The organism is Vibrio sp. TRT 2004 (genome assembly GCF_050113735.1).
Classification (GTDB): Bacteria; Pseudomonadota; Gammaproteobacteria; order Enterobacterales; family Vibrionaceae; genus Vibrio.
The window spans coordinates 1-57,671 of sequence record NZ_JBNJOH010000016.1 but is presented as its reverse complement, the minus strand read 5'-3'; the positions used below and the strand labels follow the sequence as shown (position 1 = coordinate 57,671).

Below are 57,671 nucleotides of genomic sequence, written 5' to 3'. Positions count from 1 at the left end.
AAGTCGGCCTGCTGGAACAAGATGCGATCAATCTAAATCCGGCATTTATCAAACGAATGAAAAGCGGAATGCCGTTTGTTCAATTAAAAATGGCTGCTAGCTTAGATGGTCAGACAGCCTTATCTAATGGCCAAAGTCAGTGGATCACATCTGCGCAAGCGCGTCAGGACGTACAAAACTACCGCGCACAAAGCGGCGCGATACTCTCAACCAGCAAAACCGTTATTGAAGACAATGCTTCATTGAATGTGCGTTGGGAAGAGTTACCAATTTCAGTACAGACGAAGTACCCACATCAGCAATTGCGCCAGCCAGTTAGGGTTATTCTCGATAGACAAAGCCAACTGACACCAGAGTTAAAGTTATTTCATACTGAAGGGGAGCGTTTAATTGTTTCACCACAAGGCGATGTGCAGCCAACGCTAAACTCAAATCAGCAAGTGGATTTAGCCGCGACATTTTCTCAATTGGCGACTGCTCATAACATTAACCATCTCTGGGTCGAAGCTGGAGCGACATTAGCGTCTAGTCTTATTCAGCAAAATCTAGTTGATGAGCTGGTGCTCTATCTGGCTCCTAAGATTATGGGAAGTGATGGTCGAGGATTGCTCGGCGCACTTGGGCTGGCGTCAATGGCCGATGTCATTGATCTTAATTTTAAAGATATCAGACTCGTTGGTCGCGATGTACGCATCGTTGCCACAATTGAAAAGAAAGAATCCTAATCATGTTTACAGGTATTGTAGAAGCAGTCGGTACCTTGACTGCAATCACGCCAAAGGGCGAAGACATTAGTGTGACGGTTGATGTTGGCAAGCTTGATATGAGTGATGTCAAGCTTGGCGATAGTATTGCCACCAATGGTGTCTGCTTAACGGTCGTCGCCTTTACTTCCACCAGTTATACCGCAGACTTGTCACTAGAAACCCTTGATAAAACAGGATTTACTGATTACCAAGCGGGTGACAAAGTTAACTTAGAAAAGGCGATGTTACCAACGACCCGGTTTGGCGGGCACATTGTCTCTGGGCATGTTGATGGAGTCGGCCAAATCGTTGAAAGAAATATGATAGGGCGTGCGATTGAATTCTGGGTATCAATGCCAGAGGAGCTGTCGAAATACGTTGCGGAAAAAGGTTCGATTACGGTTGATGGTATCAGCTTGACAGTGAACGCTCTACGCAAGAACGCGTTCAAACTCACCATAGTTCCGCATACGGGTGAAGAGACGACAATTGCCGATTTCCATGTGGGTCGAAAAGTGAACCTCGAAGTTGATGTACTTGCTCGCTATATGGAACGTTTACTGACCAGTCGAGAAGAGCAACAAACACAATCCAGCATCACCATGGAATTTTTACAGCAAAATGGATTTGCCTAGGTTAGGCAATGGTCTGACCGATTTAATTAGCCGCTAGAAGCCAAGATAGGAATATAAAGATGCCAATTAGTACGCCACAAGAAATTATTGATGATATTCGTTTAGGTAAAATGGTTATCCTGATGGATGACGAAGATCGTGAGAATGAAGGCGATTTAATCATGGCTGCTGAGCATGTGACTCCAGAAGCGATTAACTTCATGGCGACTCACGGTCGTGGCTTGATCTGCTTAACCATGACTAAAGCGCGTTGTGAGCGTCTTGGTTTGCCTCCTATGGTTCAAGACAACAATGCTCAGTACACCACCAACTTTACGGTTTCAATCGAAGCTGCGGAAGGCGTAACGACTGGTATTTCTGCCGCAGACCGCGCGCGTACAGTTCAGGCGGCAGTTGCGAAAGATGCCAAAGCCGCAGATCTTGTTCAGCCAGGCCACATCTTTCCTTTAGCGGCGCAAGAAGGCGGAGTTTTAACACGTGCCGGGCATACAGAAGCAGGTTGTGATTTAGCTCGTCTTGCTGGGCTAGAGCCAGCGGGTGTGATTGTCGAGATTCTCAATGACGATGGCACTATGGCACGCCGTCCTGACTTGGAAGTTTTTGCTGAAAAGCATGGCCTTAAACTGGGTACGATTGCGGATCTGATTGAATACCGCAATAACACGGAAACGACCATTGAGCGTGTCGCTGAATGTCAATTGCCTACCGAGTTTGGTGAATTTAACTTAGTGACTTACCGTGACACCATAGACAACCAAATCCACTATGCACTTTGCAAAGGTGAGTTAACCGCAGATGCACCGTTAGTCCGTGTTCATTTGCAAGATACTTTTACTGACTTACTGCATAGCGATAGAAATGCTGAGCGCAGTTGGACGCTTGATGCGGCCATGAAACGTATCGGTGAACAGGGCGGTGTTTTGGTTATTCTTGGTAACGAGGAGTCAACGGAACTGTTGATCCACCGCGTTAAAATGTTCGAAGCACAGGACAAAGGTCAAGCACCAACATTAGCGAAAAAACAAGGTACCTCTCGCCGCGTGGGGGTGGGATCGCAGATTCTTGCGGATCTTGGCGTACATGATATGCGTCTATTGTCATCAACCAACAAAAAGTACCATGCGCTTGGCGGTTTTGGCCTGAACGTCGTTGAATATGTATGTGAGTAATCTTGGTCACTGACCTTGTTCTACCTACTCAATCAGGCCTTGTCGTTAGTGCAAGGCCTAAAACTTGTACTAGCCAAATGCTTTAGCTGCTGGGTACGAGTTCTGTTAAATTTCTATTAGATATTGCTCACAGATTTGTGCTAGAATCCGGCGATTCTCACTTGATGAACATAGTTAAAGGAAGGCTTATGAAAGTGATCGAGGGTGGCTTCCCAGCGCCAAACGCAAAAATTGCTATCGTTATTTCTCGTTTCAACAGTTTTATTAACGAAAGTCTATTGTCTGGTGCAATCGATACTTTAAAGCGTCACGGTCAAGTAAGCGAAGATAATATCACTATCGTTCGCTGTCCTGGTGCAGTAGAGCTTCCACTTGTTGCTCAGCGCGTAGCTAAAACCGGTAAGTACGATGCGATCGTATCACTAGGTACAGTTATTCGCGGTGGTACACCACACTTTGACTATGTTTGTAGTGAATGTAACAAGGGTCTTGCGCAGGTGTCTCTGGAATACAGTCTTCCAGTCGCATTTGGTGTACTGACTGTTGATACAATTGACCAAGCAATTGAGCGCGCAGGAACCAAGGCTGGTAATAAAGGTGCAGAGGCTGCACTAAGCGCACTTGAGATGATTAACGTTCTTTCAGAAATCGATTCCTAATGGGGGCCAGTGTGAAACCAGCCGCACGTCGTAATGCACGTCGATTCGCTCTACAAGCGATCTACTCTTGGCAAATTACTAAAGAAAATGTTGCTACGATTGAGGAGCAGTTTTTGTCAGGTGGCAAGTATGATGAAGAAGAACATCATGCATCAGAACCTGCACTATCTACTCCGGATACAGATGTCGCATACTTCCGTGACCTACTAACAGGTGTTGTGCTAAGTCACACAGAGCTAGATAGTAAGATTCGTCCATACACTGCTCGTCCAATGCAAGATTTGGATATGATGGAGCTAGCGCTTCTTCGTTTAGCAATGTATGAAATGACACGTCGTGAAGACGTGCCTTACAAAGTGGTCATTAACGAAGCGATTGAACTTGCAAAAGTGTTCGCGGCGGAAGATAGCCACAAATTCGTCAATGGTGTGCTAGATAAAGCGGCACCTCATGTACGTAAGAAATAATCGGTTTTGATTATCTAAAGGTCAGCAAATGCTGACCTTTTTTATGTCCAAACATTCAATAATTTAACGGTCATAGTATGTCTGGTGAATTTAATCTGATTGAAAAATATTTTGTTAATCGTCAGAAGCAACGGAAAGACGTTGTGCTTGCCGCTGGTGACGATTGTGCATTGGTAAAAGTACCAGAGAACCTTTCTGTGGCGATCAGTACCGATACTTTAGTTGCAGGGACACACTTCCTCGCTGATGCAAACCCTAGCTGGGTTGCGCACAAGGCATTAGCGTCCAATATTAGTGATCTTGCCGCAATGGGGGCGACCCCGAGTTGGGTATCACTTGCGTTAACTATGCCGAGTCCAGATGAGTTATGGCTGGCGCCCTTCTGTGATGCATTCTTTGAGTTGGCGGATTACTACGGAATCCAGTTAATTGGTGGTGATACCACTAAAGGGCCTTTAAGTATCACTTTAACCGTGCAGGGTTTAGTGGATGCAGATAAAGCATTACGTCGAGATGGTGCTCAGGTTGGCGATTGGGTCTACGTTACCGGGGTGCTCGGTGACAGCAAAGCAGGCTTAGATGTGGTGCTTGATAACAGTTTGCGTCGTAAGCCTTTTGCCGAGCAACTGGAGCAGCGTCATTACCTAGCAACACCAAGAGTGCTGGTGGGGCAAGCACTACTCAATTTGGCTAGTTCCGCTATCGATATTTCTGACGGACTGATTTCTGATATCAAGCATATATTGAATCGCTCACACGTTGGGGTAAGCCTTGACGTAGCACAACTTCCTGTTTCTAATGAACTTACTCAGTTTGTAGGCAGTGCAGAGCTTGCTCTGCAATATGCGTTATCAAGTGGTGAAGAGTATGAACTGTGCTTTACCGTCCCTGAGCAGAACAAGGGATCGATTGAAAGTGCACTCGCACATTGTGGCGCTAAGTTAACATGTATCGGCCAGATTCGTCCTCAGGGAACCTTTGAACTGCACAGTAATGGGCAACCAATTGACTGGCACCTAAGCGGCTACGATCACTTTAAGTAAGATATAATCAGTTATGACAAATCCTCTTTCTCTTATCTCATTAAAAAATCCATGGCACCTACTTGCGACTGGTTTCGGTAGTGGTCTATCGCCCATCGTGCCGGGTACGATGGGTACGCTAGCAGCGATCCCCTTCTATTTGCTGCTGGTGCAATTACCTCTGCCTTTGTATCTTGTTGCACTCGTCGTTGCTTGCATCGTCGGTGTAAAAATTTGCCAAGTCACCTCGGATGATATGGGGGTTCATGATCATGGCTCAATTGTATGGGATGAGTTTGCTGGCTTTTGGATTACCATGTTAGTGGTCCCAGTACTAAACCTGTCGGCATATGACTGGAAATGGCTGTTAACGGGCTTTGTTCTGTTCCGATTCTTCGACATGGTAAAACCATGGCCTATCGGCTGGTTGGATAAGCGAGTACATGGCGGGTTAGGTATTATGCTGGATGATATTGTCGCTGGTGTGATGGCGGGTGTGGCGCTTTATCTGGTTGGCAAATATGCGGGTTGGCTTGTTTAAAGTTTAGAACGCTTCGCTACGAGAATAGAGATCGAGCTTAGCCCTACGAGATTTTAGAACGGACTTCGTCCTTCGAGAGGAGCTTGTGATGAGTGAGTCGAAAGTTGCAGGCAGCGCTTGCTGATACTTAAGTTTAATTATCTGAATTTAAAAGAAAAGGGTTGGCATGCACTGTCAACCCTTGAGAACTATCTCGCTTCTATTTCAGCTTCTCTAAATCCGCTTCGATCTCTGCAATCTTACTTGAGACCACTTTCTCTAAGTGGCGTAAGTCGGTAAGAATCTTCTGTTTTACGTCGACTTCATTGCTGCTAACCGGCTTGGTCAACTTATTCAGCTCATCAATAACTAGAGTCAAGTTGCGGTTTATTTCAGTCACTTCTTTGTATTGATGGCTTCCGCTATCAACCAAAACGTTTTTGACTTGTCGTGGGTATTTGAACTTGACGCTTTTCGCAAACAACTCACCTTTTTGTTTGTGAAAATAGATTTTTAACACATCCTTGTGCGCTTCTTGACGAAGGGAATAGCGCTCAATTTGTTTAGGATCGTGAATACCTAAACCAGTGAGGTGTGGATACATAGGCTACCTCTATTGTGTTGCAGTGACGATCCCTACTCAAAGCGAGTAGGGATTAAACAATTCACTATTAATGTAGCAGTCAATATTCGTGGTAGACAGCGCTTTTTTAACCAAGTTAATAACTTGTGGTCGAGATCGCTTACGGTGCCAGTTCAGCGATGTTTTTAATCAAGTTTTCGCGCAATTCTTGCTGTTCTTCCTCTGTTAATTTGCCACCATTTTGGCTAGTAATGATGAACAAGTCTTCGGCACGCTCGCCAATGGTTGTGATCTTCGCAGCGTGCAGATCAATCCCCAAATCGGCAAAGGTTGCCCCTACCGTTGCCAGCAATCCAGGAGTATCCAGAGCAACAAACTCGAGTAAGGTACGCTTTTTGCTCTTTGTCGGTAGGAAATCGACCGTCGTCTTGACCTGAAAATGTTGCAGGTTACGCGGAATCCGGCGTGTCTTGATTTTGGTTGGTCTACCATCTTCAAGTACGTGTGCCAGATGTTTAATCACTGCTTTATGGCGGCTTTCGTCAATCACTTCACCATGCTGATCTAGAACCATAAAGGTATCGAGTACGTAACCATCCTTGCTGGTCATGACTTGCGCGTCATGAACGTTGAAGTTACGTCGGTCAAGTTCTGCGACCACAGTGGCGAAAAGCGCATGCTGGTCTTTACTATAGACAAACACTTCTGTACCACCGCGAGTGGCTTTTTTAGACATCAGGATCAGTGGCTTGGTATGGTCTTCATGGCGAAGTAAGTGCATACAGTGCCAAGCGATCTGTTTGTGTGTATGGCGTAAAAAATAATCTGCCTTAAAGCGCTGCCACAATACTTCAATTTCTCGGGCACTAAACCCTTCTTTGCGCAGCAAAGCCGAGGCTAATTGTTGGTTGTGACGAATACGTTCCCTGACATCGACAGGGTTTTCCAAGCCGCGGCGCAGTGCTCGTTGCGTTGAGTAAAAAAGCTCCGCAAGCAAGGTACGCTTCCAGCTGTTCCATAATTCTGGGTTGGTGGCACAAATATCCGCGACCGTGAGACAAACCAGATACTCTAAATACTCTTCATCGCGAACTTGTTTCGCAAACTCAGTAATCACCTCCGGATCATAGATATCACGGCGCTGAGCGGTCACAGACATCAGTAGATGGTTTCTAACTAACCAAGAAACTAGCTTTGCTTCAGGCTTAGATAAACCGTGTTCGATACAAAAATCGTACGCTTCACCTTCACCAATAACCGAGTGATCTCCCCCACGACCTTTGCCTATGTCATGGAAAATGGCTGCGATGATCAATAACTCTTTTTTCTGAATTCTCGGATAGACTTCGCAGCAGATAGGGTGTTTATCGTGGTTTTTAGCGTAGCCGAAGGTGTTGATATGTTTTAGGAGTCGCACGCTGTGTTCATCAACGGTATAGACATGAAACAAATCAAACTGCATCTGGCCGACGATTTGGCTCCATTGAGGCAGATAGGCCGCTAGTACTCCAAGTTTGTGCATCAGACTGAAGGCTTTGTGCAGTGCATTTGGATGACGACAAAGCTCTAAGAACTTTTCACGAGCTTCTGGAATGGTGTGTAAAAATTTATTCAGGCGTCGACGAGCGGTTCTTAGTTGGCGCATGGTCGGTGGCGAGACACCTTCAATGGTTGAATCATTCGCGATATGCAGGAACATATCTAAGATAGTTTCAGGACGCGCCTGAAATAACGCAGGTTTACGCGCTTCAATAAGATGACCGCGACGCTGAAAATCCTCGCTGAGAACTTCTGGCTTATCTTCGATACCGTTGTCGAGGATCGCTTGATCGAAGAGTTTTAGCAGCATTTTATTGAGTTCTGCTACGCGGCGAAGCGTACGATAGAACTCTTTCATCATCATCTCAACGCCTCGATTTCCTTCCCCAGTATATCCAAGGCTTTCAGCCACCTGAGGCTGATGAGCAAAGGTGAGGCGGTTATCATAGCGTTTTAACTCAATGTGCAACGCGAAGCGAACGCGCCATAGAAAATCCTGACACTCGACCAGTTCTCGGTACTCGGCATCGGTTAGAAATCCATAGCGACTCATTTCGAGTAGCGATGTTGCACCAAAGTGACGACGTGCGACCCAACTCAGAGTGTGTATATCACGTAAACCACCTGGCGTAGACTTAATATCCGGCTCTAGATTGTAAGTCGTATCGTGGTAGCGAGCATGTCGGTCGCGCTGCTCTTGAACCTTGGCCTTGTAGAAAATCTCACTTGGCCAAAATGATTCTGAATGAATCACCATTTTTAGCTGGTGAAAGGTATCTTCGCAACCACACAGCAAACGAGCCTCTTGTAAGTTCGTCGCCACCGTGAGGTCTTCACGTCCTATGGCAGCACACTCTTCGACACTACGTACCGCGTGGCCGACTTCTAAACGTAAATCCCAAAGTAGGGTAATGAACTCACTCACTTTGCTGGCAAGTGCATCAGGCAATGCCTTACGCGATACAACCAGGATATCGATGTCTGACAGTGGGTGTAGTTCACCTCGACCATAACCGCCAACAGCGACAAGGCTAATATTAGGTAAGGCGGTAAAGCCAAAATGTTGCCACAAACGGTTGAGAAGTAGGTCGATATATTCAGCTCGACCTAATACCAAGTCGGTCACTGGGTGATGGGCAAGAAACTCTTGTTTCTGGTAATCAGCAAATTTTTCTAGCTGGTTTTTTAACTCAGCAATTGTGAGCTGTTGATCGTCAAAAGTGAGTGGTGATTGAAACGGCATACAGCGAATCCATGCAAAACAGTCCTGATGACCAATCTATCAGACTTATAAGGATAAAAAAATATCCCCGACAGGGCGGGGATATTTGAGGAACTTGCGGTGATTATGCGTTGTTCATTAGGCGAGGGATGGTGTCATCGCTACGCAGCGTTAACACTTCACAGCCGTTTTTCGTCACCAAGATGGTGTGTTCATACTGGGCTGACTTCTTACCATCACCAGTGTAAACCGTCCAATCATCTTCGGCATCAACAGTCACGCCAAACTTACCTTCGTTAATCATTGGTTCAATGGTAAAACACATGCCTTCTTTTAGTACTCGGCGGTCGTTATTTTTGTAGTGAACGATTTGAGGCTCTTCGTGGAACTCGTTACCAATACCGTGACCACAGAAATCTTTAACAATAGAGAACTTATTGCGTGGATTGTTCTTGTTGTTAGTCTTGATGTATTTCTCAATTGCCGTACCAATATCACCAACGGTTGCGCCTGGTTTTACTTGACGCATACCAATGTATAGCGCTTCTTGGGTGACCATACATAGACGTTTGTCAGCAGGAGATACTTCGCCGACAAAGAACATCTTCGATGTATCACCATGGTAACCCTCTGGGCGGACAGACAAATCAGCGTCAGCATCGTTAGGGATGATCACGGTAATATCAACGTTAATGATGTCGCCATTTTTGAGCACAGCAGGTTTCAGTTGCCCATTGCTGCCTACTTCGTCTGCTGAAGCTGGAATACCGTGACATACAATGTGGTTGATGGACGTACAGATTGATTTAGGGAATCCATGGTAATCAAGAGGTGCAGAATATGCGCCTTTTTCAATCCCGTAATCGTGACAGATTTGGTTTAGCTCATCTGTTGTCACACCTTCTTTGATGTGCGGTTCGATCATTTCTAGGATTTCAGCGGCCAACGCGCCCGCTAGTCGCATACGTTCGATTTCTTCAGCTGTTTTAATCTTGATTGACATCGGCTTTCTCTATTTGTTCTTGTGCACAAGTGAGTGCGAATCGGCGCATTCTATCAGGAACACAACATAATGAGAATTATTCTTCATCTTTCGATAGTACGTGTGGGAATGAAAATAGTGCACTCTCATCCCTAACAATCGTTTTTTTACTAGCCATGATAGGCAAAAATATGGTATAAAGCGCGCCGGAAATGTGGTCTGTTCTCTCTAGCTGAACGTTTATCAGGTGGCGAAACTGATTACTTCCGACTAACTTATATCTTTAAATCACACACATTCCGTCACATATTCCGGGGTGCTGGGCAGAAGCCTAGTCGGAGTTATGGGGGATGTGGAGGCCTAACCCCATAGAGGATTTTAAAATGGCAACTGTATCAATGCGCGATATGCTGAAAGCTGGTGTTCACTTCGGTCACCAAACTCGTTACTGGAACCCAAAAATGAAGCCATTCATCTTTGGTGCTCGTAACCGCGTTCACATCATCAACCTAGAAAAAACTGTACCAATGTTCAACGAAGCTCTAGCTGAACTAGCTAAAGTTGGCGAGAAGAAAGGTAAAGTTCTATTCGTAGGTACTAAGCGCGCTGCATCTGAAGCTGTTAAAGAAGCTGCAATCGCAAGCAACCAGTACTACGTAAACAACCGCTGGTTAGGCGGTATGCTTACAAACTACAAAACTGTTCGTCAATCAATCAAGCGTCTAAAAGAACTTGAAGCTCAAGCTCAAGACGGTACTTTTGACAAACTAACTAAGAAAGAAGCTCTAATGCGTACTCGTGAAATGGAGAAGCTAGAGAAATCTCTTGGTGGTATCAAAGACATGGGCGGCCTACCAGACGCTCTATTCGTAATCGATGCTGATCACGAACACATTGCGATTAAAGAAGCTAACAACCTAGGTATCCCAGTTTACGCTGTAGTAGATACTAACTCTAACCCAGACGGCGTTGACTACATCATCCCAGGTAACGACGATGCGATCCGTGCAGTTCAGCTTTACCTAAACGCTGCTGCTGCTTCAGTAACTGAAGGTCGTAACAAAGACGTAGCTGCTGTTGCTGAGAAAGACGGTTTCGTAGAAGCTGAATAATAGCGGCTCCGAGTCACACTTAGTCTATGTGCAACCAAGTTGTAGCATAAACTGAGTTATAGTTATCAGCAGGGGCCGAAAATGTAGGCCCCTGTTTTTTACCAAATCCAGAATCAACTGAGGAATAGAGAATGGCTGTTACTGCTGCTCTAGTTAAAGAACTGCGCGAACGTACTGGCGCAGGTATGATGGAATGTAAGAAAGCGCTTGTTGAAGCAAACGCTGACATCGAACTAGCAATCGAAAACATGCGTAAATCAGGTGCTGCTAAAGCTGCTAAGAAAGCAGGTAACGTAGCGGCTGAAGGCGCAATCATCATCAAAGAAGAAAACGGTGTTGCTGTTCTTCTTGAAGTTAACTGCCAAACTGACTTCGTTGCTAAAGATGGTAACTTCACAGCATTCGCTGAAAAAGTAGCTCTAGAAGCTCTAGCGGCTAAATCATCTGTTGAAGAACTAGTAGCTAAGTTCGAAGAAGAGCGTGTAGCTCTAGTTGCTAAAATCGGTGAAAACATCAACATCCGTCGCGTACAATACGTTGAAGGTGCTGCACTAGCTTCTTACCGTCACGGCGAGAAAATCGGTGTTGTTGTTGCTGGTGAAGGCGACGCGGAAACTCTTAAGCACGTTGCAATGCACGTTGCTGCTTCACGTCCAGAATACGTGAACCCAGAAGACGTACCAGCTGAAGTAGTAGCGAAAGAGCGTGAAGTTCAAGTAGAAATCGCTATGAACGAAGGCAAGCCAAAAGAAATCGCAGAGAAAATGGTTGAAGGCCGCATGAAGAAATTCACTGGCGAAGTTTCTCTAACTGGTCAAGCTTTCATCATGGAGCCTAAGAAAACTGTTGGCGAAATGCTGAAAGAAAAAGGTGCTTCAGTTTCTACGTTCGTTCGCCTAGAAGTTGGTGAAGGTATCGAGAAAGCAGAAGGCCTAAGCTTCGCTGAAGAAGTAGCACTAGCTCAAAAAGGTTAATCCTTAGCGAATTGTGCAAATATTAGACCGTGGCCTTGGCTGCGGTCTTTTTACGATAACGGTAGTAAACGGTTAGCCGTGATGAATAGGGGAAACAACACCTAGATGTCAGTGTCAAGTCCCTAGAGTGCCAAGGTCTTCTCTAGCGACTTAGAACGAATCACTAGGTTCTTTCCTCTATCCATGACTGTTAATCAATAACTCTCTTTTTGGAAGGTAAACTCCATGACAACGAACCCTAAACCAGCGTATCAACGTATTCTGTTAAAACTGAGTGGTGAAGCTCTTCAAGGCAATGAAGGTTTCGGCATCGATCCTGCGATCCTTGATCGTATGGCACAAGAAGTAAAAGAGCTGGTTGAACTTGGTGTTCAAGTGGGTGTGGTAATCGGTGGTGGTAACCTTTTCCGTGGCGCAGGTCTAGCTGAAGCGGGTATGAACCGAGTTGTGGGCGACCACATGGGTATGCTTGCAACAGTAATGAATGGTCTAGCAATGCGCGATGCACTGCACCGTGCTTACGTGAATGCTCGTGTAATGTCAGCAATTCCTTTGAAAGGTGTGTGTGACGACTATAACTGGGCTGATGCTATCCGCGAACTTCGCCAAGGCCGCGTGGTTATCTTCTCAGCAGGTACTGGTAACCCATTCTTCACGACGGATTCTGCTGCTTGTTTGCGCGGTATTGAAATTGAAGCGGACGTAGTTCTAAAAGCGACAAAAGTGGATGGCGTATTTAGTGCTGACCCTGTAGCAAACCCAGACGCAGAACTGTATGATAAGCTCTCATTCAATGCTGTTCTTGATAAAGAACTGAAAGTGATGGATTTGGCAGCGTTCACGTTAGCTCGTGACCACAAAATGCCAATTCGCGTATTCAACATGAATAAGCCAGGCGCACTACGTCGCGTGGTTATGGGTGAAGCAGAAGGCACGCTAATCAGCGACGCAGAGTAATTCCAATCGCCGCAGCAGATTTAATGCTGCGGTATTGCCTTTTGAAGACTCCCGATTAGGCTTTCTTCGAGAAAGATTTACACATTAAGGTGATATTGTGATTAACGAAATCAAACAAGACGCTCAAGAGCGCATGGAAAAAAGCGTTGAAGCGCTAAAGAACAACCTTTCTAAAGTTCGCACAGGTCGTGCGCACCCAAGCCTATTATCTGGTATCTCGGTCGAGTACTACGGCGCATCAACACCTCTTAACCAAGTAGCGAACGTTATTGCAGAAGATGCTCGTACGCTAGCAATCACGGTATTTGATAAAGAGCTGACTCAAAAAGTTGAGAAAGCAATCATGATGTCTGATTTGGGTTTAAACCCAATGTCTGCGGGTACTATCATTCGCGTTCCACTTCCACCGCTAACAGAAGAGCGTCGTAAAGACCTTGTTAAGATCGTTCGTGGTGAAGCTGAAGGTGGTCGTGTTGCGATCCGTAACATCCGTCGTGATGCAAACGGTGAGCTAAAAGCACTACTTAAAGACAAAGAAATCTCTGAAGATGAAGATCGTAAAGGTCAGGAAGAGATTCAAAAACTTACTGATGCAGCAGTTAAACTTGTTGACGAAGTGCTAGCGGCAAAAGAAAAAGAGTTGATGGAAGTCTAATTCTCCATAAACTTAACGCATAATTGGCGCTGTGCTCGCAGCACAGCGTTTTTTTATGCTACTCTTTGTCCCCTGCCGATTATCTATCAACGTCTTATGCATAATTCACAACTCTCCCCTGATTTACTTCCAAAACATATCGCAATCATTATGGATGGCAATGGCCGTTGGGCAAAGGCACAAGGTAAACCTCGTGTGTTTGGCCATAAAAATGGTGTTGCAGCGGTACGAAAAGCCATTGCGACTTCGGCAAAGCTCGGAATCAAGGCTATTACTCTTTTTGCGTTTAGCAGTGAAAACTGGAGAAGGCCAGAAGAAGAAGTTGGCGTCTTGATGGAACTGTTCATTACAGTGCTTTCAACGGAAGTGAAAAAACTGCATAAGAACAACTTACGTCTACGAGTGATTGGTGAAACCTCTCGTTTCAATGACCGCTTGCAAAAGAAAATCGCTCAAGCTGAAGCAATGACTGCCTCAAATACAGGAATGGTCATTAACATTGCAGCGAATTATGGCGGTAAGTGGGATATTATGCAGGCAACAAAAGCAATTTCAGCTAAGGTTGCCGCCGGTGAACTAACGTGTGATGAGATTAGCGAAGAGCTGATCACTCAACACTTAACCATGGCAGATTTACCTGAAGTTGATTTAATGATTCGGACCAGCGGTGAATGTAGGATCAGTAATTTCATGCTTTGGCAGATGGCCTACGCAGAAATGTACTTTACACCGATATACTGGCCCGAGTTTGATGAAAACAGCTTGATCGAAGCAGTGACTTGGTTTGTCAATCGTGAGCGACGTTTTGGTTGCACTGGCGAACAGATCAAGGCATTGATGGAAAGCGAATAAAGGACCTAAGTTTGAAACAAAGAATTATAACTGCGCTTATCCTTGCTCCTTTAGTGATTTTGGGGATTTTTGAACTCTCGCTGCCACTGTTTACACTAGCCATTGCTGCTGTAATGTTGATTGGCTATTGGGAGTGGACTCAGTTTGTAGAACCGAAATCTCGTTGGATGGCACTTATTCCTGCAGTACTAGTTAGTGCGCTAAGTATGGCCTTTATTCCGTTTGATGCCATCAGTCTCAACCAAGTTGTAGAGCCGCACTATATGGTATTAGCAGTGGGCTGTGTTTGGTGGATTGTCTCAAGCTTATTAGCGATTACCTATCCCAAGTCTTCGGCGTTGTGGCAAAACTCAACATTACTCCGACACGCATTTGGTATTCTGACACTATTACCTTTCTTCTGGAGCGTGTTACTGCTGCGCGCTGAAGGCATTGATAGTGATGCGTACCATGGTGCCAAGCTTGTGTTGTATGTATGTTTGATCGTATGGGCTGCCGATAGCGGTGCCTATTTTGCCGGCAAGAGCTTGGGTAAACGCAAGATGGCTCCCCATGTGAGTCCGAATAAAACCATTGAAGGTCTGATCGGCGGTATTATCACTGCTGTGGTTATTGGCTGGTTAGCAGCTGATTGGTTCGATATAGAATTTTCCAGTCCACTGGTCATGATTGCAATTACTTTAGTGACGGTAGTGATTTCTGTATTAGGTGACCTAGTCGAAAGCATGTTTAAGCGCGTATCAGGTATAAAGGATAGTAGTAATATTATCCCAGGCCATGGCGGTGTGCTGGATCGCATCGATAGCTTGACAGCGGCATTCCCTGTTTTTGCATTTCTTTACTTCATTTTTTAGGCGAGCTTCGGCTTGCCTAAGTCATCAATCGGTTTATTGCTATGCGTAAGCTAACAATTTTAGGTGCTACTGGTTCGATCGGTGCAAGCACGTTTAAAGTCATCGAACAGAACCCACAACAATTTTCTGTTGTCGCGCTTGCCGCGGGTAACAACGTCGCGAAAATGCGCGAATTGTGCCAGAGATGGCAGCCTAAGTATGCCGTCATGGCAAACGACGGTGCAGCCATGACGCTAAAACAGCAATTGGCAGAACTGAACATTGCCACTGAAGTACTTTCAGGCGTTAATGCAATGTGTCATGTCTCTTCCTTTGATGAAGTTGATACCGTTATGGCTGCGATCGTTGGTGCAGCTGGTCTATTGCCAACGATGGCGGCGGTGAAAGCGGGTAAACGCGTGCTGCTTGCCAACAAAGAAGCCTTAGTCATGTCTGGGCAACTGTTTATTGATGCCGTCAAGCAGCATGGCGCAGAGCTAATGCCTGTTGACAGTGAGCACAATGCAATATTCCAATGTTTACCGAGCGAGATTCAAACCAACTTAGGCCGCTGTGATTTAAATCAGCATGGTATCTCAAATATCCTGCTTACTGGTTCAGGTGGCCCATTCCGTTACAGCGATATTGATACGCTAAGCCGTGTTACACCTGAAGAGGCGATCGCTCATCCTAACTGGTCAATGGGGCCGAAAATTTCGGTAGATTCAGCGACCATGATGAATAAGGGGTTGGAATATATCGAGGCTAAGTGGCTGTTTAATACATCACGCGAACAGCTGAAAGTACTGATTCATCCTCAATCGGTTATTCATTCGATGGTGCAATATCGCGATGGTTCTGTGTTAGCGCAAATGGGCGAACCTGATATGGCGACGCCAATTGCGTTAACTTTGTCTTACCCTGATCGTGTATCAGCTGGTGTAGCACCTCTTGATTTTACGAAAGTTGGTCAGCTAACGTTTCTAGAGCCTGACTACGCTCGATACCCATGCTTGAAGCTGGCGATTGATGCCTGCTATGAAGGTCAACATGCCACGACCGCTGTCAATGCGGCTAATGAAGTTGCGGTCAGCGCATTCCTTGGTCGACAGTTGTCGTTTACTGATATAGCAGTGGTTAATCAGAAAGTACTGAACAAAGTCTGTGCTGATACTAACCAGTCGCACTGTCGCGACTTGGAAAGCATTCTCGAGGTCGATAGAATGGCAAGAGAATTAGCGGCCAATTGGGTAAGAGAGCGTAAGCTATGACCGGTATTTTATGGAACTTTGTTTCCTTCATAGTTGCTTTAGGCATCTTAGTCGCAGTCCATGAGTTTGGTCACTTTTGGGTGGCACGCCGTTGTGGTGTAAGAGTCGAAAAGTTTTCTATCGGCTTCGGTAAGTCTATCTGGAGTAAGGTGGACAAAGACGGTACAGAATACAGTCTGTCTATTATTCCACTCGGTGGCTACGTGAAGATGCTTGATGGGCGAGTCGATGATTTGGCTCAAGGTGACGAGCAATATGCGTTCGACAGAAAGCCTTTGTGGAAGCGCACTGCTATTGTCGCCGCTGGACCTGCATTTAATTTCCTCTTTGCTATTTTTGCATACTGGTTGGTTTTTCTGATCGGTGTTCCCGCTGTGAAGCCTGTAGTTGGTCAAGTTACTCCTTATTCTATTGCTGCCCAAGCAGGTTTAGAACCTGGCATGGAACTAAAAGCGGTTTCTGGCGTCAAAACTGCGGATTGGGAATCGGTTAATATGGGTTTGATTTCTCATATTGGCGATGATCAACTCACCATAACCGTTGCGCCGGTTGAAGGTGTTGGTATCGAAGAAATTAAGCACTTTGACCTGCGTAATTGGAACTTTGACCCCGAGAAAGAGTCTGCTATGTCAGCGTTAGGGTTTGTACCTTATACGCCAGAAATCACGGCTCGACTCACCAGTGTCTCACCTGAGGGTGCAGGTGCACGTGCGGGGCTAGAAATTGGCGACCGCTTAGCCAAAGTGGATGGTGTTGAAGTCACTGATTGGCAGCAGGTGGTGACAAGTATTCAGCAGCACCCTAACTCTCCGGTTGAACTCGTCGTTGAACGCCATGGTCAAACTTTGTTACTGACCATCATTCCAGATAGTCGTGAGCTATCAGGTGATAAAGTAATAGGTTTTGCGGGAATCGCACCTGAAGTCGCAGAATGGCCAGAAAATTATCGCTTCGACTTACAATTTGGTGTAATTGAATCAGTCGGTAAAGCGGTTGAGAAAACAGGTCAAGTAATCAATCTGACTATCAGTATGTTGAAGAAACTGATAGTAGGTGATGTGGGATTGAATAACTTAAGTGGACCTATTTCTATCGCGAAAGGAGCCGGAACGACGGCCGATTACGGCTTAGTTTATTTCTTGGGGTTCCTCGCATTAATCAGTGTGAACTTAGGGATTATTAACCTTGTACCGCTGCCTATGCTAGATGGCGGACATTTATTGTTTTTTGCTATTGAGGCTGTAATCAGACGCCCAGTACCAGAAAAGGTACAGGAAATGGGTTTCCGCATAGGCGGAGCTATTATCTTCTCTCTTATGGCAGTGGCAATTTTCAATGATTTTGCTCGTCTTTAGCTGAGTAAAGGTTGAAGTAAGGAATAACTAAAACAAATATGGCGATGAAAAATATTCTGTTTGCCACCTTGTTAGCAACAAGCGTGAGTGCAAATGGTGCCGAGAACTTTGTAGTTCAAGATATCAAAATTGAAGGCCTTCAGCGTGTTGCACTCGGTGCGGCATTACTAAAAATGCCAGTCCGTATTGGAGACACGGTTGATAACCAAGATGTCTCTGAAATGATTCGTGCTCTTTATGCCACTGGTAACTTCGAAGACATCAAAGTTTTAAGAGATAACGATGTGTTGGTGGTTCAAGTTAAAGAACGACCAACAATTGCAAGTATCTCTTTCTCTGGCAACAAAGCAATCAAAGAAGAGCAATTACAGCAGAACCTCGATGCATCAGGTATCCGCGTTGGTGAAGCGCTTGACCGCACAACGCTATCTACGATTGAAAAAGGTCTTGAAGACTTCTATTACAGCGTAGGTAAGTACAATGCGAACGTTAAAGCTGTGGTGACGCCACTGCCTCGTAACCGTTCAGACTTAAAGTTTGTCTTTACTGAAGGTGTTTCAGCTAAGATCAAGCAGATTAACTTTATTGGTAATACACAATACACCGATGAAGAGCTCCTAAGCCGCTTTGAACTTAATGTGGATGTCGCTTGGTGGAACTTCCTATCTGATGACAAGTACCAAAAACAAGTGCTTGCTGGTGATATTGAGGCGCTGAAATCTTATTACCTAGACCGTGGTTATCTGAAGTTCCAGATCGACTCTACTCAGGTTGCTATTTCACCAGACAAGAAAGGGGTTTATATCACCCTTGGCCTTAATGAAGGCCTGCCTTACACAGTAAAAGATGTGAAATTCCGTGGTGAGCTACTAGGCAAAGAGCAAGAATTTGAAAATCTAGTTACTTTTGAACCGGGTGAAACCTACAACGGTTCTGCGGTAACTGGATTGGAAGAAGGCGTTAAACGCCTGCTAGGCGAAGCAGGTTATGCTTATCCTCAAGTTCGCACCGTTCCTGAATTCGATGATGAAAACCAATCTGTTTCGCTGGTGGTGAACGTGGAAGCGGGTAACCGTATCTATGTTCGCGATATCCGTTTTGTGGGCAACAATGCGACGAAAGATGAAGTTCTACGTCGTGAAATGCGTCAAATGGAAGGCAGCTGGCTTAACTCCAAATCGATTGAAACGGGTAAAAACCGTCTTAGCCGTTTAGGTTTCTTTGAAACCGTTGATGTGCAGACCGTTCGCGTACCCGGTAGTGAAGACCAAGTGGATTTGGTCTACAGCGTAAAAGAAGCGAACTCAGGCAGCGTTAACTTTGGTATCGGTTATGGTACCGAGTCTGGTGTGAGTTTCCAGGTTGGTCTTCAGCAAGATAACTTTGCGGGTAGTGGTAACCGTGTTGGTATCAATGCAATGATGAACGACTACCAGAAAAACATCAGCTTAGATTACCGTGATCCATACTGGAACCTTGATGGTGTTAGTTTGGGCGGAAAGATCTTCTACAACGAGTTTGAAGCATCGGAAGCGGGTATCGTTGACTACACCAACGAAAGTTATGGTGCCAGCTTAACTTGGGGTTTCCCATTCGATGAGCTGAACCGTTTTGAAATTGGTGTCGGCTACACTCACAACAAGATTGGTAATGTTCCGACCTACGACCAAGCCCAACGTTTTGCTCAAAGTATCGGTCAAGCCGACGGTGATATAATTACCAATGACTTTGATATGAACATTGCGTGGACGCGAAATAACCTTAACCGTGGTTACTTCCCGACTGCTGGTAACTATCAACGTGCATTTGCTAAGGCAACGGTACCGAGCTCAGACGCACAGTACTTCAAACTCCAGTATGATGTAAGACAGTACGTGCCGATCACTAAGAAGCATGAGTTTACGTTACTGATGCGTGGTCGCTTGGGCTATGGTAATGGCTATGGCAAAACCGACGGCAACGACAACTTATTCCCGTTCTATGAAAACTACTATGCGGGTGGTTTTACAACCCTACGTGGTTTTGGCTCAAACAGTGCGGGTCCTAAAGCGGTTTACACAACCAACGGCAACCCAGATACCTGTAATAGCAGCAGTTGTGTGTCAGCAACCGACGATTCAGTCGGTGGTAACGCAGTTGCTCTTGCAAGCCTAGAGCTTATCGTACCAACGCCTTTCGCTTCTGAAGAAGTGAGAAGTCAAATCCGTACCAGTGTGTTTATTGATGCCGCGAGTGTATGGGACACTGAGTTTGCCTACGATCCTAAGTATGCGAATGATCCATACTATGGTGACTTCTCTGACCCGACAAACTATCGTGCGTCTTATGGTGCGGCGTTGCAGTGGATGTCTCCAATGGGACCATTAGTCTTCTCCATTGCGAAACCTATTGAAAGTTACGAAGGTGATGATGAAGAGTTCTTCACTTTCACCATCGGCAGAACCTTCTAATCTAGAGGAAATAAAAGTGAATAAAACGATTAAAGCGGCTGGTCTAAGCCTTGTTGTGATGACGTCTTCTTTTTTTGCAAATGCTGCTGAAGCGGCGCAAAAGATCGGCTATGTGAATACAGCTCAAGTATTTCAAGCGCTTCCTCAACGTGAAGTCGTATTGCAAAAAATGCAAGAAGAGTTCAAGGACAAAGCTGACGAGCTAAAGGCGATCAAAGCGCAAGCAAAAACGAAGATTGAGAAGTTGCAGCGTGATGGTGAACTACTTGGTCAGGAAGAAATAGAGAAACTACGTATTGAAATTGGTCAGCTTGATAGCAAGTACAAGATCAAGGGCCAAGCTTTGGAACAAGCTAGCGCACGTCGTGAAGCAGAAGAGAAGCAAAAACTGTTTATAACTATTCAGGATGCAGTGAAAAAAGTGGCTGAAAAAGAAGGCTACGACATTATTGTTGATATTCAAACTATGCAATACGGCAAACCTGAATTCAACGTGACAGAAAAAGTAATTAAACAACTAAAATAATTGATTATGGCGACACTTTCTTTAGCCGAATTGGCGACGATTACCGGGGGCGAGCTACATGGTGACGCGAACGCGACAGTGACCATGGTAGCGCCGATGGATAAAGCACAGGCAGGTCACGTTACCTTCCTGTCTAATCCTAAGTATGCAAAACACTTATCAGACTGCCAAGCAACAGTTGTGATGGTAAAAGAAGCGCAACGTGAACTTTGCGTGGGTAATGTACTGGTCGTCGCCGATCCGTATGTCGCGTTTGCAAGAGTCGCTCAAGCGCTGGATACCACTCCGATGCCAGCGGAATCAATCGCTCCGTCTGCTGTGATTGCGAGTGACGCTAAGTTGGGTACCAATGTGTCTGTTGGTGCGAATGCTGTGATTGAATCTGGTGTGGAACTGGGCGATAACGTTGTGATTGGTGCTGGATGCTTTATTGGCAAAAACGCTAAAATTGGTGCCAATACCAAACTTTGGTCAAACGTGAGCATTTACCACAGTGTTGAGCTAGGTTCAGATTGCTTAGTGCAAGCCAATACAGTGATCGGTGCTGATGGTTTTGGATATGCGAATGAAAAAGGTGAGTGGATTAAGATCCCTCAACTTGGCACTGTTCGTATTGGAAACCGTGTTGAAATCGGCTCATGTACGACGATTGATCGTGGTGCACTGGATGACACTGTGATTGAAGATAATGTTATTCTCGATAACCAGTTGCAGATCGCTCATAACGTACACATCGGATATGGTACTGCTATGGCTGGTGGTACCATTGTTGCGGGCAGTACTAAGATCGGAAAATACTGCATCATCGGCGGCGGCACTGTGATCAATGGTCATATTGACATTGCCGATGGCGTTACTATCACAGGTATGGGGATGGTAATGCGTGGTATTGAAGAGAAAGGTATGTACTCTTCAGGTATTCCGCTACAAACCAACAAAGAGTGGCGAAAAACTGCGGCACGTGTTCATCGAATTGACGATATGAACAAGCGCTTGAAAGCTGTGGAAAAACAGCTAGAAAATAAAGAAGACGCCTAGTTCTAGATGAAACTAAAAAGGCTCGCGTATTGCGGGTCTTTTTCATCTATAATGCCTCTCAGATACAAATTAGCATTCAACATAGGAATATGACTTTGACTACTGAAAACAAAACGATGAACATCACTGAAATTCAGGAATTACTCCCTCATCGCTACCCATTTTTGCTGATTGATCGTGTTATTGACTTTCAAGAAGAGAAATACCTTACTGCGATCAAAAACGTTTCAGTGAATGAACCTCAGTTTACAGGTCATTTCCCTCAACTACCTGTATTTCCTGGCGTACTGATCCTTGAAGCGATGGCACAGGCGACAGGTCTACTCGCATTCAAATCATTTGGTGCTCCTTCAGAAAACGAACTTTACTATTTTGCTAGTGTTGATGGTGCGAAATTCCGTAAACCGGTTGTTCCAGGTGACCAGCTAGTGATCGAAGTAGAATTTATCAAAGAGCGTCGCGGCATTGCTGCATTCAAAGGCATTGCAAAAGTGGATGGTGACGTTGTCTGTTCTGCAGAGCTAAAATGTGCTCGTCGAGAGTTTTAATATGATTCATGAAACGGCTCAAATTCATCCTTCAGCAGTGATTGAAGGAGATGTAAAGATTGCTGCCAACGTGACGGTTGGTCCGTTTACCTATATCTCAGGTAATATTGAGATTGGTGAAGGTACTGAAATCATGTCTCACGTTGTCATTAAAGGTCATACTACCATTGGTAAAGACAACCGTATTTTCCCACACGCTGTTATTGGTGAAGAGAACCAAGACAAGAAGTATGGTGGCGAAGCGACAACGGTTGTGATTGGTGATCGTAACGTTATTCGTGAAGCGGTACAGATTCACCGTGGTACGACTCAAGACAAAGCTACAACTGTGATTGGCAATGACAACCTACTGTGTGTTAATGCGCACATCGCCCATGACGTTATCGTTGGTAACCACACACACGTGGGTAACAACGCTATCCTTGGTGGACACGTAACGGTTGAAGATTACGCGGGTGTTATGGCACTGTCTGCGATTCACCCATTCTGTAAAGTGGGTGCCTACAGCTACATTGGTGGTTGTTCAGCAGTAGTGAAAGATGTACCACCATACGTTCTTGCTCAAGGTAACCACGCGACACCATTTGGTCTGAACCTTGTAGGTCTGCAGCGTAATGGCTTTGAAAAAGCAGAATTGCGTGCACTACGTAATGCTTACAAAGAGTTTTACCGTGCAGGCAAGACGCAGGCTGAAGCGAAAGTCGTTCTTGAAGAGATGGCTAAAGACTGGCCTTCAATCAAGCACTTCATTGAGTTTGTGGAAACGTCTGAGCGTGGTGTTATTCGCTAACCCAGCAGTCAAATGAATGGTAAAAGATCGTAGTCTTTCGGCTGCGGTCTTTTTTGCGTTTTAAAGCAATAAATCAGATAGGTCAGTCAGCAATGGAAAAACCATTACGAATTGGAATTGTCGCAGGCGAATTGTCAGGGGACACGTTGGGTGAAGGCTTTATCAAGGCGATAAAAGCGAAATACCCAGATGCAGAATTCGTTGGGATCGGCGGGCCGAAGATGATCGCGCAAGGGTGCCAATCACTGTTTGAGATGGAAGAGCTCGCGGTGATGGGATTGGTTGAAGTATTAGGTCGACTGCCGCGTTTGCTAAAAGTCAAAGCTGAGTTAGTTAAGTTCTTCACCGATAACCCTCCAGATGTATTCGTTGGCATTGATGCACCGGACTTCAACTTGCGACTTGAGTTAGATCTAAAGCAAGCGGGAATTAAAACCGTCCATTATGTTAGCCCGTCGGTTTGGGCGTGGCGTCAAAAGCGCATCTTCAAGATTGAAGCTGCAACCAACTTAGTGCTGGCTTTCTTACCATTCGAAAAAGCCTTCTATGACAAGTTTAATGTTCCATGTGAGTTTATCGGCCATACATTAGCGGATGCCATTCCTATGGAATCGGCTAAGGCACCAGCACGCGAGCTATTAGGTTTACAACAAGATAAGCAATGGCTAGCGGTATTGCCAGGTAGCCGTGGCAGTGAACTTAAGATGCTGGCTGAGCCATTTATCAAAGCTTGTCAGTTGCTGCATAAGCAATATCCAGAGTTAGGTTTTGTCGTTGCCTTGGTCAATGAAAAACGCCGTGAGCAATTTGAACAAGCTTGGCAACAAATCGCGCCAGAACTCGATTTTAAATTGGTTAATGACACGGCGAAAAACGTCATAACCGCAGCGGATACTGTGATGCTGGCATCAGGAACGGTCGCACTTGAATGTATGCTGCTTAAACGACCAATGGTAGTTGGCTACCGAGTCAATGCGATTACCGCGTTCATTGCTCGTCGTCTAGTCAAGACCAAATACGTTTCACTCCCCAATATTCTTGCTGATCAAGAGTTAGTCAAAGAGTACCTGCTTGAAGAGTGCACACCGGAGAATCTCTCTCGCGAAGTCACTCGTCTAATTGAAAATGGTGGTGAAAAGATGATTGAAAAGTTCACTGAAATGCATCACTGGATCCGTAAAGATGCCGATAACCAAGCCGCTCAAGCGGTGCTTAAACTGATCGGCAGAGAGTAAGACAATGACAAAACAGACAAAAGAACTCCCGCCATTTGAATACCCAATGGGTTATCAGTTAATCGCGGGGGTTGACGAAGTAGGGCGTGGTCCTCTGGTTGGTGATGTGGTGACGGCCGCTGTTATTCTTGATCCTAAGAATCCAATTGAAGGCTTGAATGACTCTAAAAAGCTGTCAGAGAAAAAACGCCTCGCCTTATTACCTGAAATTCAAGAGAAGGCGTTGGCATGGTCAGTTGGCCGTTGTAGCCCGGAAGAAATTGACCAGTTAAACATTTTGCAAGCGACCATGGTTGCCATGCAGCGCGCCATTGCAGGGCTGTCAATTCAACCCGATCTCGTGCTTATCGATGGAAACCGCTGCCCACAACTCCCTATGGACTCACAGGCGGTTGTAAAAGGTGACCTACGAGTTGCGGAGATCAGTGCTGCTTCCATTATTGCAAAAGTGGTTCGTGACCAAGAGATGGAAGAGCTGGACAAGCAGTATCCAGAGTTTGGGTTTGCAAAACATAAAGGCTATCCGACTAAGGCGCATTTTGATGCGATTGAGCAGCATGGTGTGATCGATCAACACCGCAAGAGTTTTAAACCCGTTAAACGGGCTCTTGGCATCGAGTAGAAAGCCCTGTTAAGGGGTATATAAGTACGCGATTTTCACTTAAAATACCCTATTCTCATCCCAAATTAGTTATCTTTCTGGACGATATTCATGTCAGACCCTAAGTTTATCCACCTTCGAGTTCATAGTGACTTTTCCATGGTTGACGGCTTGTCAAAAGTACCGCCATTGGTGAAGAAAGTGGCTGAATTGGGCATGCCAGCGGTGGCGTTGACGGATTTTACCAACCTCTGTGGTTTGGTTAAGTTTTACGGTACCGCGCATGGTTGTGGGGTTAAGCCGATCATCGGTGCCGATTTCTTGATGCAGTCGGCTGGGTTTGGTGATGAGTTAACAAAGTTGACGGTTCTAGCGGCTGACAATGTCGGTTACAAGAACCTAACGTTGCTTATCTCAAAAGCGTATTTGCGTGGTCATGTTCAGCACCAGCCTGTCATTGATAGAGAGTGGCTAGTTGAACTGTCTGAAGGTGTTATCTTACTGTCAGGCGGTAAAAATGGCGAAATTGGTAAGGCGTTATTGAAGGGCAACCACAAAGTAGTGTCTGAGTGTGTTGAGTTTTATCAAACCCATTTCCCAGATCGCTTTTATCTTGAGCTGACCAGAACCGGACGCGCCGATGAAGAGACTTATCTTCACTTCGCGTTGGAGCTAGCGGAACAAGCGGAGCTGCCTGTCGTAGCGACCAATGATGTGGTTATTCTCGATGAGTCCCTGTTTGATGCCCATGAAATTCGTGTTGCCATTCACGATGGCTACACCCTAGAAGACCCTCGTCGACCAAAAAACTACAGCCCTCAGCAATATTTGCGTAGCGAACAAGAAATGTGTGAACTTTTCTCAGACATTCCTGAAGCGCTTGAAAACAGTGTTGAAATTGCTAAGCGTTGTAACGTCACGGTACGTCTTGGCGAGTACTTCCTACCCGCCTTCCCAACTGAAGGGATGAAAGAGACCGAGTTTTTGGTCATGAAGTCTAAAGAGGGCTTAGAAGAGCGACTTGAGTTCCTTTTCCCTGATCCTCAAGTTCGTGCACAACGACGACCTGAGTATGATGAGCGCCTTGATGTTGAACTGGAAGTTATCAATAACATGGGCTTCCCAGGCTACTTCTTGATCGTAATGGAGTTTATCCAGTGGTCAAAAGATAACAGTATTCCAGTAGGGCCTGGCCGTGGTTCTGGTGCGGGCTCTCTCGTTGCTTACGCGTTGAAGATCACCGATCTTGACCCACTTGAGTATGACCTGCTTTTCGAACGATTTCTTAACCCAGAGCGTGTCTCCATGCCCGACTTCGACGTCGACTTCTGTATGGACAAGCGCGATCAGGTGATTGATCACGTCGCAGAAATGTACGGTCGTGACGCCGTGTCTCAGATTATTACCTTTGGTACGATGGCGGCAAAAGCGGTAATCCGCGATGTAGGTCGTGTGCTTGGGCATGGCTTTGGTTTCGTTGATCGAATCTCCAAGCTGGTACCACCCGATCCGGGCATGACCCTCGAAAAGGCATTTAAAGCAGAGCCAGCATTACCTGAGTTGTATGAAAACGACGAAGAGGTAAAAGAGCTTATCGACATGTGTCGCATTCTAGAAGGGTGTACACGAAATGCCGGTAAGCACGCGGGTGGCGTAGTTATCTCTCCGACGACTATTACTGACTTTGCTCCGATATACGCGGATGCAGAAGGTAACTTTCCAGTTACTCAGTTTGACAAGAATGACGTAGAAACGGCGGGTCTGGTTAAGTTTGACTTCTTGGGTCTGCGGACACTGACCATCATCGACTGGGCTTTAGGCTTGATCAACCCTCGTCTTGAGCGCGAAGGTAAGCCTGCCGTCGCTATTGAGTCGATCCCTCTTGACGATCAGGCGTCATTTAACGTACTGCAAAATTCAGAGACGACAGCGGTATTCCAGTTGGAATCACGCGGTATGAAAGAGTTGATCAAGCGACTTCAGCCAGACTGTTTTGAAGATATCATCGCACTAGTAGCCCTGTTCCGTCCTGGTCCGTTGCAATCGGGCATGGTAGATAACTTTATTGACCGTAAGCATGGTCGAGAGGCAATCTCGTACCCAGATGAAACTTGGCAGCACGAGTCTTTAAAAGAGACGCTTGACCCAACCTACGGCATCATCCTGTATCAAGAACAGGTAATGCAAATTGCCCAGATCCTTGCGGGTTATACTCTGGGTGGCGCAGACATGCTGCGTCGTGCGATGGGTAAGAAAAAACCGGAAGAGATGGCCAAGCAGCGCGGCACCTTCAAAGAGGGCGCGGAGAAGAACGGAGTTGATGGCGAGCTGGCGATGAAGATCTTCGACCTTGTGGAGAAGTTCGCGGGCTATGGCTTTAACAAATCTCACTCAGCAGCCTATGCGCTTGTCTCTTACCAGACGCTTTGGTTAAAGACGCATTACCCAGCCGAATTTATGGCCGCGGTAATGACTGCTGATATGGATAACACAGAGAAGGTCGTTGGCCTAGTTGATGAGTGTTTCCGTATGAAGCTAAAGGTGCTTCCACCCGATATTAATGCGGGTCTATACCGATTTAATGTCGATGAAACGGGGGCGATCGTTTACGGTATCGGCGCAATTAAAGGGGTGGGTGAAGGCCCGATTGAAGCCATTCTTGAAGCGCGGAATAAAGGTGGCTACTTCAAAGATCTGTTTGATTTCTGTGCGCGTATTGACCTCAAGAAAGTGAATAAGCGAGTTATTGAAAAACTTATCTATGCAGGTGCTCTTGATCGCCTTGGGCCGCACCGAGCTGCGATGATGGCATCACTTGCGGATGCCGTAAAAGCAGCCAGCCAACACCACCAAGCGGAAGCATTTGGGCAAAGTGATCTTTTTGGCGTTCTGACAGAAGCTCCTGAAGAAGTTGAGCACAAGTACATCAAAGTTGAGCCATGGCCTGAGAAAGTCTGGCTAGAGGGAGAACGTGACACACTTGGCCTTTATTTAACAGGGCACCCTATAAATGCGTATAGTAAGGAACTTGGCAAGTACACCAGTTGTCGATTAAAAGATGCAACACCAACAAGGCGCGATCAGAGCGTGACTCTGGCTGGTCTGGTCATTGCTGCTCGTGTCATGACAACTAAACGTGGTACCCGTATCGGTCTTATGACGCTGGATGATCGCAGTGGCCGAATGGAGGTCATGCTGTTTTCTGATGCGCTCGATCGCTACGCAGAATTGTTAGAAAAAGATAAAATATTGGTCGTTTCAGGACAGGTCAGCTTTGATGATTTCAATGGTGGTCTTAAAATGTCCGCGCGCGAGGTCATGGATCTCGGAACCGCTCGTGAAAAATATGCACGGGGCCTATCGGTTTCAATTGATGAATCTCAAATTAATGACCGATTTTTTGAGCGGTTTAGTCAAATACTAGAGCCTCATAGGGCGGGGAGCGTTCCTGTCCATGTATACTACCAACGCTCAGATGCGCGAGCGCGTTTAACGTTGGGTACAGAATGGCGAGTTACGCCAAGCGACGCATTATTAGATGATTTAAAACAACTACTTGGGAAAGGCCAGGTAGAACTCGAATTTAACTAAGTTCGGTAGAAGGTTACCGAATAAGAAAGGATCTATAGATGAGCCTGAATTTTTTAGAATTTGAAAAACCAATCGCAGAGCTAGAAGCAAAAATTGAAGCACTACGTGATGTCTCTCGTCACGGTGGTGACTCTGGTGTTGATCTTGATAAAGAGATCGAACAGCTAGAGAAAAAAAGCTTAGAACTAAAGAAGAAAACATTTAGCGACCTTGGTGCTTGGGAAACTGCCCAACTTGCTCGTCACCCATTACGTCCTTACACACTTGATTACATCGAGCATGTTTTCACTGAGTTTGATGAGTTGGCAGGTGACCGTCACTACGCTGATGACAAGGCGATTGTAGGTGGTATGGCTCGCCTAAATGGCCGTCCAGTCATGGTTATTGGTCATCAGAAAGGTCGTGAAACAAAAGAGAAAGTGAAACGTAACTTTGGTATGCCAAAACCAGAAGGTTACCGCAAAGCGCTACGTCTAATGCAAACGGCAGAACGTTTTAATATGCCGATCATTACTTTCATCGATACCGCGGGCGCGTACCCAGGTGTTGGTGCAGAAGAGCGTGGTCAATCTGAAGCTATCGCGACCAACCTAAAAGTGATGGCAGGTTTGAAAGTGCCTGTTATTTGTAACGTTGTAGGTGAAGGTGGTTCTGGTGGTGCACTTGCTATCGGTGTAGGCGACTACGTAAACATGCTTCAGTACTCTACTTACTCAGTGATTTCTCCAGAAGGTTGTGCTTCAATCCTATGGCGTGATTCTGACAAAGCGCCACAAGCTGCAGAAGCAATGGGTCTTATCGCTCCTCGCTTAAAAGAGCTTGAATTGATTGACGAAATCATCGAAGAGCCACTAGGCGGCGCGCACCGTGATCACCTTCAGATGGCTAAGAACATGAAAGATACGTTAGTTCGTCAGCTTGAAGAGTTAGAACAGTTCGATAATGACACGCTTCTTGAACGTCGTTACCAACGCCTAATGAGCTACGGTTACTGTTAATCTATACGGATTTTGCTTAAAGGCTGAACTAGGGTTCAGCCTTTTTTGTTTCCGGTGATAAACTGGTGTTTTGAATCGTCAAATGCTTTCTATTTATGAGTCTTAAGTCCCACTTTGCCACTGTTATTGAACGTCACGCTCAAGCTCAAGGTCGTCTTGTGCTTGGGTTAAGTGGCGGATTGGATTCACGGGTTATGCTCGACTTGATGGCCGAGTACAGTCGGAGTCAGCAGACTGAGTGTCTAGCGGTGCATGTTCATCACGGATTAAGTGTCAATGCCGATCAGTGGGCGCGACAGTGTCAGCAATGGTGTCAGCAACTCAATGTGCCTTTAGTCATTGAAAGAGTCCAACTGGATCGCAAAGGGCGTAGTTTAGAAGAGAGTGCCAGAGAAGCGAGATATCAGGCGTTAGTTAACCATCTCGAGAACGATGATCTATTGCTGACAGGACAGCATGCCGATGACCAAGTAGAAACATTCCTACTCGCTCTCAAACGTGGAAGTGGGCCTAAAGGCTTGTCTGCGATGGCAGAGGCGATGCCATTTGCACACGCTAAGATTGTCAGACCACTATTGACGATAAGCCGTCAACAGATAGAAGGTTACGCTGAGCAGAAGCAGCTAACTTGGGTGGAAGATGAGAGTAATCTTGACCAGCGCTTTGAGCGTAATTTTATCCGACATACTGTCTCTCCACCGCTGACGGAGCGGTGGCCTTACTTCAATCAAGCTGTCCAGCGGAGCGCAGAACTGTGTGCGGAGCAAGAGGCATTGCTTGATGAATTGATGAGTGACAAGCTGAACAGTGCGCTTCACAGTGATGCGAGTCTCGATATCAATACGTTGGCCACCTATAGTGAGTTAGTTCGAACTCGAGCATTGCGTATGTGGTTAGCTCGGCAAAACGTTCGTATGCCTTCGCGTGAACAGTTGAAGCTCGTATGGCCACAGGTTGCTTGTGCTCAGCAAGATGCAAATCCTCAGCTCGCGTTGATTGACGGACAAATCAGACGTCACGCCAATCGGCTCTATTTCGTCAGAGAGTGGCAACCTTTGATGGAGTGGCGGCAAGATCTTCGATTCGATCAAGCGTGTGTATTACCAGAAGATTTAGGCCGCTTAGTTCTTCGCAGTTCGTCGCATGGACAATTATCAAAACAAGCACTAAGTCAGGGAAAGCTACAGGTAATTTTTGAACCTCAGGGATTAAGTGCGCATCCCGTTGAGCGTGGGCACAGCAGAAAGCTCAAAAAATTGTTCCAAGAATATGATGTACCTAGCTGGCTACGACGTAGAACACCTATAGTAATTTGTGATCAGCAAGTTGTGGCGGTGGGTGATTTATTTATTGATCGCCATTTTGCAGGTCAGGATTGTGAACTCGTCTGGGACAAGCCATTGTTGTTTATGTAAAATTGTATACATAAGAACGCACAACTAACATGGAATTATAAGGAAGAGCAATGAAGAAATTCGCAATTGGATTGGTATTAGGAATGGGGTTGCTAAGTGGTCAGGCGTTGGCAGCTGGCGATGCAGCGGCAGGGCAAGCAAAAGCCGCGGTATGTGCTGCGTGTCATGGTGCTGATGGTATTGCAATTATCCCTGGTTATCCGAATCTAAAAGGTCAGAATGAACAGTACCTTGTGTCTGCAATCAATGCGTACAAAAATAAAGAGCGTAACGGCGGTTTAGCGGCTGTGATGCAAGCGCAGGCTGCAGCATTAAGTGATGCTGATGTAGCTAACCTTGCTGCATACTACGCAAGCTTGAAGTAACCGAGTTGTGAGAAATCAGCCCGAGCATGATTCGCTCGGGCTTTTTATTACCTAGTTATCGTGGGATAATGGCGCAAGTAACAGTAGTTTAAGGGATGAACATGAAAAAGATTGAAGCCATCATTAAGCCATTCAAATTAGATGATGTCCGTGAGGCACTGGCGGAAGTAGGCATTACAGGCATGACGGTATCAGAAGTAAAAGGCTTCGGACGTCAGAAAGGTCATACTGAGCTATACCGTGGCGCTGAGTATATGGTCGACTTTCTACCTAAAGTAAAGCTTGAAATTGTTGTCACTGACGAAGTGGCTGATCAGTGTGTCGACACCATTATTGAGACAGCGCAAACGGGTAAAATTGGCGACGGTAAAATCTTTATCACCGATGTAGAGCGTATCGTTCGAATCCGAACTGGCGAAGAAGACGAAGACGCAATTTAAAGATACACCTTGGAAAAAGAGCCGCATGGCTCTTTTTTATTTTTTGGATAGTGAAAAATGAATAAAGCTCGTTGGTTTGTAGTTGCTCTGCTTCTCGTTGGTACAGCACTGATTGGATATAAGAGCGTTTTTAGTTTGCCTTCTCAGGCACAAATAACGTCATATGACCATGATTCAGAACAGCTATCCCTGACATGCTACGAAAACCCAACGGCCAAACAGCTTGATCAAAACCAGCAAATTAGCTTGTTAGTGTGGAATATCTATAAGCAAAATCGATCTAACTGGAGTTCGAGCTTGAGCAACTATGCTCAAGGTAAACAACTGGTCTTGCTGCAGGAAGCCAGCATGACGGGGGAGCTGAGAGAGTGGCTGAAGCAAGGGCGGTGGTTTGGTAGCCAAGTTGATGCTTTTAAAGCGTTTGATACCACGGCTGGGGTGCTGAATTTATCTTTGAATACGCCACTAAAAGCTTGTGCATATACAGAACTTGAACCTTGGCTTCGTCTACCTAAATCGGCACTCTACGCACTCTATCCGCTGTCAAATGGGCAACAACTTGCGGTCGTGAATATCCATGCGGTTAACTTTACCTATGGCACTGAAGAATATCATCGTCAGTTAAACGTATTGGCACAGGAACTCAGTGAACATCAGGGGCCAGTGATTGTGGCAGGCGATTTTAATAGCTGGAGCCAAGAGCGTTTGAGAGTGATGTCCGAAGCGCTAAGTTCATTGGGATTAAAGGAGGTGACCTATGACAGTGATAACCGGACTCAGTTTATGACCGGCCTACCTTTGGATCATGTATTCTATCGTGGACTTACGTTGGAAAAAGCAGAGGCGCCAGTCTCTGACGCCTCTGATCACAATCCAATCTTAGTGACTTTTCACTTATAACCGATTAAAAAATGACAATATAAAGCGCCCAGATCAGGTAGTAGGCTAGCCATGGAAGCGCTGAAATAGCAAGAGCTTGACCTCGTTCAAACTCAGTCCAAGTCCCGACCGCGGCATAGCCCAAGGCAATGTACCAAGGGAGCAGTATTGGGAATGAACTGGCAAATTGAGACCAAGGATTGGTGAGTGGCAGCTTGAGAAAACCATTAAGGCTATTGAGATCTGCGGCATAAACTAACACCTGACCATGTTTCAGTAGCGCACTTACGTAACTTGCTAAGTCGCCAATGATAGCAGGGAAGGTAATGACTGCACTTGCGGCGAACCACTTCCAAAAGCCATGTTGATGCTGGCTTGGCTTCGTTGCTAGGTTGAACCAAAATGCTAGCATCAAGATAGTCAGGGTTCTGCCTGCAATATCGCTGATGATTTCGCTGGCCATAAGGGTGTTTGCGTCTAAAAGCTCAAGTTGCTTAGGATTCGTGACCGCCAACTGAGCCGCAAGCGTTTCTCTCAGCCAATCAAAGTTGACCATATCAAAGTACGCTCCCCAAAATAAAAATGGAGAGAGAATTAAGAAAATGTATGGTTGCCAGCCCCAAGCTCCACGTTGGTAGAGAGCGAGAAAACAGGCGCTAGGCGAACGGAAGATATCGACCAGCATAATAATAGGGTTACTTGAGGGGCTCATACACTTACCTTAGTTACATCAACATACAGCTTCAGCTTTTGACCTGGTTTGAGGTACTTCTGATTGCTCAGATCATTCCATTTGACGATGTCATTGGACTTCACTTTAAATTTGGTGGCAATACCACTGATCGTGTCTCCTGAGCGAACGCTATAGAAGACGGTTCTGACGACGGCGCCATCAGAGCTATTTTTCCAAATAACCAGTTTCTGCCCAACTCGCAGGGTATCTCTTGGTCCCATTCCATTCCATTTCGCAAGAGATTGGTGAGACACTTTGCTGGCTTTAGCAATGGACCATAAGCTATCGCCAGAACGTACCGTATGAGTCAGTTTGTACTGACCTCGACTTTCAGACTGCGTTTTAGCTAAGCGGTTTGATGCGCTGAGGGCATACGCTTTGTCGTCACGAGTTGAGGTCGGAATCATTAAGTGTTGGCCGACTCGGATGTTATTGCCGCTAATATTATTCGCAGTGCGGATGACTTGGGCTGTCGTGTTATATTTCTCAGCCAAAACACTCAAAGTATCGCCAGATTTCACTTTGTAGCGTACCACTTTCATCCCTTTACCACGGTTTTTGCTAGCCGCACTGTTAAACTGAGCGACGTTGTCGATAGGTAGCAGCAACTGGTGTGGACCATCTGGTGCTGTAGCCCATTGGTTGTATGCTGGATTCAAGCTTTGCAGCTCTTTGACACTGATACCAGCGTAGTTAGCCGCGATAGCAAGGTCGAGCTGTTCTTTTGGATTGACCAATTCCACAACCTGTCGGTTGGCGATAGGTGGGATTTCAATGCCGTATTTTTCTTGATTGGCGACAATGTCTGCCAGAGCCAGTAATTTTGGCACATAACCACTGGTTTCTTTTGGTAAGTCGAGAGAGAAGAAGTCGATTGGCTTACCGAGTTTGTTGTTTTTGCGGATAGCGCTGGAGACACGGCCGCCACCACTGTTGTACGCGGCAATCGCGTGTGTCCAATCGCCATCAAAACGCTTATTTAGGTAAGTCAGGTAATCGAGTGCAGCATCTGTCGCAGCGGGGACATCGCGACGACCATCGTACCAGAAGTTTTGTTTGAGACCGTACATCTCGCCCGTACCGGGAACAAACTGCCATAAACCAGCGGCACTACCATGAGAGTAAGCGAAGGCATCAAATGAACTTTCAACGACAGGAAGAAGTGCCAGTTCCAGTGGCAAGCCACGTTGCTCGATCTTCTCTGTAATCAAATATAGGAAAGGTTCGGCGCGTTGCGAAACCGTTTTTAAATGATTTGGATGCTTCAAATACCATGTGCGGTAGTAATCGACCAGTTGGTGATCAGGGATCGGCATATCGAGTTGCATCGCGATACGCTGCCAGACGTCTTGCTGAGTTTGCGGTGTGACCACCGGCTCTACTTTGACTACCGGTTTTTCTGGCTGAGCTACAGGCTCAGTCGGTGTTATGGTTGGATTGTTGGTATCTGGAGAGACGGCTTCTCCAGAATCGGTCGGCTGGGTAAGCTGACAACCTGCTAAGAGTAATGCCAATACCCAGCTGTGTTTAACTCGCATTGCACAGCCCTTTTACTATTTGGCTGCTGATAATACTTGCCTCTCTCAGTAGGTGACAAGCAGCAAATCGTTAAAATTCGTTCTTCCACTCACGTAATGCAGTAAAAATCGCGAGTGGATCAGTTTGAGAGGTTCTATTTGATACGGAGCGGATAACGCTAGGCTGATCGGTACGCAAAAATGGATTGATCCACTTTTCTCGGCGAATGGTAGTCGGTAACGTCGGTTTGTTTTGCGCTCTTAAGCGGTTTACTTCGTCTCGATATTGTTGCAACTGACTATTTTCTGGTTCAACGGCCAGTGCAAAGGCCAGATTGCTGGTGGTGTACTCGTGTGCACAGTAGACCTCCGTCTCTTCTGGCAAGGCTGCGAGTTTGTTGAGAGAGTTATGCATCTGTTCCATCGTTCCCTCAAATACGCGCCCACATCCGGCAGAGAACAGCACGTCACCACAGAATAGCTTTCCATCTCCGACATAGCCGATATGGCCACTAGTATGGCCTTCTAAACCTAGAACAAAAAAGATTTCATCAAATAGCTCTATTTGATCTCCTGCATCGACGGCATGAGTTAAGGTGGGTACAGGTTCGTTGGCGGGTCCGACAACATCGACGCTAGGAAACTGTCGTACCAGCTCAGCAACACCACCAATATGGTCATTGTGGTGGTGAGTAATGAGAATTGCCTCTAAATTCAGTTCGTGCTCTTTTAGGTAAGTGAGGACTGGGGTCGCGTCACCTGGATCAACCACAGCACAACGACGATCGCTATTTTCAATTAGCCAGATGTAATTATCATTAAATGCGGGTATGCTTTTGATATTCAACATGGTTGTGTCTCCAGTTACCAGGGTGAAGCAGGTTATATATGAAACCAGCACTTAGCAGAAAAAAGCTTGAAAAGCCTCATTCATGGTCTCAGCTAAAAAATGGCCAGTGGGTCAGTGATTCAATTCAAACCCGCATTGACGAATGGTGCCCAAAACTATTCGGATATCACCTACTTAAGCTGGGCGGGTTGAGCTGCGAGTTAACCAGCTTCAACTGTAACATTCAACATCAAGTTCACTTAGATATCCAGAACCCTTTGCACAATGTGATTGCAGATGGTTACGATTTGCCCTTTCTGGAAAAAAGTTTCGATGCCGTGCTGATGTCCCATCAACTTGACTACTGTAACGATCCTCATCGTATGTTACGAGAAGTTGACCGAGTCATGATTGATGATGGTTACCTGATTATAACGGGTTTCAACCCAATCAGTTTTACTGGGCTTGCGAGCTTAATGCCTTGGCGACGTAACAATTTACCATGGAGCGGTCGGATGTTTACGCCCAATCGAGTTAAAGATTGGCTTGGGCTATTAAACTATCAGGTGTTGGAGTGCGACAGTTACGCACTGTTCCCTATGCAGAAATATCGCACTATGTGGACTTGGTTGGAGAACAGCCTTGGCGATTGGGCGGCACCTGCGGGAAGTCTCTATTTTATCGTGGCACGAAAACGTACTTATCCACTCAAGCTAATTAAGCCTCACTGGAAGTTAAAACGAAAATTGACGCCAGTTGGCGTCAATTACAAAGTGTCGAGCCGACAGTCTAGCTCCAACTAGCTAGGCTGATAACCGACATCTTCATCGGTTGGGTTTTCCGCTGCGGTACGGGCTAATTCATCACACATTTCGTTTTCTCTATGCCCTGCGTGACCTTTGACCCAGCGCCAATCGATGCTATGGCGCTGGGTTTCTGTATCAAGCGCTTGCCAAAGATCGGCATTCTTAACGGGTTTCTTGTCTGCTGTTTTCCAGCCGCGCTTTTTCCAGTTGTGTATCCACTGAGTAATACCTTGACGAACATATTGACTGTCGGTCGTTAGAATTACGTCGCATGGTTCTTTTAAAGCTTGCAAGGCGACAATGGTAGCCATCATTTCCATACGGTTGTTTGTGGTAAGGGTAAAACCTTTGGCGAGCGTTTTTTCGACCTGTTTATAGCGGAGTACGATTCCGTAACCACCAGGACCTGGGTTACCTAAACAAGAACCATCAGTGAAAATTTCCACCTGTTTCGTCATGATTTGATACTATTGGGTTAAGCACATTATTGGCATAGTCTGACACACATATTGTTATGAATACCAGCAACAATTCTAATCAACATCGTATCGTTGTACTCGATACAGAAACCACAGGTATGAACCGTGAGGGTGGACCTCACTATCAGGATCACCGAATCATTGAAATCGGTGCTGTGGAGATCATAAACCGCAAACTGACAGGGCGTCATTTCCATGTCTACATCAAACCCGATCGTGAGATTCAGCCTGATGCGGTAGAAGTTCACGGTATTACCGATGAGTTTTTGGTCGACAAACCAGACTATCGTGATGTCCATGCTGAATTTCTAGACTTCATCAAAGGGGCTGAGCTGGTGGCGCACAATGCGCCCTTCGACGTTGGCTTCATGGACAATGAGTTTCGGATGCTTGACCCTAGCATCGGCAAGACGATTGACTATTGTAAAGTGACCGATACGCTGGCAATGGCGAAGAAAATCTTCCCTGGCAAGCGAAACAACCTTGACGTACTTTGTGATCGTTACGGTATAGATAACTCTCACCGTACTCTCCACGGGGCATTACTCGATGCCGAGATTCTGGCAGATGTTTATCTGCTAATGACGGGTGGACAGACTTCGCTGCAGTTCAATGCAGGGAGCTCTGGAGGTGAAGAGGGCGAAGTCATAAAACGTGCGGCAAGTGGTCGAAAATCGCTAAAGGTTTTACGTGCAACAGCCGATGAATTAGAAGCCCACCAAAGTAGATTAGACATAGTAGAGAAAAGCGGTAGCTGTCTCTGGCGTCAGTAGGAGAAAGGATGTTGAGGTTTTGGATTGCCATTTTAGGTTTTGTATTTAGTTCGTTAGGCTATGCTGCCGAAGGAACCTCAATGTCGTTGTTGGATAATCGCTTTAGAGTCGACCCGTCGATTAAGCAAATTACCTTTGTTATCTACCGAGCGCAAAGTTCTCAACCAGTGGTCTTAGTGAGACCCGACGGCAAGAAATATTATGCCTGGCGTAGTCCAGATAATGTTCGCTGGTACCAAGAACCTTCAATGGACATCGTTTCCATTGATAATCCTATGCCTGGCCCTTGGCAAGCAATTGGTAAAGTGACTCCCAAGAACAAGATAAAGCTGATTTCTCATCTTGAGCTGTCCACGGACACGCTGCCGACTCGATTGTATCAAGGAGAGTCGATTAAGTTTAATGCCCGCTTGACCTCAGACAATCAGCCACTCGTATTAAGAGATTTTCTTGATCGTGTGAAACTGAAAGTGACCTTTACGAAATATGTCGAGAATGAAGAGTCGTTGGTGAAGGAGGCACGTCCATTACCTGAAGTAATTGGTGAGTTCGCTGATGATGGTAAGGATCTTGATGAGGTTGCTGGCGATGGTATTTTCACCGTTGCTTTGCCTATTACCAGTGAGCCAGGCAAGTATCGTGTCAGAATCACTTCTGGTAATGGCGTGTTCTTGCGTGCTCAAGAGCAAGAGGTTTTAGTCTACCCATCGCCCCTGTTGGCTACCTTTATTCAGTCTCGTGAAGAAATGAGTCCTAACCAGATTGTCTTTGCAGGTGAGCAGGGAATGATTAAACCAGGCTCGATTGCCGGTCACGTTGAGCATACCTCTCCCAATGGTGCGTTGACCACCGTTCAGGGCAGTGCGGGCGAGGAGAGCAATAAGCTGACACTTGAGATTCCTTACAGTGCCGATCTTGGTCTCTATGCTTGGCATGGTAAAGCCTTTGCAACCGAAATGGGCTCTGAGCGACCACTGATTTTCCCGATCAGTGAACACACATACAGCGTGGTAGAAGAGGTAGATATTGCCGAAACCCGTCGTTTGCAGGAAGAAGAGCGTCTCAAGCAGCAAAAAATGCTGGAAGAAATTCAAATGATGGAGATGCGCGAAGCTAAACGCACTCGTACCATGATTCTAATTGGTGTGGGTAATTTGGTGGTACTGATATTGGGTATCGCGGTTTGGTTTGTTATGCGTAAGCTAAAGGCAAGCAGACAAGCATTGCCGGAAATGCAACTCGATATGCCTAAAAAGTAGTGAGTCGTTAATGGGACCCGCGTTAATGGGGCTGCCGTCTTTCCTCTAGACATTCTTTGATACAAGAATAAATAAAGGGCTGCGATTGCAGCCCTTTGTTTCAGTTTTAAGTTGGGTTACGCCACTTCATCCATCTCTGGTTGAAGCAGAGGCATTGGCTTTGCGGCCAGTTCCTCTGGGCTGAAGTCATCAACGTTAATGACGTATAAGCGATGTTGCTCTGCTTCAGTCAGTAGTTTCGCATCGTCAGCATCAATGATGCCTTTTTCGAGGCCCAGTTGAGCGACTTCATCTAGACGCAAGAATGGGCGACGTTGACCTAGCTGCTCACAGATTTTGTTGAATACTGGCTCTGCTTGCAGAATCACTTCTAGAGCCTGCTCAATACGACCTGCCGCGTTGAACTCAGTTGCTGCCAAGTATTGGTTACGGCCAATACGTGAACGAGTTTCGCTCGGTGTTTGCAGAATTTGAGCCACTTGGCTATCCAGCTTATCACTCGGTGCTTTACGAACTCGACCAAACGGCATGATGACTAGACGCAGGGCTTTACCGAGGACTTTGTTCGGGAAGTTTGCTAAAAACTCATCAATCGCCAACTCAGTTTGTTTCAGACTATCTTGTAGTCCCCAATGTACTAAAGGTAGGTCATCTGCAATACGGCCGTCACTCTCAAAGCGTTTTAATGTTGCAGAGCTTAAGTACAACTGGCTCAAAATATCGCCCAAGCGAGCAGATAGACGTTCCTTGCGTTTCAGGGAACCGCCAAGCACTGCCATTGAAATATCAGAGAGGAAGGCAATGTTGGCACTGTATCGGTTAAGCTGCTGGTAGTAACGCGTTGTGGCATCTTTGACTGGTGCATCCGAGAAACGACCATCTGTTAAACCAAGCCAGAAGCTGCGAACAAGATTACTCATGGTAAAGCTGACGTGTCCAGCCAGCGCAGAGTCAAACTTGTCTAGCGCGTCTGAGGCTTCTGAGTAGGCTGCATTCATCTCTTCCAATACGTAAGGGTGACAACGAATAGCACCTTGACCAAAGATGATCATAGAGCGAGTCAGAATGTTTGCACCTTCAACTGTCACCGCAATGGGCGCACCTTGGTAACCACGAGCAAGGAAGTTAGAAGGGCCAAGACAGATGCCTTTTCCGCCGACAATGTCCATAGCGTCGATGATGCTTTGCTGACCACGGTGAGTACAGTGGTATTTTACAATCGCAGAGATGACGGATGGTTTCTCACCAAGGTCAATACCCGCGACTGTTAGGTTACTTGCAGCATCCATGACATAAGCATTGCCGCCAAGGCGTGCCAATGGCTCTTCGACACCTTCCATGTGGCCGATTGGTTGCTTAAACTGACGGCGAATACGAGCGTAGGCTCCCGTGGCTAAAGCGGCGGACTTAATGCCACCCGTCGAGTTTGAAGGCAGAGTGATACCACGACCTACCGACAGACACTCAACCAACATACGCCAGCCTTGGCCAGCCATTTTTGGACCGCCGATGATGAAATCAAGAGGAACAAACAGGTCTTGGCCACGTGTTGGACCATTTTGGAAAGGCACGTTAAGTGGGAAATGGCGGTTGCCAATTTCAACACCTTCTAAATGTGTTGGAATAAGGGCACAGGTGATGCCAATATCTTGTTGATCACCAAGTAGGCCATCTGGGTCGCGCAGTTTAAACGCTAGACCCAACACAGTCGCAACTGGCGCCAGTGTGATGTAGCGTTTGTTCCACGTCAGACGCATACCAAGCACTTCTTTACCTTGCCACTCACCTTTGCAGACAATACCAAAATCTGGAATTGAGCCCGCATCTGAACCCGCTTCAGGGCTAGTTAGGGCAAAACATGGGATCTCTTTACCTTCTGCAAGTCGAGGCAAGTAGTAATCTTTTTGCTCAGTGGTACCGTAATGTTGCAGCAGTTCACCTGGACCCAATGAGTTAGGAACGCCAACCGTTGAAGACAGCACCCCAGAGACACCGGTCAGTTTCTGCAATACTAGGGATTGTGCATACGCTGAAAACTCTAAGCCACCATATTTTTTCTTAATGATCATCGCGAAGAATTTGTTGTCTTTTAGGTATTGCCAAACTTCAGGTGGCAAATCGGCAAGCTCATGAGTGACTTGGTAATCATTGACCATGGCACAGACTTCGTTCACAGGGCCGTTTAGGAATGCTTGTTCTTCTGCGCTCAATTGAGGGGCTTTGATGTCGTGAAGCTTTTTCCAATCTGGCTTGCCTTTGAACAGTTCTGCTTCCCACCAAACCGTACCTGCATCGAGTGCTTCTTTCTCTGTTTGAGACATAGCAGGCAACACTTTTTTAAACAGCGATAACGCTTTCTTGCTAATCAGAGATTGACGGATTGATGGAACCGCTAAGGTAGCAATTGCCGCGATAAACAGTATCCAACTAAGTGAACCAGCAGAACCGAAAATTGAAAGCGCAACCATGGTTACAGCCAGTGCAGCAATCGACACTAGCAGTGAGGTGCGATGATAGAGGCAGACTGCCAGTACCGTGGTAAAGCCAAGAATAGAGAGCAAAATGTCCATATGTATATTCCTTTTGCGGCGATTTATAGTTGGTTATTCGCCGGTGACGGGTAAGAGGTCTAACCAGTTAAGTGTAATCAAAATATTAATGAAATGTAAAACCTGTATTTGTTCAAAAAGTGATCTAAGTAGAGTCAAAGGTCTAAAAATGGCGAGCTGTGCGGAAATTGTGAGCGGAGAATGGCAAGAAAGCGGTAAATGTTATCGGCAAGCTATCGACAGTGAGAATTGTTTGAGTAAACTCTGTAGATAACCGTTTCTGTCTTGTTCACAGAACTATTTATTACAAAAATTAGAGAAAAACCTATGTACCAGGACCTGATTAAAAGCGAATTGAATGAAGCTGCTGATGTTCTAAACAAGTTCTTGAGCGACGAGAATAACATCGCTCAAATTGAAGCTGCGGCGAAAATGATTGCGGATTCATTTAAGCAAGGCGGTAAAGTACTGTCATGTGGTAATGGTGGTTCACACTGTGATGCGATGCATTTTGCAGAAGAACTGACAGGCCGTTACCGCGAAAATCGTCCTGGTTTGCCAGGCATTGCGATTTCAGACCCAAGCCATTTATCTTGTGTCAGCAATGACTTTGGTTATGAGTATGTCTTCTCTCGTTATGTAGAAGCGGTAGGTTCAAAAGGTGACGTGCTATTTGGCCTGTCGACTTCAGGTAACTCTGGCAATATCCTTAAAGCGATTGAAGCTGCGCACGCTAAGGGTATGAAGACCATCGCTCTAACCGGTAAGGATGGTGGTAAAATGGCAGGTCTAGCGGATATTGAAATCCGTGTCCCTCATTTTGGTTACGCAGACCGCATCCAAGAGATCCACATCAAGATTATTCACATTGTGATCCAACTGATTGAAAAAGAAATGGAAAAGTAACCCTTTATCAAGGGTTGTAAACCGTATTAGTGCTTTGCACTAATACGGTTGCTGTATAGGGAGTTTTTAAAACCATGTGTGAACTGCTCGGAATGAGCGCCAATGTGCCAACCGATATCTGTTTTAGTTTTACCGGTCTTATGCAACGTGGTGGCAATACCGGTCCGCATCGTGATGGTTGGGGCATTACTTTTTACGAAGGCAAGGGCTTTCGTAATTTTAAAGATCCCAACCCTAGCTGTGATTCAAAAATTGCTGAACTGGTCCAGAACTATCCAATTAAAAGCTGTGCAGTGATTAGCCATATTCGCCAAGCGAATCGTGGAGCAGTGAACCTTGAAAACACCCATCCATTTACCCGAGAGCTTTGGGGACGTTACTGGACTTTTGCCCATAATGGGCAACTCACTGACTATCAAGGCTTAGATTCGGGTCGTCATCGCCCTGTCGGCCAAACAGATAGTGAACTGTCATTTTGCTGGTTATTGAATCAAATGGAGCTGCGTTATCCACAACCTCCACAAGATATGGTCGGCGTATTTCGTTTTATTGCCGAGTGTTGCGAACAACTGAAAGAGAAAGGTGTCTTCAATATGCTGCTGTCAGACGGTGAGTTTGTCATGACATATTGTACCAACCATCTTTATTGGATAACGCGTCGCGCTCCGTTTGGTAAAGCGTCACTGATTGATGAAGATGTGGAGATCAATTTCCAAGAAGAAACAACACCTAATGACATAGTTTCGGTTATTGCGACGCAACCATTGACTGATAACGAAGAGTGGCATCGTATGAAACCAGGTGAGTTTGGTATTTTCCATTTTGGTGAACTTATCGATGGCAATTCTGCGGCGCTAAGGGATGTTGCTTTTGCTCCCAAAAAGGTCGCCAGTCAGGCACCAACAGAGCCTTTGGTTTAGCGTAACGAGCACTAATAATCTAACTCTTCAGAACAAAAAAAGGCCGATGTCTCCATCGGCCTTTTTATATCTTAGCGGAAGCTTATGCTAGCTGAGCTTTTACGTGTTCAACAATATCAGCCATCGCTACGGCTGTTTTCTCACCTGAGCGGCGGTTCTTATACTCGAAGTTGCCTTCTTTCATTGAACGATCACCAATCACGATAGTGTGAGGAATGCCGATAAGTTCCATATCCGAGAACATCACACCTGGGCGTTCTTTACGATCGTCGAATAGAACTTCAATACCCATTGCTGTGAGTTCAGCATATAGCTTCTCTGCCGCTTGCTGTACTTCTTCTGATTTGTGCATGTTCATTGGTACGATAGCAACTTGGAAAGGAGCAAGTGCGTCAGGCCAGATGATGCCGTATTCGTCGTGGTTTTGCTCAATAGCAGAAGCCACTACGCGTGATACACCAATACCGTAACACCCCATCTCTAAGATGACGTTCTTACCATCAGGGCCAAGAACGCCACAGTTCATTGCTTCCGAGTAAACGTTACCTAGCTGGAAGATATGACCGACTTCGATACCGCGTTTTAGCATTAGGGTACCTTGACCACATGGGCTTGGATCACCTTCAACAACGTTACGCAGATCTTCAACTTGGCCTAGCTCAACATCACGACCCCAGTTGATACCGAAGTAGTGTTTATCATCAATGTTCGCACCAGCACCAAAGTCGCTCATTACTGCTACAGTACGGTCAACGATGAATGGTAGCTCAAGACCAACAGGGCCTAAAGAGCCAGGACCTGCACCGATAAGCGCACGAATTTGCTCTTCGGTTGCCATCTCTAGAGGCGCTGCAACTTGCGGTAGGTTTTCCGCTTTCACTTCGTTCAGTTCGTGGTCGCCACGGATGATAAGTGCGATGATCTCAGCGTCTACTTCATCAGATGCTTTAACGAATAGAGTTTTAACCGTTTTCTCGATTGGTAGATCGAATTGCTCTATTAGTTCAGCGATAGTTTTCGCGTTTGGAGTGTCGACTAGCGTCATCTCTTGTGTTGGTTCTGCGCGATCGCCAGCAGGCGCTGCCGCTTCTGCTTTCTCGATGTTCGCTGCGTAATCAGACTCAGTAGAGAAGGCGATGAGGTCTTCGCCGCTTTCAGCCAGCACGTGGAACTCTTGAGAACCACTACCACCAATAGCACCAGAATCTGCCAATACAGGACGGTACTCAAGACCCATACGGTCAAAAGCTTTACAGTAAGCGTCATGCATAGCTTGGTAAGATTTCTCTAGACCCGCTTTGTCGATATCGAAGCTGTACGCATCCATCATGCAGAATTCACGAGCACGCATTACGCCGAAACGTGGGCGACGTTCATCACGGAACTTAGTTTGGATTTGGTACAGGTTTAGCGGTAACTGCTTGTAAGAGCTCACTTCATTACGCACTAGGCTAGTGATCACTTCTTCAGCCGTTGGGCTAAGTACAAACGGACGAGTGTGACGGTCAGTAAAGCGCAATAGCTCAGGGCCCATCTTCTCGCTGCGACCTGTTTCTTCCCATAGTTCAAACGGCTGAACAACGGGCATCAAAGTTTCGACAGCGCCTGCATTGTCGATCTCTTGACGAACGATGTTTTCGACTTTACGCAGAACACGTAGACCGGTAGGTAGCCAGGTGTATAGACCTGAAGCCAGCTTACGGATCATACCTGCACGTAGCATGAGCTGGTGGCTCACTACTTCTGCGTCGTTTGGAGTCTCCTTCAGAGTAGAAAGAAGATAATTACTGGTACGCATTTAACTTATCCGTTTATTAAAGTTAGATACTCAAGCCGCAATGGATTGAAGTATGGAAGTCCCACAAGGGAAAATTGTTAGCCGCTTATAATATCAGCCAATTGCCTTTGTCAAAAGCTTTCAATCGCAGTAACCGTTATTAAGTTATCGGTGACCATGAACTTAACGTTAAGATCGAACAAATTTACCGCATATTCCTTACTGTCGGGCTTATTTTTTTTGTAGGCTGGGCGAGGATCCTGTGCCAAAACCTGTTCTATCACCGCTGTAACATACTCAGTCTCGTTGTGCTGCTGCAACTGAGATAAGGCGGCGGCTGAAAAGTTGACGGGATAAGTCTCGGGTTCTCCTTCAGCATAGCCTCCACTTGCCGCCGTAATCGCATCGGAGTAGGGGATGTAGGGTTTGATATCGATGATAGGTGTACCATCAACCAAATCGACATTTCCGAGCTCTAAGTAGATCTGATCCCCTTGTTTGGTGACTCCCTTTATTTTCACCGCAGACATACCTATACCGTTTGGTCTAAAAGTTGAACGTGAAGCAAAGACACCAATTCGTTCATTGCCGCCAAGACGAGGTGGACGAACGGTTGGCTTCCAGCCTGCGTCTAGATTCTGATCGAACAAAAATAGCAACCAAACATGAGAGAACTGCTCAATGCCACGCAGTGATTCAGGGCTGTTTGCTGCTCCTGTTAATCTGACACGAGAGCGGGCAGCGGACACTAAACCTGGTTGACGGGGAACGGCAAATTTCTCTTTGTATGGGCTTTCAATAAAACCGATCGGCTCTACGGAATACATGGTCTTCTTTACTCTGTGGATAGGGTTACAGCAAAAGTATCATAAAAAAAGCTTGCAATGATTGTTGAGAATGATTACTAATTAATATGTTATAACATAACAATTTGAGAGAGCTTATCATGCAAGCAAATATCCACCCACAATATCGAACAGTTGTTTTTCACGACACCAGTGTCGATGAGTATTTTCTGATTGGTTCTACGCTACAAACAGATCGAACAATCGAATGGAGTGATGGGAAAACCTACCCTTATTTCACCGTTGAAGTCTCTTCGAAGTCTCATCCTTTCTATACAGGTAAGCAACGAGTGATTCAAAAAGAGGGTCGTGTGGCGAACTTTAGACGTCGTTTCGGTCAGTTTGAAAAAGGAGACCAATAGATGAAAGTAGTGAAATCATTAAAGAGTGCCAAGAGTCGTCATCCTGACTGCCAGATCGTAAAACGTCGTGGGCGACTCTATGTGATATGTAAATCGAACCCAAGGTTTAAAGCAGTGCAAAAATAGTGCGACGGATGTTTGAGGTTGGTTTAAAAATCGTCAATTGACTCTTTTTTCTCAACAAGGGTTTTAATCGTCCAAGATGGTGTGCAATAGGTCACTCTCATCTTGGGCGCTTTCCTATCACCCTGAATCGAATCAAGAGGTTAGATTATGTTTCATTCTGATAGCAAATGCGTGGCATTGAACTATAATTCTGGATTTTGATTTAAAATTAGCCATGTTTGCTAATTTTTTGTTTATTTTTAGTTAAATTGAATTGAGTTTTACACACTTTGTAACATTTTGAATTTCTAATTGAGAGTTTTGTCGAGTAATCTCTGCCGGCATTTGGAACATTTTTGTCACATTTGCACAGGAATAACTACAAGGAGGGAACAGATGAGTTCATCTGCTTCGATTAAACAAAACTCGCCAAAAAAGCCGCTGTTTACACGCTTTCTTGATACTGTTGAATATTTGGGGAACCTTTTACCCCACCCAATCACTCTTTTCGCCATCTTCTGTTTAGCGATCCTAGTTACATCAGGCATTGCTGGTTACTTTGAAGTTTCTGTTATGGACCCTCGCCCAGAAGGCGCTAAGGGCCGTGCAGCAGATGGTATGATTCATGTTGTGAGCCTGCTTAACGCCGAAGGTCTCCAACTGATCGTTACTAACCTAGTTAAAAACTTTGTTGGTTTTGCACCGTTAGGTACAGTACTTGTTGCTATGTTAGGTGTGGCAATCGCAGAGCACTCTGGCCTTCTATCTGCTGCAATGCGCGGCATGGTAATGGGTGCGTCAAAGCGCATGGTTACAGTAACGGTAGTCTTCGCTGGTATCATTTCAAATACCGCGTCTGAGCTTGGCTATGTGGTTCTAATCCCACTGGCTGCAATGCTATTCCACTCTTTAGGTCGTCACCCTCTTGCTGGTCTTGCAGCAGCGTTTGCTGGTGTTTCTGGTGGTTACTCTGCGAACCTACTGATTGGTACCGTTGACCCGCTACTTTCTGGTATTACCGAAACCGCAGCACAAATGATTGATCCGACTTATACAGTTGGTCCAGAAGTTAACTGGTACTTCATGTTTGTGTCGACGTTCTTTATTGCTGCAATGGGTGCGTTTGTTACTGAGAAAATTGTTGAGCCTAAACTTGGTAAATACAATGATGAGGAAGCCTCGGAAGATCTGTCAAACGACTCTATGGGTAAACTGACGGATATTGAAAAGAAAGGTCTTAAATTAGCTGGTCTTGCTGTTGTTGTCGTTTCGGCGCTTCTTGCTTGGACGATTGTTCCTGCAGATGGTGTACTTCGTTCAGATGCGGGTACCGTTGCTGGTTCGCCATTCCTTAAGAGTATCGTAGCGTTTATCTTTGTCTTCTTTGCCATCCCAGGCTTTGTTTACGGCAAAGTAACGGGCACGATGAAGACGGATCGCGACGTGATCGATGCGATGGCTAAATCGATGTCTTCTATGGGTATGTACATTGTGTTGGTGTTCTTCGCTGCTCAGTTTGTTGCATTCTTTAAGTGGACTAACTTTGGTCAGGTATTTGCTGTTGCAGGTGCTAACTTCCTACAAGATATTGGTCTGACAGGCCCAATGTTGTTCTTCGCATTCATCTTGATGTGTGGCTTCATTAACCTAATGATCGGCTCAGCGTCGGCTCAGTGGGCAGTAACAGCACCTATCTTTGTTCCAATGCTAATGCTAGTGGGTTATGCGCCAGAAACGATTCAAGCTGCATACCGTATCGGTGATTCGACCACCAATATCATTACACCTATGATGAGCTACTTTGGTCTTATCCTAGCCGTAGCGACTCGCTACATGAAGAATCTAGGTATTGGTACACTTATCGCAACTATGCTTCCTTACTCTATTTGTTTCATCGTAGGTTGGAGTCTGCTGTTCTATGTGTGGGTATTTGTCTTGGGTCTACCTGTAGGTCCAGGTGCGGCAACGTATTACACACCTTAACCACGATACAGATATTGGTTAATTTCAAAGCCAGAGCATTCGCTCTGGCTTTTTTGTCAATGATGATTCGTGCAATTCGAGTTGACAAGTGAATGCGGTGAACTTTACTTACCACTATAGCAGTGAGTTCGGAGGTTAAATGAAAATCAGACAGTGGTATCTCTTGCGGCTAAACAGCGCTTAACAGAATCGCTCAACTCTTTTGAGTTTCTTTGTTCATGATTCGACGTATCGCGTTATCTGCATTGTTTTTTTGGCTCGCTTTTAACGTTCGTAGTGAAGCGCCAATTCAACTCGTTACCCTTGAATACCCACCGTATATTGTCAGCCACGAAGATGAACTTTCCGGAGTGGCGGTCGAATTAGTCGAAGCGGTATTTAAACAACTCAATGTTCCAATTTCTATCGAAGTATTGCCATGGGCGAGGGCGTTAAGTAATGTCCAATTTGGTCGAGCCGATGCAATTTTTACAGCATTTAAAAATCCACAAAGAGAACAGTTTGCCGATTTTAGTCACCAGATATTGTTCACACAAAACATCAGCTTAGTCGTGAAGACAAACAGTAATATCTCTAGTGACTTATTCTTAACCTCTGATTTATCCAATTCAACTATCTGCGTTGTTAACCGAGTGAGTTACGGCGCAAGAATGGACGCTTTACTTGCAGAGAGCCGTTTCAAAATGGTCTTTAGGCGCAACCATACCCGCGACTGTGCACATCTGGTGAGAACCGGACGGGCGGATATATGGGTGAATAACAGTTTTGGTGCTCGAAGTATCATTGCTAGTGAGGGGATGGATAAGGTGTTAGAAATCCTCTCTCCTCCTATTGAAGCGACACCCAGCTATATCGCTTTTTCTAAGTTGAGGGAACATGCTTGGCTGCGAGAGCGATTCGACGAGGCATTGCGAGAAATGAAACAAGATGGTCGCTATGAAGCCATTATTGATAACTATTTTGAACGTATCAAAAAGCCGGAACAAAAATAAAAGGGCTGACGAATCTCGTCAGCCCTTAGCGAATGTTTAAGCGAGTTGTGGATTACCAGCCTTTAACTACACCACCTTGGAAGATGTCTGATGCTGCGTTGTACACTTCTTCAGTTTGGTAAGACTTAACGAAGTTTTGTACGTTTTCAGCTTGGACATTGTCTTCACGAGCGACGATAAGGTTTACGTATGGAGACTCTTTGTCTTCAACGAAGATACCGTCTTTTTGTGGTGTCAGATTGATTGAGCTCGCGTATGTAGTGTTGATCACTGAAAGTGCAACGTCATCAAGTGAACGTGGTAGCTGAGCTGCATCAAGTTCTACAATTGTGATGTTTTTTGGGTTTTCAACGATATCACGAACCGTTGCTAGTAGACCGACGTCTTCGCGAAGTTTCAGAAGACCTTGTTGCTCAAGAAGCAGTAAAGAACGACCAAGGTTTGTTGGATCGTTTGGTACCGCAATACGAGCGCCATCTTGGATCTCTTCAACAGATGTTACTTGCTTAGAGTAACCTGCGATCGGGTAAACAAAGGTGTTACCCGCAATTGTCAGTTTGTAACTGCGGTCTGCTACTTGCTGATCAAGGTATGGTTTATGTTGGAATGCATTGATATCGATTGAACCGTCATCCAACGCTGCATTTGGTGTTACGTAATCGGTGAAAGTCACTAACTCAACCTCTAGGCCGAATTTTTCTTTAGCCACTTTTGCTGCTACTTCAGCAACTTGCGCTTCAGCACCAGCCATAACACCAACTTTGATTTTGCTTGTGTCGGCTTCTTTATCGCCACAACCTGCCAGAACCAGTGCAGACGCTGCTGCAGCGATAGCCAAAATACCTTTAAGACTGAATTTCATCACTATCTCCTTATAAATAAAATCTGTGATTAATGTTTAATTTATTATTAACGGTGATCGACGCGACGCACAATCGCATCACCAATAGATTGAATAATTTGTACCAGTACGATGAGCATGACGACTGTCACTGCCATGATCACCACATCGTAGCGGTGGAATCCGTAGCGAATGGCTACGTCACCTAAACCTCCACCTCCGACCGTTCCCGCCATTGCAGAGTAACTCACTAGAGTGACTAGCGTGATAGTGACGGAGTTGACGATAGTTGGCATTGCTTCTGGGAGTAATACCTTTGAGATGATCTGCAACGGTGTCGCGCCCATAGACTGCGCAGCTTCGACAAGTCCCGTTGGGACTTCAAGCAATGCGCCTTCGATAAGACGAGCGACAAATGGAATCGCACCTATGGTCAAAGGAACAATTGCCGCTGTTGTGCCGATAAAGGTTCCCACTAATAACTTAGTGACTGGAATGATCGCTACCATCAAGACAAGAAATGGTACAGAGCGACCAATGTTTACGATGGCACCAAGCGCACTATTGAGCTTAGTGTTTTCGAGCAGGCCATCTTTTTTAGTCGTGTGTAAAACAACACCTAACGGGATGCCTATTGCAAAGCCGACAATACCAGCGACAGCGACCATATAGAGAGTTTCAAGTGTTGCGCCAATAAGTAGGTTGCTGTTTAAGTTCAGCCACTGTGAAATTTCATTAAAGGACATAACCCAGTACCTCTACTTTTACGTTGTGTTCGCGCAGGAATTCAATGGCAGCATTATCGTCTTGTTCGTTGCCGAACAGTTCGGCGACCATCATGCCAAACTTAACGCCGCCAGCGTAATCGAGATCGGAACTCAAAATGCTGACATCAATATTGAATTTACGAGCAATCTGGCTCATGAGTGGTGCATCAACAGTCGCGCCAGTAAACTCTAAACGCACTAGTGGGTAGCTGTTCTCAACGCGCGTGTCCTGTAGACGAGCTTGGTAATCTTCAGGAATAGAAAGATCCAATGTTGAACGAATAAACTGGTGAGCTAGCTCGGTTTTAGGGTGCGCGAAGATCTCACCAACACTGCCTTTCTCTACCAATTCACCACCCCCAATAATAGCTACTTGGTGGCAAATACTTTTCACAACATCCATCTCGTGAGTGATCAGGAGAATGGTGATGTTAAGCTTGCGGTTAATCTCTCTGAGCAGCTCTAAAATAGACTGAGTTGTCGCTGGATCTAGTGCACTGGTGGCTTCATCACATAAAAGTACTTTAGGATCGCAAGCCAGTGCGCGAGCGATGGCAACACGCTGCTTTTGACCACCGCTAAGGTTAGCAGGGTAGCTTTCGTGTTTATCTTCTAGGCCTACCAACTTAAGTAGCTCTGTCACTTTTTGGTTGATATGCGCTTTATCTTTGCCCGCGAGCTCTAACGGCAGTGCCACGTTGTCATACACAGAGCGTGACGACAGCAGATTAAAATGCTGGAAGATCATCCCAATATTACGACGAGCTTCACTCAACTGAGATTTAGACAGCTTAGTGAGATCCACGCCATCAACCACGATCGAGCCTGTCGTTGGTGCTTCTAGCATGTTGACACAACGAATAAGCGTACTTTTCCCTGCTCCTGATGAGCCAATAACACCAAAGATTGTTCCTTGAGGAATATGAAGGTTTATCTCTTTCAAGGCGTGAATTTCCTTAGTGCCTTGGAAGAAAACCTTATTAACTTGATTAATTTCAATCATCGAGAAACCCACTATCAGATTGGATGAGCAGCAGAAGATTATTTTGAGCCACATCTCATTTACTAGAGGATGCTATGGGTTTGCGTGATTGGTGTCAATAGATATTTTTACGTCTAGACGTCTAAACGTATTTTTTGCCCAATCGTTTAGTAATTAGATAGTGATGAAAGAAATAAAGCGTGCAATAATTCTTATTAATCAAAGCAAAAACGAGAAGCATATTTTGGCAAAACCTGCAGTCTTTCTAGACCGAGATGGCGTAATCAACGTTGACCACGGCTATGTGCATGACGAACACGATTTTGAGTTTATTGAAGGTGTGTTTGAAGCGACGAAAAAGCTCCAAGAGATGGGCTATCTGCTTGTCCTTGTGACTAACCAGTCTGGTATTGCACGTGGCATGTTCAGTGAAGATCGTTTTCTATCACTAACTCAGTGGATGGATTGGAATTTCGTTGATAATGGCGTTGAGCTAGATGGGATCTATTACTGCCCTCATCATGCAGAGCAAGGTCAGGGTAAATATAAGGAAGATTGTGATTGTCGTAAGCCAAAACCTGGGATGTTTATCTCTGCTCGTGACTTTTTAAACATTGATATGGCCAACTCAGTGATGGTTGGTGATAAGGCGGAAGACATGATGGCGGCTGACGCTGCTGGTGTCGGAACTAAGATTCTTGTTCGTACTGGCAAACCAGTGACTGAGAAAGGTGAAGCGTTAGCCTCAGTGGTACTCGATAGCATTAAGCAAGTACCAGACTATCTCGTCAAGTAAACAAAATCAGGTTGTCCGCTGTAATCTTGTCAGGAGGGAATCATGAAATCTAGAGTGTTACTCACGGCGATGATTGGACTCGTTTTAACAGCGTGTTCTTATAATGCTGTAGAGCGTGATAGTGCCTATCAAGGTGATTTCGAGTTTTATCAGTGCAGTGCAGATAAAACCTTCAAAGTCGCCTTTATGCCCAATCAACCTTTGGCATTACTGAGGTTACCAGAGCATGACTATAGACTGGTTCAAGTTCCTTCTGGCTCAGGGACAAAATACATTCTTGATGATGGCACGGCGCAGGCCCTCAACCCAGTGACCCTCTTTACTAAGGGCAGTGAAGCTCGCTTAGAGCTAGGGCGTGTCGTGTATAAAAATTGTATCAGCCAATAAATGTGTTCGGATAGTATTAAGGAGGCGTTCGCCTCCTTTTAACATTTAACTATTAGACCCAATAAATAACCTATGAGCAAAAAATTAACCATTCTTGATATAGCTAAGCTGTCTGGTGTCGGTAAGTCGACGGTGTCTCGCGTCTTGACCAATGATCCTAAGGTGAAGCCTGAAACTCGAGCCAAAGTTGAGCAGGTGATTCAAGAGTGTGGTTATGTGCCATCAAAATCTGCACAAGCCATGCGTGGAGGCAGCCAGAAGGTGGTTGGGGTCATCATATCTCGCCTCGATTCGCCATCAGAAAATAAAGCCGTCGGCAGCATGCTAAGTACCTTATACGATGCAGGCTATGATGTTGTTATTATGGAGAGCCAGTTTGATCGCGAGAAAACCAATGAACATCTCGATGTCCTGAAAAAACGAAATGTAGATGGTGTTATTGTGTTTGGCTTTAGCGATTTCGATATTTCCAAGCTGGCGAGCTGGAAAAACTGCTCAGTCGTTATTGCCATGGATACAGATCAAGTCTCTTCTATCAACTACGACAACACGCAAGTGATCACCAAAGCTCTGGAATATTTGCAGAAAAAGTCACTCCAACACATCGCATTTATCGGAGTCTCACCGAGCGATAAAACAACGGGAAAGCTACGTTTAGAGGCATACCTAAATTGGTGTGAACAGCACGCAATTAAAGCCCATTATCAAACAGGACAACTCAATCATGAAAGTGCCTACTTACTGGTTGATAGCGTACTCGACGCCCGAACAGAAGCGATTGTTTGTGCCAGTGATACGTTGGCACTTGGTGTGATAAAACGCCTTCAAGAGCTCGACAGAGAAGATGTCGTGGTGACAGGGGTAGGGGGAAATGAACTACTTTCTTTCCTTTTTCCAAAAGTCTTTAGCATTGATCCAGGTTATTCCCTTGCGGGAGAAAAAGCCGCTAATTTATTGATCTCTCAAATAAATGGTGAGCTGAAACAGGTTCATATCACTCAGCAGCCGCTTGCTCTCTAAGCCGTTATTTTCAAAGTGAATTAAAATTATACTGTGATCTCATTCAATTAATGGGACTGTTCCCATTTTTATCTAGTATTGGATCTGACAATATAATAAGCACAAATGGGAACATTCCCATAATTATAAAAACAGGTCAGTTTGTAAGTCTGATGTTGATTTAGACATGAATGAGAATCCAATTAGGGTGGACATGGATATGAGTAAGATTGCGAAACAAGAAGTTGAGCGTCTGATTGAGTTAGTCGGTGGACGCGATAATATCGCGAGCGTAAGCCACTGTTTAACGCGTCTTCGCTTTGTACTAAACAATACTGAGCAAGCCGATGAGAAAGCATTAGAAGCGCTGCCAATGGTAAAAGGTTGCTTTACCAATGCGGGGCAGTTTCAAGTGGTTATCGGTACTGAAGTCGATGAAGTGTATAAAGTTCTGATTGAACTGACCGGACAAAAAGCGGCATCGAAAGATGAGGCTAAACTCGCGGCTCGCCAAAACATGAACATCCTAGAACGTGGAATCTCCCATTTAGCTGAAATTTTTGTTCCGCTTCTACCTGCGATTATTACGGGTGGTTTAATTTTAGGCTTCCGTAATGTCATTGGTGACATCAAGATGTTTGATGGCCAGACTCTGACTGAAATCAGTCAATTTTGGGCAACGGTGCACAGCTTCTTGTGGTTAATTGGCGAAGCCATTTTCTTCTTCCTTCCCGTTGGTGTGTGTTGGTCTACGGTGAAAAAGCTGGGGGGTACACCGATTTTAGGCATCACATTGGGTGTGACGCTTGTCTCTCCTCAATTGATGAATGCGTATTTGATTGGTAAGCAAGTACCAGAAGCATGGGACTTCGGCCTCTTTGTCATTGAGAAGGTGGGTTATCAAGCTCAGGTTATCCCTGCGATGTTAGCAGGTGTTGCACTCGCCTTTATCGAAACCAATTTGAAACGTATTGTTCCGTCTTACCTCTACCTAGTTGTTGTCCCATTTGTATCCATTATCGTATCTGTGGTTCTGGCGCACTCGCTAATTGGTCCATTTGGTCGAGTTCTGGGTGATGGTGTGGCTTTTGCCGCAAAAGCAGCAATGACGGGTGACTTTGCAGTCATTGGTTCAATGGTATTTGGTTTCCTCTATGCGCCACTCGTTATCACGGGTATTCACCATACGACCAATGCCGTGGATCTTCAGTTGATGCAAGATCTTGGTGGTACCCCTATCTGGCCTTTGATTGCTCTGTCAAACATCGCTCAGGCCTCAGCAGTTGTTGGAATCATTATCATCAGTAAAAAACATGGCGAACGTGATATCTCGGTACCAGCAGCAATCTCTGCATACCTAGGTGTCACGGAACCCGCAATGTACGGTATTAACCTTAAATACAAATTCCCTATGCTTAGTGCCATGATTGGTAGCGCAGTTGCCGCGGCAATCTGTGGTAGCGCTGGCGTGATGGCAAATGGTATTGGTGTGGGTGGCTTACCTGGCATTCTCTCAATCCAACCACAGTTTTGGGGCATTTATGCTGTCGCGATGCTCGTCGCAATCGCTCTTCCAGCAGTGTTAACTCTGTTCTTCTATAAGCGCGCACAAATGAAGGGCGAATTGGAGCCTGTGAACGCGTAATTCAGCAATACATTTAGGAGCGGGCAGTCACCGCTCCTCTTTTCAAAGATTCAATTTTTATTTGGTAAGTGAGTTTAGAAATGACAGCTATGGCTAAAGATCCAAATTGGTGGAAAACCGCTTCGATCTATCAAATTTATCCCAAAAGTTTCTGTGATAGCGGAAGTAAGGGAACGGGGGATATTCAAGGCATTATTTCTAAGCTCGACTATCTAAAGCGCCTTGGTGTCGATGCAATCTGGCTGACTCCAATTTACCAGTCACCAATGATTGATAATGGCTATGATATTTCGGATTACTACGCCATTAACTCAGATTTTGGCACTATGGCCGATTTTTATCAGTTGCTTGAGCAAGCCCATCAACGTGGTATTCGTATCATTATGGATATCGTCGTGAATCACACCTCAACTGATCACCACTGGTTCCAGTCTGCGTTGGGCGACAAGAACAGCCCATATCGTGACTACTATATTTGGCGAGATCCGGTTGATGGAGAGCGACCAAATAACTGGCAATCAAAATTTGGCGGAAGTGCTTGGGAACTCGATCAACAAACGGGACAGTATTTTCTGCATCTATTTGCTCAGCAGCAAGCCGATCTGAACTGGGAGAACCCTCAGGTTCGCGCTGAAGTCAAACAGGTGATCAGCTTCTGGGCTGAAAAAGGGGTCGATGGCTTCCGTCTTGATGTGATTAACCTGATTTCTAAGCAGCAAGACTTTCCGAACGATGATATTGGTGATGGACGTCGTTTTTACACCGACGGCCCTCGTGTTCATGAGTATCTCCGAGAGATCAGTTCAGCGGTATTTCAAAAGTATGGCAGCGTTACCGTTGGTGAGATGTCTTCGACAACACTGGAGCATTGTCAGCAATACTCGTCATTAGATAACAAAGAGTTGTCGATGGTGTTCAACTTCCACCATTTGAAAGCGGATTACCCAAATGGAGAAAAGTGGACCAAGGCGCCTTTTGACTTTATCCAGTTAAAACAAATTTTCAACCACTGGCAAACGGGTCTTAATGGCAAAGGGTGGGGGGCACTATTCTGGTGTAACCATGACCAACCTCGAGTGGTAAGCCGTTTAGGTAATGATCAACTGTATCGGGTTGAATCCGCAAAAATGTTAGGCGCATCAATACACATGATGCAGGGGACGCCTTATATTTATCAAGGCGAAGAGATTGGAATGACCAATCCTGGCTATACCCGCATTGATCAGTACCGTGATGTTGAAAGTACCAATATGTACGACATTATGGTCAATCAGCAAGGCGTCTCACACGACGATATGATGGCTATTCTGGCACAAAAGTCTCGCGACAATGCCCGCACACCGATGCAGTGGAATGATGACAAGTTTGCTGGTTTCTCCAAAACGACACCGTGGCTAGAAGTGGCAGAAAACTACCGTGAAGTGAATGCCAAGTCGGCCGTAGAGGACGAAAACTCGGTATTTTATTTCTATCACAAGCTGATTGAGTTACGTAAAGAGTGGGATGTGATCACGACAGGTGATTATCTGGACCTTTACCCGAATCATGAAGCGATATTCGGTTATCGACGCCAAAGCCAAACCGCCACTTTGATCTGTCTAAACAACTATTATGGTCAAGAGACAGAGTGTATCTTGCCTGACAACTTCGATGTGTCACGTGCTAGGTACCTGTTGGCTAACTATGCTGAGCTTAGACCGCAGGTAGACAAGGTGCAGAAACTCAGACCTTACGAAACACGTATTATTTTAGTGGAAAGCTAACACCCCCTAGTCGTGTTTGCTTCATCAGATCCTATTGGTTCTGATACTTGCCCCGCATTGTCGGGGCTTTTTTGTTGGACTCTTAATAGATAGAGATGGATGTGACTTTGTAGAGACGAAAAAAAACCAGCTCGATGAGCTGGTTTCTTCAATATGGTGGAGGGGGACGGATTCGAACCATCGAAGGCAGTGCCAGCAGATTTACAGTCTGATCCCTTTGGCCACTC

At 45.6% G+C, this 57,671-nt stretch carries 55 protein-coding genes (1 of these 55 running past the window's edge); 42 read left to right on the top strand and 13 right to left on the bottom strand.

Annotated elements, in window-relative coordinates:
* The 7 genes from ribD to pgpA all read left to right on the top strand — a co-directional run.
* Window positions 1–725, top strand: the 3' portion of a protein-coding gene (gene ribD / locus ACQEXR_RS08925; protein WP_426952230.1) for a bifunctional diaminohydroxyphosphoribosylaminopyrimidine deaminase/5-amino-6-(5-phosphoribosylamino)uracil reductase RibD. The gene continues 382 nt to the left of window position 1, outside the view; the window shows 725 of its 1,107 coding nt (coding positions 383–1,107); its start codon lies off the left edge, out of view; the stop codon is at window positions 723–725.
* 2 nt (window positions 726–727) lie between these two features.
* The gene (locus tag ACQEXR_RS08920; RefSeq protein ID WP_138973466.1) at window positions 728–1,381 is read left to right on the top strand and encodes a riboflavin synthase; all 654 of its coding nucleotides are present in this window, start codon (window positions 728–730) and stop codon (window positions 1,379–1,381) included.
* A gap of 59 nt (window positions 1,382–1,440) precedes the next feature.
* Window positions 1,441–2,550, top strand: a complete 1,110-nt coding sequence (ribBA, locus tag ACQEXR_RS08915; RefSeq protein WP_331416126.1) for a bifunctional 3,4-dihydroxy-2-butanone-4-phosphate synthase/GTP cyclohydrolase II — start codon at window positions 1,441–1,443, stop codon at window positions 2,548–2,550.
* Between the two features lie 188 nt (window positions 2,551–2,738).
* Window positions 2,739–3,209, top strand: coding sequence for a 6,7-dimethyl-8-ribityllumazine synthase (gene ribH, locus ACQEXR_RS08910; RefSeq protein ID WP_078534915.1), 471 nt, complete (start codon window positions 2,739–2,741; stop codon window positions 3,207–3,209).
* Window positions 3,209–3,676, top strand: coding sequence for a transcription antitermination factor NusB (gene nusB / locus ACQEXR_RS08905; protein WP_138973464.1), 468 nt, complete (start codon window positions 3,209–3,211; stop codon window positions 3,674–3,676). Before ribH ends, nusB begins: the two co-directional genes overlap by 1 nt.
* A gap of 77 nt (window positions 3,677–3,753) precedes the next feature.
* Window positions 3,754–4,719 carry a thiamine-phosphate kinase gene (gene thiL, locus ACQEXR_RS08900; protein WP_427020147.1) on the top strand — a complete coding sequence of 322 codons (966 nt, stop codon included), beginning with the start codon at window positions 3,754–3,756 and terminating at the stop codon, window positions 4,717–4,719.
* Between the two features lie 13 nt (window positions 4,720–4,732).
* Window positions 4,733–5,239 (top strand): phosphatidylglycerophosphatase A, encoded by a 507-nt coding sequence (gene pgpA / locus ACQEXR_RS08895; protein WP_331416124.1) that lies wholly within the window; start codon window positions 4,733–4,735, stop codon window positions 5,237–5,239.
* Window positions 5,240–5,438: 199 nt separating this feature from the next.
* Here the strand turns inward: pgpA and ACQEXR_RS08890 are convergent, their stop codons facing one another.
* From ACQEXR_RS08890 to map, 3 genes are all read right to left on the bottom strand, one after another.
* Complete coding sequence (locus tag ACQEXR_RS08890) at window positions 5,439–5,822, bottom strand: DUF3461 family protein (protein ID WP_138973461.1); 384 nt, start codon at window positions 5,820–5,822, stop codon at window positions 5,439–5,441.
* Between the two features lie 139 nt (window positions 5,823–5,961).
* Window positions 5,962–8,583, bottom strand: coding sequence for a bifunctional uridylyltransferase/uridylyl-removing protein GlnD (gene glnD / locus ACQEXR_RS08885; RefSeq protein ID WP_331416122.1), 2,622 nt, complete (start codon window positions 8,581–8,583; stop codon window positions 5,962–5,964).
* 103 nt (window positions 8,584–8,686) lie between these two features.
* A complete protein-coding gene (gene map / locus ACQEXR_RS08880; RefSeq protein ID WP_138973459.1) occupies window positions 8,687–9,565 on the bottom strand; it encodes a type I methionyl aminopeptidase in 879 nt (292 codons plus the stop codon).
* 362 nt (window positions 9,566–9,927) lie between these two features.
* Between map and rpsB the strand changes: the two genes are divergently transcribed.
* From rpsB to ACQEXR_RS08775, 21 genes are all read left to right on the top strand, one after another.
* Complete coding sequence (gene rpsB / locus ACQEXR_RS08875; protein ID WP_269376688.1) at window positions 9,928–10,656, top strand: 30S ribosomal protein S2; 729 nt, start codon at window positions 9,928–9,930, stop codon at window positions 10,654–10,656.
* A gap of 131 nt (window positions 10,657–10,787) precedes the next feature.
* On the top strand, window positions 10,788–11,630 hold the full coding sequence (tsf, locus tag ACQEXR_RS08870) for a translation elongation factor Ts (RefSeq protein WP_269376689.1): 843 nt from the start codon (window positions 10,788–10,790) through the stop codon (window positions 11,628–11,630).
* 225 nt (window positions 11,631–11,855) lie between these two features.
* Complete coding sequence (gene pyrH / locus ACQEXR_RS08865; RefSeq protein WP_138973457.1) at window positions 11,856–12,587, top strand: UMP kinase; 732 nt, start codon at window positions 11,856–11,858, stop codon at window positions 12,585–12,587.
* 97 nt (window positions 12,588–12,684) lie between these two features.
* A complete protein-coding gene (gene frr, locus ACQEXR_RS08860; RefSeq protein ID WP_138973456.1) occupies window positions 12,685–13,242 on the top strand; it encodes a ribosome recycling factor in 558 nt (185 codons plus the stop codon).
* A gap of 96 nt (window positions 13,243–13,338) precedes the next feature.
* Window positions 13,339–14,094: an isoprenyl transferase gene (locus ACQEXR_RS08855; RefSeq protein WP_138973455.1), complete on the top strand. Its 756-nt coding sequence runs from the start codon at window positions 13,339–13,341 to the stop codon at window positions 14,092–14,094.
* An 11-nt stretch (window positions 14,095–14,105) separates the two neighbouring features.
* Window positions 14,106–14,948, top strand: coding sequence for a phosphatidate cytidylyltransferase (locus ACQEXR_RS08850; protein ID WP_138973454.1), 843 nt, complete (start codon window positions 14,106–14,108; stop codon window positions 14,946–14,948).
* Window positions 14,949–14,989: 41 nt separating this feature from the next.
* Entirely contained in the window at window positions 14,990–16,198 is a 1,209-nt protein-coding gene (ispC, locus tag ACQEXR_RS08845) for a 1-deoxy-D-xylulose-5-phosphate reductoisomerase (protein ID WP_426952224.1), read from the top strand.
* Window positions 16,195–17,553, top strand: a complete 1,359-nt coding sequence (rseP, locus tag ACQEXR_RS08840) for a sigma E protease regulator RseP (RefSeq protein ID WP_427020146.1) — start codon at window positions 16,195–16,197, stop codon at window positions 17,551–17,553. The genes ispC and rseP overlap by 4 nt, the downstream gene beginning before the upstream one ends.
* 38 nt (window positions 17,554–17,591) lie before the next feature.
* Window positions 17,592–20,003: an outer membrane protein assembly factor BamA gene (bamA, locus tag ACQEXR_RS08835; RefSeq protein ID WP_427020145.1), complete on the top strand. Its 2,412-nt coding sequence runs from the start codon at window positions 17,592–17,594 to the stop codon at window positions 20,001–20,003.
* A gap of 16 nt (window positions 20,004–20,019) precedes the next feature.
* A complete protein-coding gene (locus ACQEXR_RS08830) occupies window positions 20,020–20,529 on the top strand; it encodes an OmpH family outer membrane protein (RefSeq protein WP_426952219.1) in 510 nt (169 codons plus the stop codon).
* A gap of 6 nt (window positions 20,530–20,535) precedes the next feature.
* On the top strand, window positions 20,536–21,567 hold the full coding sequence (lpxD, locus tag ACQEXR_RS08825) for a UDP-3-O-(3-hydroxymyristoyl)glucosamine N-acyltransferase (RefSeq protein ID WP_426952218.1): 1,032 nt from the start codon (window positions 20,536–20,538) through the stop codon (window positions 21,565–21,567).
* 95 nt (window positions 21,568–21,662) lie between these two features.
* Window positions 21,663–22,115 (top strand): 3-hydroxyacyl-ACP dehydratase FabZ, encoded by a 453-nt coding sequence (gene fabZ, locus ACQEXR_RS08820; RefSeq protein WP_138973449.1) that lies wholly within the window; start codon window positions 21,663–21,665, stop codon window positions 22,113–22,115.
* Window position 22,116: 1 nt separating this feature from the next.
* A complete protein-coding gene (lpxA, locus tag ACQEXR_RS08815; RefSeq protein ID WP_138973448.1) occupies window positions 22,117–22,905 on the top strand; it encodes an acyl-ACP--UDP-N-acetylglucosamine O-acyltransferase in 789 nt (262 codons plus the stop codon).
* 92 nt (window positions 22,906–22,997) lie between these two features.
* Complete coding sequence (gene lpxB / locus ACQEXR_RS08810; protein ID WP_138973447.1) at window positions 22,998–24,140, top strand: lipid-A-disaccharide synthase; 1,143 nt, start codon at window positions 22,998–23,000, stop codon at window positions 24,138–24,140.
* 4 nt (window positions 24,141–24,144) lie between these two features.
* The gene (rnhB, locus tag ACQEXR_RS08805) at window positions 24,145–24,762 is read left to right on the top strand and encodes a ribonuclease HII (protein WP_331416114.1); all 618 of its coding nucleotides are present in this window, start codon (window positions 24,145–24,147) and stop codon (window positions 24,760–24,762) included.
* Between the two features lie 90 nt (window positions 24,763–24,852).
* Window positions 24,853–28,332 carry a DNA polymerase III subunit alpha gene (gene dnaE / locus ACQEXR_RS08800; RefSeq protein WP_331416113.1) on the top strand — a complete coding sequence of 1,160 codons (3,480 nt, stop codon included), beginning with the start codon at window positions 24,853–24,855 and terminating at the stop codon, window positions 28,330–28,332.
* A 38-nt stretch (window positions 28,333–28,370) separates the two neighbouring features.
* Entirely contained in the window at window positions 28,371–29,330 is a 960-nt protein-coding gene (gene accA, locus ACQEXR_RS08795) for an acetyl-CoA carboxylase carboxyl transferase subunit alpha (RefSeq protein ID WP_138973444.1), read from the top strand.
* 95 nt (window positions 29,331–29,425) lie between these two features.
* Window positions 29,426–30,745: a tRNA lysidine(34) synthetase TilS gene (gene tilS / locus ACQEXR_RS08790; RefSeq protein WP_427020144.1), complete on the top strand. Its 1,320-nt coding sequence runs from the start codon at window positions 29,426–29,428 to the stop codon at window positions 30,743–30,745.
* A gap of 50 nt (window positions 30,746–30,795) precedes the next feature.
* Window positions 30,796–31,110, top strand: a complete 315-nt coding sequence (locus tag ACQEXR_RS08785) for a c-type cytochrome (protein WP_426952213.1) — start codon at window positions 30,796–30,798, stop codon at window positions 31,108–31,110.
* A gap of 101 nt (window positions 31,111–31,211) precedes the next feature.
* On the top strand, window positions 31,212–31,550 hold the full coding sequence (gene glnB / locus ACQEXR_RS08780) for a nitrogen regulatory protein P-II (protein ID WP_004415234.1): 339 nt from the start codon (window positions 31,212–31,214) through the stop codon (window positions 31,548–31,550).
* Window positions 31,551–31,607: 57 nt separating this feature from the next.
* A complete protein-coding gene (locus ACQEXR_RS08775; protein ID WP_426952210.1) occupies window positions 31,608–32,450 on the top strand; it encodes an endonuclease/exonuclease/phosphatase family protein in 843 nt (280 codons plus the stop codon).
* Window positions 32,451–32,454: 4 nt separating this feature from the next.
* Here the strand turns inward: ACQEXR_RS08775 and ACQEXR_RS08770 are convergent, their stop codons facing one another.
* The 3 genes from ACQEXR_RS08770 to gloB form a co-directional block, all read right to left on the bottom strand.
* The gene (locus ACQEXR_RS08770) at window positions 32,455–33,141 is read right to left on the bottom strand and encodes a YIP1 family protein (RefSeq protein WP_269376703.1); all 687 of its coding nucleotides are present in this window, start codon (window positions 33,139–33,141) and stop codon (window positions 32,455–32,457) included.
* Window positions 33,138–34,700: a LysM peptidoglycan-binding domain-containing protein gene (locus ACQEXR_RS08765; RefSeq protein ID WP_427020143.1), complete on the bottom strand. Its 1,563-nt coding sequence runs from the start codon at window positions 34,698–34,700 to the stop codon at window positions 33,138–33,140. The genes ACQEXR_RS08770 and ACQEXR_RS08765 overlap by 4 nt, the downstream gene beginning before the upstream one ends.
* A gap of 70 nt (window positions 34,701–34,770) precedes the next feature.
* The gene (gloB, locus tag ACQEXR_RS08760; RefSeq protein ID WP_426952207.1) at window positions 34,771–35,529 is read right to left on the bottom strand and encodes a hydroxyacylglutathione hydrolase; all 759 of its coding nucleotides are present in this window, start codon (window positions 35,527–35,529) and stop codon (window positions 34,771–34,773) included.
* Between the two features lie 38 nt (window positions 35,530–35,567).
* Here gloB and ACQEXR_RS08755 point away from each other — a divergent pair, with 38 nt between their 5' ends.
* Window positions 35,568–36,311, top strand: a complete 744-nt coding sequence (locus ACQEXR_RS08755; protein ID WP_138973437.1) for a class I SAM-dependent methyltransferase — start codon at window positions 35,568–35,570, stop codon at window positions 36,309–36,311.
* Here the strand turns inward: ACQEXR_RS08755 and rnhA are convergent.
* On the bottom strand, window positions 36,308–36,772 hold the full coding sequence (gene rnhA, locus ACQEXR_RS08750) for a ribonuclease HI (protein WP_138973436.1): 465 nt from the start codon (window positions 36,770–36,772) through the stop codon (window positions 36,308–36,310). The two genes, ACQEXR_RS08755 and rnhA, sit on opposite strands and share 4 nt — an antisense overlap.
* A gap of 56 nt (window positions 36,773–36,828) precedes the next feature.
* On the opposite strand from rnhA, the gene dnaQ reads away from it, so the two are divergent.
* Window positions 36,829–37,566, top strand: coding sequence for a DNA polymerase III subunit epsilon (gene dnaQ / locus ACQEXR_RS08745; protein WP_331426855.1), 738 nt, complete (start codon window positions 36,829–36,831; stop codon window positions 37,564–37,566).
* Between the two features lie 8 nt (window positions 37,567–37,574).
* Window positions 37,575–38,825, top strand: coding sequence for a TIGR03503 family protein (locus ACQEXR_RS08740; RefSeq protein WP_138973434.1), 1,251 nt, complete (start codon window positions 37,575–37,577; stop codon window positions 38,823–38,825).
* Between the two features lie 116 nt (window positions 38,826–38,941).
* Here the strand turns inward: ACQEXR_RS08740 and fadE are convergent, their stop codons facing one another.
* On the bottom strand, window positions 38,942–41,395 hold the full coding sequence (fadE, locus tag ACQEXR_RS08735) for an acyl-CoA dehydrogenase FadE (RefSeq protein WP_427020142.1): 2,454 nt from the start codon (window positions 41,393–41,395) through the stop codon (window positions 38,942–38,944).
* 306 nt (window positions 41,396–41,701) lie between these two features.
* Between fadE and lpcA the strand changes: the two genes are divergently transcribed.
* The gene (gene lpcA, locus ACQEXR_RS08730) at window positions 41,702–42,280 is read left to right on the top strand and encodes a D-sedoheptulose 7-phosphate isomerase (protein WP_331426859.1); all 579 of its coding nucleotides are present in this window, start codon (window positions 41,702–41,704) and stop codon (window positions 42,278–42,280) included.
* A gap of 74 nt (window positions 42,281–42,354) precedes the next feature.
* Window positions 42,355–43,200 (top strand): class II glutamine amidotransferase, encoded by an 846-nt coding sequence (locus ACQEXR_RS08725; RefSeq protein WP_426952201.1) that lies wholly within the window; start codon window positions 42,355–42,357, stop codon window positions 43,198–43,200.
* Between the two features lie 82 nt (window positions 43,201–43,282).
* Here ACQEXR_RS08725 and ACQEXR_RS08720 read toward each other — a convergent pair whose 3' ends face one another.
* Together ACQEXR_RS08720 and tsaA are read right to left on the bottom strand one after the other, a co-directional pair.
* Window positions 43,283–44,998 carry a proline--tRNA ligase gene (locus ACQEXR_RS08720; protein WP_427020141.1) on the bottom strand — a complete coding sequence of 572 codons (1,716 nt, stop codon included), beginning with the start codon at window positions 44,996–44,998 and terminating at the stop codon, window positions 43,283–43,285.
* A 110-nt stretch (window positions 44,999–45,108) separates the two neighbouring features.
* Window positions 45,109–45,804 (bottom strand): tRNA (N6-threonylcarbamoyladenosine(37)-N6)-methyltransferase TrmO, encoded by a 696-nt coding sequence (gene tsaA, locus ACQEXR_RS08715; protein ID WP_427020140.1) that lies wholly within the window; start codon window positions 45,802–45,804, stop codon window positions 45,109–45,111.
* 119 nt (window positions 45,805–45,923) lie between these two features.
* Here tsaA and ACQEXR_RS08710 point away from each other — a divergent pair, with 119 nt between their 5' ends.
* The 4 genes from ACQEXR_RS08710 to ACQEXR_RS08695 all read left to right on the top strand — a co-directional run bounded on the left by ACQEXR_RS08710 (window position 45,924) and on the right by ACQEXR_RS08695 (window position 49,264).
* Entirely contained in the window at window positions 45,924–46,184 is a 261-nt protein-coding gene (locus ACQEXR_RS08710) for a type B 50S ribosomal protein L31 (RefSeq protein ID WP_331416100.1), read from the top strand.
* Window positions 46,185–46,310, top strand: a complete 126-nt coding sequence (ykgO, locus tag ACQEXR_RS08705) for a type B 50S ribosomal protein L36 (RefSeq protein WP_009847431.1) — start codon at window positions 46,185–46,187, stop codon at window positions 46,308–46,310.
* Between the two features lie 375 nt (window positions 46,311–46,685).
* On the top strand, window positions 46,686–48,272 hold the full coding sequence (locus ACQEXR_RS08700; RefSeq protein WP_331426866.1) for an AbgT family transporter: 1,587 nt from the start codon (window positions 46,686–46,688) through the stop codon (window positions 48,270–48,272).
* Window positions 48,273–48,490: 218 nt separating this feature from the next.
* Window positions 48,491–49,264, top strand: coding sequence for a substrate-binding periplasmic protein (locus ACQEXR_RS08695; protein WP_427020139.1), 774 nt, complete (start codon window positions 48,491–48,493; stop codon window positions 49,262–49,264).
* Between the two features lie 52 nt (window positions 49,265–49,316).
* Here ACQEXR_RS08695 and metQ read toward each other — a convergent pair whose 3' ends face one another.
* The 3 genes from metQ to metN are packed head-to-tail and all read right to left on the bottom strand — an operon-like array spanning window position 49,317 to window position 51,875.
* Window positions 49,317–50,126 carry a methionine ABC transporter substrate-binding lipoprotein MetQ gene (gene metQ, locus ACQEXR_RS08690; RefSeq protein ID WP_331416098.1) on the bottom strand — a complete coding sequence of 270 codons (810 nt, stop codon included), beginning with the start codon at window positions 50,124–50,126 and terminating at the stop codon, window positions 49,317–49,319.
* A gap of 47 nt (window positions 50,127–50,173) precedes the next feature.
* Entirely contained in the window at window positions 50,174–50,851 is a 678-nt protein-coding gene (locus ACQEXR_RS08685; RefSeq protein WP_269376720.1) for a methionine ABC transporter permease, read from the bottom strand.
* The gene (gene metN / locus ACQEXR_RS08680) at window positions 50,841–51,875 is read right to left on the bottom strand and encodes a methionine ABC transporter ATP-binding protein MetN (RefSeq protein WP_138973422.1); all 1,035 of its coding nucleotides are present in this window, start codon (window positions 51,873–51,875) and stop codon (window positions 50,841–50,843) included. The genes ACQEXR_RS08685 and metN overlap by 11 nt, the downstream gene beginning before the upstream one ends.
* 223 nt (window positions 51,876–52,098) lie before the next feature.
* Between metN and gmhB the strand changes: the two genes are divergently transcribed.
* The 5 genes from gmhB to treC all read left to right on the top strand — a co-directional run bounded on the left by gmhB (window position 52,099) and on the right by treC (window position 57,444).
* Window positions 52,099–52,650, top strand: coding sequence for a D-glycero-beta-D-manno-heptose 1,7-bisphosphate 7-phosphatase (gene gmhB / locus ACQEXR_RS08675; protein WP_331426873.1), 552 nt, complete (start codon window positions 52,099–52,101; stop codon window positions 52,648–52,650).
* Between the two features lie 42 nt (window positions 52,651–52,692).
* Complete coding sequence (locus ACQEXR_RS08670; RefSeq protein WP_138973420.1) at window positions 52,693–53,037, top strand: MliC family protein; 345 nt, start codon at window positions 52,693–52,695, stop codon at window positions 53,035–53,037.
* Window positions 53,038–53,109: 72 nt separating this feature from the next.
* On the top strand, window positions 53,110–54,057 hold the full coding sequence (gene treR / locus ACQEXR_RS08665) for a trehalose operon repressor TreR (RefSeq protein WP_138973419.1): 948 nt from the start codon (window positions 53,110–53,112) through the stop codon (window positions 54,055–54,057).
* A 199-nt stretch (window positions 54,058–54,256) separates the two neighbouring features.
* Window positions 54,257–55,681 carry a PTS trehalose transporter subunit IIBC gene (gene treB / locus ACQEXR_RS08660; RefSeq protein ID WP_331416094.1) on the top strand — a complete coding sequence of 475 codons (1,425 nt, stop codon included), beginning with the start codon at window positions 54,257–54,259 and terminating at the stop codon, window positions 55,679–55,681.
* A gap of 80 nt (window positions 55,682–55,761) precedes the next feature.
* Window positions 55,762–57,444 carry an alpha,alpha-phosphotrehalase gene (gene treC, locus ACQEXR_RS08655; protein WP_426952195.1) on the top strand — a complete coding sequence of 561 codons (1,683 nt, stop codon included), beginning with the start codon at window positions 55,762–55,764 and terminating at the stop codon, window positions 57,442–57,444.
* Window positions 57,445–57,671 lie beyond the last annotated feature (227 nt).

Bases quoted from the DNA above. Each gene is read 5' to 3' on its own strand.
- ACQEXR_RS08685 (WP_269376720.1), bottom strand. From the start codon at position 50,851: ATGTCCTTTAATGAAATTTCACAGTGGCTGAACTTAAACAGCAACCTA.
- treB (WP_331416094.1), top strand. From the start codon at position 54,257: ATGAGTAAGATTGCGAAACAAGAAGTTGAGCGTCTGATTGAGTTAGTC.
- ACQEXR_RS08890 (WP_138973461.1), bottom strand. From the start codon at position 5,822: ATGTATCCACACCTCACTGGTTTAGGTATTCACGATCCTAAACAAATT.
- rnhA (WP_138973436.1), bottom strand. From the start codon at position 36,772: ATGACGAAACAGGTGGAAATTTTCACTGATGGTTCTTGTTTAGGTAAC.
- dnaE (WP_331416113.1), top strand. From the start codon at position 24,853: ATGTCAGACCCTAAGTTTATCCACCTTCGAGTTCATAGTGACTTTTCC.
- ACQEXR_RS08710 (WP_331416100.1), top strand. From the start codon at position 45,924: ATGCAAGCAAATATCCACCCACAATATCGAACAGTTGTTTTTCACGAC.
- ACQEXR_RS08740 (WP_138973434.1), top strand. From the start codon at position 37,575: ATGTTGAGGTTTTGGATTGCCATTTTAGGTTTTGTATTTAGTTCGTTA.
- tsf (WP_269376689.1), top strand. From the start codon at position 10,788: ATGGCTGTTACTGCTGCTCTAGTTAAAGAACTGCGCGAACGTACTGGC.
- ribH (WP_078534915.1), top strand. From the start codon at position 2,739: ATGAAAGTGATCGAGGGTGGCTTCCCAGCGCCAAACGCAAAAATTGCT.
- thiL (WP_427020147.1), top strand. From the start codon at position 3,754: ATGTCTGGTGAATTTAATCTGATTGAAAAATATTTTGTTAATCGTCAG.
- ACQEXR_RS08700 (WP_331426866.1), top strand. From the start codon at position 46,686: ATGAGTTCATCTGCTTCGATTAAACAAAACTCGCCAAAAAAGCCGCTG.
- ribBA (WP_331416126.1), top strand. From the start codon at position 1,441: ATGCCAATTAGTACGCCACAAGAAATTATTGATGATATTCGTTTAGGT.
- ACQEXR_RS08785 (WP_426952213.1), top strand. From the start codon at position 30,796: ATGAAGAAATTCGCAATTGGATTGGTATTAGGAATGGGGTTGCTAAGT.
- lpcA (WP_331426859.1), top strand. From the start codon at position 41,702: ATGTACCAGGACCTGATTAAAAGCGAATTGAATGAAGCTGCTGATGTT.
- ACQEXR_RS08725 (WP_426952201.1), top strand. From the start codon at position 42,355: ATGTGTGAACTGCTCGGAATGAGCGCCAATGTGCCAACCGATATCTGT.
- glnD (WP_331416122.1), bottom strand. From the start codon at position 8,583: ATGCCGTTTCAATCACCACTCACTTTTGACGATCAACAGCTCACAATT.
- fadE (WP_427020142.1), bottom strand. From the start codon at position 41,395: ATGGACATTTTGCTCTCTATTCTTGGCTTTACCACGGTACTGGCAGTC.
- metN (WP_138973422.1), bottom strand. From the start codon at position 51,875: ATGATTGAAATTAATCAAGTTAATAAGGTTTTCTTCCAAGGCACTAAG.
- tsaA (WP_427020140.1), bottom strand. From the start codon at position 45,804: ATGTATTCCGTAGAGCCGATCGGTTTTATTGAAAGCCCATACAAAGAG.
- rpsB (WP_269376688.1), top strand. From the start codon at position 9,928: ATGGCAACTGTATCAATGCGCGATATGCTGAAAGCTGGTGTTCACTTC.
- ACQEXR_RS08765 (WP_427020143.1), bottom strand. From the start codon at position 34,700: ATGCGAGTTAAACACAGCTGGGTATTGGCATTACTCTTAGCAGGTTGT.
- accA (WP_138973444.1), top strand. From the start codon at position 28,371: ATGAGCCTGAATTTTTTAGAATTTGAAAAACCAATCGCAGAGCTAGAA.
- ispC (WP_426952224.1), top strand. From the start codon at position 14,990: ATGCGTAAGCTAACAATTTTAGGTGCTACTGGTTCGATCGGTGCAAGC.
- bamA (WP_427020145.1), top strand. From the start codon at position 17,592: ATGGCGATGAAAAATATTCTGTTTGCCACCTTGTTAGCAACAAGCGTG.
- ACQEXR_RS08670 (WP_138973420.1), top strand. From the start codon at position 52,693: ATGAAATCTAGAGTGTTACTCACGGCGATGATTGGACTCGTTTTAACA.
- rnhB (WP_331416114.1), top strand. From the start codon at position 24,145: ATGACAAAACAGACAAAAGAACTCCCGCCATTTGAATACCCAATGGGT.
- rseP (WP_427020146.1), top strand. From the start codon at position 16,195: ATGACCGGTATTTTATGGAACTTTGTTTCCTTCATAGTTGCTTTAGGC.
- dnaQ (WP_331426855.1), top strand. From the start codon at position 36,829: ATGAATACCAGCAACAATTCTAATCAACATCGTATCGTTGTACTCGAT.
- ACQEXR_RS08695 (WP_427020139.1), top strand. From the start codon at position 48,491: ATGATTCGACGTATCGCGTTATCTGCATTGTTTTTTTGGCTCGCTTTT.
- gloB (WP_426952207.1), bottom strand. From the start codon at position 35,529: ATGTTGAATATCAAAAGCATACCCGCATTTAATGATAATTACATCTGG.
- ACQEXR_RS08855 (WP_138973455.1), top strand. From the start codon at position 13,339: ATGCATAATTCACAACTCTCCCCTGATTTACTTCCAAAACATATCGCA.
- map (WP_138973459.1), bottom strand. From the start codon at position 9,565: ATGTCAATCAAGATTAAAACAGCTGAAGAAATCGAACGTATGCGACTA.
- metQ (WP_331416098.1), bottom strand. From the start codon at position 50,126: ATGAAATTCAGTCTTAAAGGTATTTTGGCTATCGCTGCAGCAGCGTCT.
- ykgO (WP_009847431.1), top strand. From the start codon at position 46,185: ATGAAAGTAGTGAAATCATTAAAGAGTGCCAAGAGTCGTCATCCTGAC.
- nusB (WP_138973464.1), top strand. From the start codon at position 3,209: ATGGGGGCCAGTGTGAAACCAGCCGCACGTCGTAATGCACGTCGATTC.
- lpxD (WP_426952218.1), top strand. From the start codon at position 20,536: ATGGCGACACTTTCTTTAGCCGAATTGGCGACGATTACCGGGGGCGAG.
- pyrH (WP_138973457.1), top strand. From the start codon at position 11,856: ATGACAACGAACCCTAAACCAGCGTATCAACGTATTCTGTTAAAACTG.
- treR (WP_138973419.1), top strand. From the start codon at position 53,110: ATGAGCAAAAAATTAACCATTCTTGATATAGCTAAGCTGTCTGGTGTC.
- treC (WP_426952195.1), top strand. From the start codon at position 55,762: ATGACAGCTATGGCTAAAGATCCAAATTGGTGGAAAACCGCTTCGATC.
- ACQEXR_RS08770 (WP_269376703.1), bottom strand. From the start codon at position 33,141: ATGAGCCCCTCAAGTAACCCTATTATTATGCTGGTCGATATCTTCCGT.
- ACQEXR_RS08755 (WP_138973437.1), top strand. From the start codon at position 35,568: ATGAAACCAGCACTTAGCAGAAAAAAGCTTGAAAAGCCTCATTCATGG.
- ACQEXR_RS08775 (WP_426952210.1), top strand. From the start codon at position 31,608: ATGAATAAAGCTCGTTGGTTTGTAGTTGCTCTGCTTCTCGTTGGTACA.
- lpxA (WP_138973448.1), top strand. From the start codon at position 22,117: ATGATTCATGAAACGGCTCAAATTCATCCTTCAGCAGTGATTGAAGGA.
- ACQEXR_RS08920 (WP_138973466.1), top strand. From the start codon at position 728: ATGTTTACAGGTATTGTAGAAGCAGTCGGTACCTTGACTGCAATCACG.
- lpxB (WP_138973447.1), top strand. From the start codon at position 22,998: ATGGAAAAACCATTACGAATTGGAATTGTCGCAGGCGAATTGTCAGGG.
- ACQEXR_RS08720 (WP_427020141.1), bottom strand. From the start codon at position 44,998: ATGCGTACCAGTAATTATCTTCTTTCTACTCTGAAGGAGACTCCAAAC.
- tilS (WP_427020144.1), top strand. From the start codon at position 29,426: ATGAGTCTTAAGTCCCACTTTGCCACTGTTATTGAACGTCACGCTCAA.
- glnB (WP_004415234.1), top strand. From the start codon at position 31,212: ATGAAAAAGATTGAAGCCATCATTAAGCCATTCAAATTAGATGATGTC.
- pgpA (WP_331416124.1), top strand. From the start codon at position 4,733: ATGACAAATCCTCTTTCTCTTATCTCATTAAAAAATCCATGGCACCTA.